Origin of the sequence: Paenibacillus sp. DMB20 (assembly GCF_000987955.1) — a bacterium.
GTDB lineage: Bacteria > Bacillota > Bacilli > Paenibacillales > Paenibacillaceae > Paenibacillus_AQ.
This window is the reverse complement of record NZ_LAZU01000003.1, coordinates 115,343-173,013: the sequence shown is the minus strand read 5'-3', so window position 1 is coordinate 173,013 and position 57,671 is coordinate 115,343. Positions and strand designations below refer to the sequence as shown.

The window sequence follows — 57,671 nt, the reverse complement described above, 5'->3', positions numbered from 1 at the left end:
CGCTTTATTAGCTTCAAACTCGAAGGAGATGGGATAGGATACCCGCTCCCCATCCAGCCACTCATTGAATGTAACGGTTAAAGTTCTGGAGAATGGACTCACAGGCTCGAATTTGTGTACTCCAATGAACTGGGACTTGTCTTTGCCATCATTGCCGCCTCCCCCTCGTGAATCAGAATTAGTCAGGAATCCGCGCAAGTTACCAAATTGGTAACGAACAAAATCATCGTCGGTAAATTCGGTGCCTGCTGGCCGATCAATGGTGTAATACATGAGAAATCCATTATCGTCCGCAATAACGCCATCAATGGTAATGACAGTGCCGTCATGAAGCGTTATGCTTTTGTCCACCCGTTGCCCGTATCCTTGCTCCGCCACTTCTGAAAAACTGAGAGAACTTAAACTGACTTTATTAAAGTAATAAGCGAAGGCAGGATATTCATATATTCCAACAATCAGAATGAGCGCTGCAGCAGCTGATGCTACCCATGCGAAAGCTTTATTCGTGTTTCTTTTTTTAGTGGGGACATTCTGAAGTGCATTTCGAAGTCTGCCCTCAAGTTCTGACGGAGCCTGTACCCTATTCAAGGTCTGTTTATGCTCTTGTAATTTCTCCTCGATCGTTTTCATAACGATCCCCTCCAATCATGACTTTCAGTTTTTGTATTCCTTGTGAGATTCTTGATTTGATTGTTCCAAGCGGTACGCCGGTCATGTTCGCAATCGTCTGATACGGAAGATCATGAACATAACGAAGTTCGATCGCTTCCCGCTGCAGTGCATTCAGATGAGATAGCAGCACCTGCATGTCCATCTCAGACTCTTTATAGCGATATGGATTATCGTCAGTTAATGCAGCAAGTGATGCTTCTCGCTCGTCTTCCAGTGGAAGAAATCGCTCCTTTTTGCGGAGTAAAGTTTTGCACCGATTGACGAGAATGGTTTTGCTCCAGCTGTAAAATGCTTCGCCCTTATGCAATTGATCAATATTTTCATAAATTTTAACAATCATGTCTTCCATCGCATCCATCGCATCATGCTCGTTTCCCATGTATGAATAAGCAAGACGATAATAAGCGTCCTGATCGGCCATGATTAGTTGCAATAAAGCTTCCTTGCTGCCTTTTTGGGCTTGTCTGACAAGATGGCTTATTTTCATGTTCTCTCCCCTTTTCATAGATAAGAGCTAGCAGAGGTTATAAAAGTTCATTTTGTACAAAAAAAATTCCTCAACCAAGTTACAGGGAAGTTACTAATCCCCTAGGAGGCTGCTGAGGGTAACGTTCGAGTAACTGATTCTTTTTAAGATTACGCTTCTCCGGAAGGCCCGTATACCTATCTGGTCCAAAAATCAGATTTACATTCGATAATAATCTAATCGGCTAGTTTGCAAGTTCTTGCTCTTTTCCGGCTAACGATATTCTTGTCTTAAGTTGGGACAGAACTTTTATCGTTTAATCAAAAAAGCCGCCAATTTGGCGACTTCTTATGCGTGTATGTTCTTGTCTTCCGACAAAAAAAGACGACCTAGCAATGTTCCCACCAAGCCTTCCTCATCCTGGTCACTTCTCTTCGACCATGAGCTCTTTTCTAAAGCACGTCTTTCGTAGTATACTCCGGTCCCAATCGTTCGATGACTCGATCCAATTGCCTGGTTAAATAAGGCGAAACGTTACCAATGCCGGCCACCGCTTCTAACAAAGGAAAGGTTTGTCCGCCCCACGGACCTTGCGGATCAAAGACTTGTCTGCCGATTCGCAAGCCTCCTGCTTCTATGTAGATGTTCAATCGTTCCAATCCTTCAATTAGCAGGCCGACCGGCAGCGCTTTATTCCTGCGCCGAGACCATTCTGCCAAGAAGGACATGCCGCGCAATAGATCATATTCAAAAAACCTCGGAAAGCAAGGCTTCAGCCATTCCATATCCAGGACTCTCCCATTTTGTTTAGAACATACAAGACGATGCTCTATTAAATAGCGTGCGCCTTCATCCAAGAAAACGGCTTCTTGTTCAGTAAATTCGCGGTCTGTATGCCATAAGATAGCTTCAAGCGGAGGAAGTGTAGAAACAATAGAGCTTTTTTTAGAATGAATATAAGCTTCAGGCTCGCAGTTCAGTCCGCCATCAGGCAGCTGATGCTTTAAGAGCCATTTGCGAATCCAAGGCAGTTCCTTGTCCAAATCACAGCCATACGCCATTAGGATCATATAGTATACGGCAAGTTCGCAATGGCAGCAATCCATCTTCATCTTGTCACTTTCAGTTGTTGGCTGGTCTTCCGCGGATATGACGAAGGTCTGCCAGACCTGAGTTTCGAGTAAACATTTAGCTCTGACAATGGCAGACTCGGGAATTAGCTTCGCCTCTCCCATTTCATAAAGAGCAGCCATATGCCACCAAGCCCCATCCCATTTTCGACGGCTGTACTCGCAGTGAGCCATTTCCAACTGCGGAGTAGATTCAAGAAACTGTATAGATTCTTCGATGGCCAAACGAATGGTTTGATTTGTTTCCATCTTATATCTCCTTTTTAATTACTTTACTTCACGCTTCATGATGTAAGAGGAATGATAAAAATCAATAAGACAAAACCGTCTGTTTCCGTTGTAACAAGCAACAAAATAGGCTTACTATCAGGCTAAAACATATGGATTGGCTAATTGACAACCTACTACACAATGTAGTGAATTTGATTAGTACGTAATGTAGTAATAGTAATCATGTCATTATGGACGCATAATGATAAGTCGAGGTGTGCACCGGTGAAAAATGTCCAAAAGTTGTCTGACACTGAAACGGAACTCATGGAGGTGATTTGGGAATGTGACCCGCCTGTCACATCGCCGAATTACTGCGTATTTTTGCCCAACGGGGAAAAGATTGGAAGGCGCAAACAATTTCCACCTTCCTATCAAGATTGGTGGACAAAGGGGCTCTAGAAGCCACAAGGGATGGCCGAACGAACAAGTATGTTCCCCTCATATCTCCGAAAGATTACAAACTGGCGGAAGCGCAATATGTACTGGACGGGTTATACCAAGGATCGGTCAAAAACTTAATCGCTGCCTTGTATGACGGCGACAAGCTTTCGGATGAAGACATAGCAGAGCTGAAGCAATGGTTTTCGGGAAAGTAGGTACAGTCTATGAGTAAACTTCTGGAACTGCTCGTTTCCCTTTCCGTTGCAGGAAGTACCGTTGTGATCTGCATTCTCCTGTTGCGGCTCATTTCACCAGGCGTCTTCCCTCCGAAATGGCGATATGCAATTGGAAAAATGGCCATGCGATAATGATGACCGCAGCGGCAGTCGTTGCTGTTGGAGCAATCGGTACATCGACAGCCACCTGGGCAGCTAAGCTAACACCCAAGGTGAATACGGATACTAATCAAACCTATTCTATAATATATGAGGGCGTACGATTTTTGAAATACAGTACCCTTACGCCTGATGAACAAAAATTCGTAACCGAAAAAGGGTTAAGGGGCCTATATGCTCTTGTAGGGTATGAGCACTTGGTACCGGAAGTCTTAAAGTAATTTTTTCACGACGTTCCGAGTCAGGGAGCCTTTTGCGTCACATGACAAAATCACCACCTTTTAACTGAGTGTATCAAAAAAGAGCTATCTATACGATAGCCCTCCTTCTTACATATAAGCGTCAGCTTTAAGATTTTTTTCTAAAAAACAGAAGAGAAATCAGGATAATTACTAGAATTGCAAAAATATTAAAGATCACTTGGAATGTTTCAACTTGTGTCCGAGAAATAATAAAACCCATAATAGTAATAACTAGAACTACTAACCCAAAAAAGAGATTTTTTTTATTCAAATTAACACCTCCTACCGGCGAAAAATATATATTGCAGAATAACATACTAATTAGAAAAATATACACTAAATATTGGGAAAGGGGAGGGTGTAATTATATGATGTTGCGACAAAAGCACTGCCTTCGGGCAGTGCTTTTTGGGTTATACGGGTGGTGTCAGCTGCGCTCCCTCCCCTTATTCGGGCTTGAAGGCTTTTTCAAGATGTTCAGGCCCTTGCGCTGGCGCTATCGCTTTGCTCTTTTCTAGGAGGACCGCCACCCACCTTCGATTCATGAGCAGGATGATGTTGGATCCTGCACAAAAATATATGTTATTCAACTGTTTCCCGTCAATTTAGCAAGGTGACATCCAGAATCAGGGATGGAGTGGTGATAATTCAATATTAATTTTATCAGCAATAAGAGTGGAAAACTCCGGAAACCTTGGATCTGTATGACTTGGTATTTCTTCGAATGTTCGTATAAATAACCCTGCCGTCCCAATGGCAGCTATAATCTCACCGACTGTCCAACTTCGCACTAAAACTTTACCCAAATCAGAGCGTTCTTCCTCGGGCAGCAGCTTAGCAAAAGCCACTTGTCCTTCCTTGATGCTTTCGTCAAAGTAATTACCGGTTGGCTGCTTCAGATTGTATGTGTTCATCCATGCACGTGCGAATGGATGGAAGTCAGTCAAAATAAACCGACCATTTTCCCCCAGTCTGCGACGAACCACTGAGAAAATAGAGTTGAGGTCTGTGAAATAATGCAAAACCCCAAACTCCATCAACACGAGATCAAATACGCCTAGTGTCTCTTCGTTTGGGATACTCAAGACGTCGGAACAGACATAGTCGATTTCCACACCTGCGGCAGCCGCCGCCTCCATCGCATACAACTGATTTTCTTCAGAAATGTCCACCACGGTTACATCAGCACCTAGCAATGCTAAAGAAATTGCCTTTCGACCGTGTGAGCCAAGGAGGTTAATAACTCGCTTGCCTGCCGGATCACCAATGTACTTCAGCCAGTAACGCAAGTGATGCTTGTGATTCAACTTCAGTTCTGCCGCAAGTTCTTCCGGTGTGCCATACTTTCGAACCCAAGCCTGATACGCTTTCGTTTCCCACGCAAGCTTATTCGCATTTGCCATTTCTTTTTGCAAAAAATCATACCTCCCAGATTCATTTGTCAACATCCGCTGGTATATAATACCATCTACTTTCATGTTGTCAACATTTTACTACTTACTACTCTTCTGTCCTTATAACAGTGCTATTAATACATTTTATTTTAAATAGAATACTTGTTATTTCTTCAGGATGTACTTCTATATACTCGATGGCTACTTATTTCTAAAAGTTTGTACGTTTCTCTCACTTCATTCGTCCAAGAGATCGATTCGCCAGATTCATATCTTATTTATATAACATACTATAATGATAAGGAGATGGTACGAATGGCAATCAGTCCTCTGTGTCGTCGATTTGCAGCTATCCTTGGTGCGAATCCTCAAATCATTAACGGAGTTTGCACAGCTTCGAGAGTGCGAAACAATATCAAGCCCGTGATCCTGGGTAAACGCAGCAAATCATTTTTGGCGATTCCGCAAGCATTTTCATTTGAAAGCATCGGAAGAGGGGGACGGGCACTTTGTCTCGGTGAAACCGTGATTCTAACCGCCGAAATCAACCCGTTTATTTCTCGGCTCAGAAAGCACAATATCAAGGTCACGGCGTTGCATAACCACTGGCTCTTCGACAAGCCGAATCTGTGGTACATCCACTTTGAGAAAAAAGAGCAGCCGTTGGTATTCGCCAGAGAGGTTCGCGATGCATTGAACGTTTTAACTACCAGAACTGTTCGTCCGTAATAAAGCAGCCTATACGCGGCGAGGATCGCCGCGTTTCTTTTTTGCGTCCATTTCCACTATCTTATAAATGCGATTATTAATGCGATTCATTGAATAACTTGTTTATAGCTTGGCAAGGGAGTTTCATTATTTCATGAACAGGTCCTTCAAGAAAAAATTCGTAAATTCAATAGGTATTATGCAAATGTGCTAGGTAAAATCGATCAAGAAATGTATAATAAATCTTTTCCATTAACAGAAGCACGGGTAATAACAGAAATCCATCATAGAAGTGGCTGCACGGCAACTGAAGTTAGAGAAAAACTTGGAATTGACCGAGGCTATATGAGCCGAATTATCCAACGATTTGAGGATGAAAATATAATCTTCAAAAAACAGTCAAAAGAGGATAAACGTCAATATTCCCTTTTCTTAACCCAAGATGGCGAGAACATTTATAAAGGCTTGGTTGAAAAAGCACGTCGCGGAGTCGATAATATGATTCAAAGCTTATCAAAAAATGATTTATCCACTCTGACGGTGTCAGATTTAAAAAACAAGCTCCACCAAAAAACGCTCTACGCAAGCTGGATGTCGACAATCAGGCTGACTTCGAGCTTATGAAAAAGTTTGCAGCTGAAAGAATACCTGTATCCTCAACATTTGGCGTAAAGGATAGCGAACATCTGTTGATGTTTTACTTTATTCTGGTTACTCGTGATTCCATATATTATGACCAGGACGAGGATGCAATTCTTCTATTTAAACAAGAAGAGAATCATTTGCATGTCTTTGATATCATAAGCAAACGGAAAATCAATTTAGAGGCCGTTGTCAATCATATGATTTCCGATGAGACGGAGTTGGTTCATTTTTACTTTGTGCCTGACAGCGTCAATCAGAACATCCAGTCTGCCTTGATCACGGAGACGGACGATACGTTGTTTGTTCGACCATTATTAATCGATGGAGTGAAGCATTTTAAATTTCCGTTTACTTCTCATGCATAGATTATGGATGGGAACCATTTCATTTAATCACTTTAGTTGTTACGCGTATTTTTATAATAAATAAAATTAAAAAGTATAGTTATTAGAAGGAGTGATCGAATGAGTAAGAACTTTATTATATTTGGAGCAAGCCAAGGGCTAGGCGATGCCTTTGTAAAAGGCTTACCCACTAAGGGAGATACAGTATGGGTGGTGTCACGCACACGTCCAAGCAGCTTAGATCTGAATGATGGCGTAAATCGTCAATGGCTCGCAATTGATTTATCTAGTCAACAACAAATTCCTTCTTTAAAAGAAACCTTAAAAGACATAGCTATTGATGTATTAATTTATAATGTCGGAGTATGGGAAAAGCGTGGCTTTGAAGATGACTATACATTTGATAAAGATGAAGTTCAAGATATTTCGAACATAATCAATATTAATTTGACTTCCACTATTACATATATTCAGGCGCTTTTACCTAATCTAAGACAGGCAAAGAACGGAAAAATTATTTTAATCGGTTCAACAGCCGGCTTAGATCATACGAATAATGCACAAGTTTCGTTTGTTACATCGAAATTTGGCTTACGTGGTATTACAAATGCTTTACGTGAGCATGTGAGAAAAGATAAGATCTCTGTAACGTGCATTAATCCAGGAGAGCTTGCTGCAGAAGTACCTTATGAAGAAGGTGCAGAAAAAGCAATTACATTGTATGAAGGTACTCGCATTCCTGTACAAGACATTGTAGCCATTGTCCAATGCGTTATAAATTTATCTCCTGTTTCATGTGTAAAGGAAATCAATATTCCTGCCATAACAGACTTAAATGCATGATTGCATTGCTTTTAAGAATAGAGTTGCACCCCTAGGATTCATCGGATTACCTAAGGGGTGCGCTTCTTATGAATAGAGATTTTCTTATTTTTAATTAGCGAACAGTCCAATGCCAAATCAATGCTTGCTTTTCTATTTTTTTCACAAAATCGTCTTTTCCGTCGCCATACCCTTCTATGTCATTTGGATATTTTTTGGCCAGTTCACTTTTTAATTCACCATAGTCTTTTGAAACTTCAGGATGATGGCAAAGATAGTCTCTAAAGGTTAGATGGCGCTCGATTTCTTGGACATTATCATACTGGAAAGCGTGAATTTGGTGCGTTCGGTTGTCTCCCCCTTTGCGGAAGTATCTTCTGCCACAAATACCGAACTCGCCCATTACTTCGTAGCCAAGCTTTTCAAATTGTACGGAGTAATTATCCAATGCGTTGATATCATTAACTACAAGCAGGATATCAATAATGGGTTTCGCTTTCAGACCTGGAACGGAAGTACTACCAATGTGAAAGCTATTCACTAATTCACCATGGAGAATTTCTTTAATTTCGCGTTCTTCCTTTAGATACTCTTCTTTCCAATAAGGATTGTGTTCTACAACAGTGATATTCATAGGTTCACCTCTTTTCCCTTTTCATAAATTCACCTTGCGTTATCATGGTTGCAGCCGCGGCATGCTCTGCACAAAACCCCATAGAGTAAGCCGTATCGATACTTACCCCTGTATAGATCTTTCCACTTTTAGAAATAATTGCTGCTCCAACTCCTCCTGCACTCGCATATTCCGAAAGCTTTCGTGAATATATCACAGCTTTTGCCTCTCTATAGAGTTCATCAAATGTCATTTTGATCCGCCCCTTCCATGTTGATTAAACTTTAACTCCTATAACCCCCTATCCTTCTCAATAAGTTTTCTGCTTTTAAACAAAATGATTTTTAGGGATGGCCGAATTCAAACACTTGACCTTAGGTCTGACCTAATGTGTATCTTTGAGATATTCCAAGATTATCGCGGCTACAAAATCCAAAAAGGAGGAACCCTCATGGCTACAGCACCGATAACAATTGAACCTATGGAGGCCAAGCATAATCCACAGGTCGGCCGCTTGCTTGTTCACGGGTTTCGCGGGAAATTCCAAACCTTGACGAACATGAATGATGACGATCTCGCTCTTTTTTTCGAAAAGCTGTTTGAACATTATCCCACCGAACCGGCAAGTCGAAGAATGGTCGCCCTGCTAGATGAAGAAGTTATCGGAACGATATCTATCAAATGGAAGCCCGAATCTGACAGGAAACAAAAGCAAAAACTTCCTTCGTGGAAGAGCTTCAATAGGTTCGGAACATGGCGCCTGTTAAAAATGCTGATCGGGTTATCTTTATTAAATCATAAACCACAGGCTGGAGAATGTTATATTGCTGACATTGTTGTGCACCCGAACCACCGAAGCAAGGGGGTTGGAAAGCTATTATTGCAGTGGGCGCAGCATTTTGCGCAAACCGAGCCACACCTAGATGTGCTGAGCTTGCACGTCGTAGGCAATAACCCGCGTGCCAAGCATCTATACGAGCTCCTGTCATTCCAGACTCATTTGCAAAAGAATAGCTTAATGCGCCATTCTTTGTTCAATGAATCGAAATGGGACTATATGGTCCTGAGATTGAAATAACTACGAATTTTTCACAAGGAGAATGAGGATGAAAAAGAAAATAACGATTTCCATGATGATCATCGTCCTGCTATTTGGCGGTGCAGGACTTTATATTTTGAAGCAACACAGCTTTGACATGGTTGAGCAAGCTGTTGAAATCCAGACGCCTCAAGGCAAATTGACCGGCACGTTTGTACTTCCTAAAAGTTACACCGGAAAAGTGGGGTTAGTGTTATTCATCCATGGCGACGGCCCGGCTGATTCGACTCTCGATGGGGGTTACAGACACATCTGGGAACGGTTAGCTTCCGCTGGCTACGCTTCCTTGTCGCTGAACAAGCGGGGCATTAACGGCTCGGAAGGAAATTGGCTGGATCAAAGTATCGATGATCGCGTGGAAGAAGCGCGTCAGGCTATTGCGTGGGCAAAAGCACAGCCGATGATTGAGGCCTCAAAAATAGGAACGTGGGGAGCAAGTCAAGCAGGATGGGTTATTCCAAAACTGGCCGGTAAAGAACCGCTTGCGTTTAGTATACTCGTAGGACCTGCCATTAACTGGTTAAGTCAAGGAGAGTACAACACGCGTATGCAAATGCAACATGATGGTTACAGAGAAGCAGACATTGAAAAAACAGTGGCTAAGGGCAGGGAAGTAAGGAACCTTTTAAGGAATAATGCGTCTTATGACGAATATTTGAAGCTGGTTGGTGAAAAAGACGCGATGTCTAAAGAGCGGTGGGCTTTTGTCAGCAAAAACTTTTTGTCAGATGCAACCGATGATCTTCGCCTTTTCCGTTCCCCTGTGTTGCTGCTTTTAGGTGACAAAGATATCAATGTGGATTCGAAAGAGACGGAGCAAGTATATCGCCGCATCGTACCGCCCGAATTATTGACGGTAACCGTCTTCACTGACACGGAACATAGGATGATGAGCACGAAAACGGCGGATTCAGAGTTTCGAGCTTTGATGATAAGCATATTTGCGCCCCGGCAAATTACGGTGCCAGAATATTTGGATGAAATGGAAAAGTTCCTAAAAAAATCAAGCAATCAAAGTGACGGAACAGTTTTATGACAGGGCTTTTGGTTCTGCTTGCAGCTGTTGTCTGGTTAGTAAAACGAATGATTCGATCGTCATGTCGCAAAACATTAAAAGGGAATGATGTGGAATGAATCAATCGAAAACGCGAATCACTGCACTTGATTTTGCGAGAGCATTGGCGATCTTCGGAATGATTATCGTGAACTATAAGCTTGCAATGCAGGCAGAGCTTAGCGGACCGGGATGGCTACAATCGATAGCAGGTCTGTTCGAGGGCCGAGCATCTGCATTGTTTGTCTTACTGGCCGGCATCGGAGTAACCCTAATGACCTCGAAAGCCCGAAGCTCAATGAACGGGGAGCTTATTCGACAAAACCGGAACAGCTTATGCAAAAGAGCAGCTTTCCTGTTTATTGCCGGCGTGCTTTTAATGTTAATGGACTGGAGCGCAGACATTTTGCACTACTATGCGGTATTCATGCTTGTGGCTGCGGTATTGATCACTGCCTCAGATCATAAAATACTCGGTTTGTTCTCGTTTATCCTGCTAGCATCACAGTTGTTTTTAGTTCTGTTCGATTACAGCAAAGGGTGGGACTTGAGTTTTAAGGAATATATGGGCTTTTGGACGCTGGAAGGGTTCCTTCGCAATCTGTTATTTAACGGATTCCATCCGATCTTTCCTTGGCTGAGCTTTTTCCTCATCGGCATGTGGATTGGCAGAAAACATTGGCTGAATAAGGATAACCGCTCAAAGGTACTGTTGTATTCATTGTTAGGAACGGTTGTTTTTGAATCCCTTTCCTACTTATTGATCAAACGGACTTCCCCTATACTAGGAAATGAAGCGGCACATTATTTATTTGGAACGAAACCGATGCCGCCCACAATGCTGTATGTTCTTTCCGGAATTAGTTCAGCCGTGGCCATTATTGCGATCTGTCTGTATGTAGCAGATAAATTTGCGCAGTCCGTTCTGACGCAAGCGGTGATCCATACCGGGCAGTTATCGTTATCTCATTATATTGGACATGTGGTGATCGGATTGGGGATGCTTCATATAACAGGCTATTTGGAAAATGGCAGCCTTGTTTTTGCAATGGCATACGGATGCTTATATTTTATAATAGCCATTATCTTTTCGCATATATGGAGAAAATGGATGACGAGAGGGCCGATCGAGTTGCTTATGAGAAAATTATGCTAAATTCCCCTCTACCTTCAAACAAGTGAAAAATACGATTTGCTTATATCTTCAAATAAAAAAAGAGGGGGACATCCCTCTTTTTTTATTTGAAGATGTGTATACTTTACTATATTTTTATCTAAAAATGGCAGTGTCATAAAGCCTTGTAATATATGCTTGCAGCCCCCCTCTTCTTGTTTCTCTGTCCTACCTAATAGTTCTTGTCATTCCGATTGTAAATTTCTTGAACCCATGCTTCTCATAGTAAGATTCCAAACTTTCGACACACATGAGTTGAGGTATTATACGATGCTGTTCACAATGATCAATTATCCGGCTTAGCAATTCTTTTCCTATACCTTCTGAATGATAATCTGGTAAAACACATAATCCACACACGATTCCGGTAATTACGCCATCCGAAATGACACGTCCCATACCAATTAGTTTTTCATGATCGAAGGCATAAACCGCATACCAGCTTTGATTGCACATTTTTTCTAAATCTTCTACTGATAAATTTAATGAATTCCACCCTAAAGCCTCGTATATAAGTCTTAGCTGCTCGAAACTTTCAGGTGGCTCTAATCTGTAATAAATATTACGTGTCAAGGTTGTTCTCCCTTTCTTATTGTTTTATAGGATTCGAGCCAAATTAAAATCTGGATAGTCGGAAGCTTTCTAATTCTTTCATCTGTACGTTGTTAATAATCTCATTTGCAGCTAATCGGCTAAAGCATCCCCATTAAAAAGATCCAGCCAATACCTTCTAAAAATCGCCTCCAGAATTTACCTTTTTTCTTTTTTGGGTGGCTTTGGGTATTTACGCTTGTATGTATCCGTTTGCGAGTGCTTAAATTTGTTTCTTTGTTTCTGATTCACAACTACACACCTTCCCCATTACCTAGTCTGAATAATGGGCAATGAGCAGTAGTTCGTTTCGGAAAAATCATAAAAAACCTGATTGCAGATGGATATGCATGCCCATTTCACAATCAGGTAAAACAAGCTCGGGACAAGAACTCTTATATCGTTGCCGGATTCCAGCCTAGTTTGGGACGTAAGAGATATTTTTTTAGGCTGTGCGTATATGGAAACTAAACAACAGTCCCATTCAATCTATTCGTAATACAGCGAAGATAGCCTGTCGGCCGTCTGTCTCCATGTAAAGTTCTGAATTACACTGCTTCTTCCCTTGGCTCCCATGCTACGCCTGAGCTCGTGATTCTTTCCCAGTCTGATCAAATATTGTGCAAACCGTTCAGCTTGCCGGTATTCGTCTACTAAAAAACCATTGCTCCCGTGCTTCACAATTTCAGGAATCCCACCGATTTTTGAAGCAATAACAGGTAATGCGGACGCCATGGCTTCAACATTTACGAGTCCAAAGGCCTCGTGCTTTTGGGACGGGCAAACAAAACAATCCGCGATCTGGTATACCTTGTGAATATCTGAATGTTTCTGTTTACCGCTCCACTTTACAGGGACGTTCAACTTAGATGCCATGGTTCGTAACTGCTTCATATAATATTTACTCCCCTGTCCGGCAATTACCAGTTGAAGAGGAACTTCTTTCCTGGCAAGGCTAGCAGCTTTCAGCAATACTGGAACACCCTTACGCGGAATAACTCGACCAACAAACAAGACGGTATATCTGTCACCTAAACCATACTTTTGCCGATACCTTGAGCGTTCAGCATCAGTTGCCGGGTGAAACCTGGCGGTATCTACCCCAAGTTCAACCGTTCTGATTTTTCGTTCTTGATCCGGAAAACGGTTGATTAATCTTTGTTTCAATGAGCTGCTGTTTGCAATGATGAGTTTGGCATACCTTAAGCTTTTCGTAATGTGGCTGGTAGGTGGTACAAACGTGAGTGAATGCAAGAATAGGGTTACCTTTATTTTGGGAAAGGTATTTTGGATTGCCGCCATGTAATGAGGACGATTGTCAACTTGAATGATATCATATGCCTTCCCCTGAATAAAACGAAGAACAGAGGCAATATAAACCTTCGAATTGTCCGATCGAACTCTGACGATGTTTACGTTGCCTTCAGTACTTTGAACTGGGAGCCCCCTGGAAGCTCTGCTTATGACAGTCACCTTATGTTTCCTTGAAAGCTGTTTGGCTATGGCGAGAATGCATATTTCTACGGATCCATTCCCAGGAACAGGAATTTGCTCAGGGGCAACAATTAAGATATTCATAATATTCCTCTCCCTCACAAGGTACGAACTCAGATTGAACAGTAATATTCTTATTCAATCTTATGAGTGAAGTGTAGTCTTTCCCCCCTAATATCAGCCCCTTTTTTGCTGACAGATATGCCTATAGTAACGTCCATTTGTTTGAAATGAGTACGATTTCCCTGCTCGGGCACAGAAAAAAATGCATAGAATGTTGGAATGGAAAATGAACCGCTCCATCAAGATACGTCTGGAGGGATCAAAGGAATGAGTGAAAAGAAACATCGTAGTGTATTGATGAGTAAATGGATCAAAACAAAGCTGCTTCTTGAGAGTAATGAGGTTCGCCCTTTTATTCCGGACACCCGTAGGTTCAGTAAGTCTACACTGAAGAAAATGCTGTACCTTTACGGTATGGTTTACGTTAAACCTGAGAAGGGAACCTATGGCAATGGAGTTATTCGCGCGCAAATACTCAAATCTGGTGAATATGCGTACCAAATTGGAACAACGGAGAGAACTTTTGAAGATTTCGAATCATTTTACAGATCGATATGTAATTTTACAAAAATGAAAAGCTATCTAATTCAGAAGGGGATTCATTTATTGAAGTATAAAAAGCGGCGTTTTGATACACGGGTTATGGTACAGCTGAACCCCAAAGGGGAATGGGAAACGACAGGCCTCATCGGGAGAGTGGCACATCCTGAAAAAATCGTGACGAATTATCACAGCGGGGGCAAGCCCATGGATGTTAAACCTCTCCTTGCCGCCCACATTTCAAATAGAGAAATTCAAAAAGTAATTCGTACATTGAAAAAGCTGGGTGTAACCACGGCAGAATATCTACACAAAAAATATCCTGGGTTCAGGCAAATTGGATTGGATATTGGATTCGATCATTCTTGGACACCATGGATTATTGAAGTAAACACGAATCCGGATCCTTATATATTCAACAAATTAACAGATAAGTCGATGTACAGAAAAGTGATTAGTTACAAAAGGGCAGCAGCGAAGCAATAATTTTTGGCGTGCAGTCTGCTATCCTCAAATAAGGAATTCACAAGGAATTAACCATCTTATATCAGGACTCATGCGAGCCGGTAATTTTGGAAGGTGAAAAATGAACATTCTTATGTTGGTAACGCGCTTGGATATTGGGGGAACCGAAAAATATATTCTTTCCATATCCCGAAATTTACTGACACACGGGATCCGGGTTGGTGTTGCCACTAATGGAGGACCACTTGCAGGTTCATTTAAAAGAGCGGGGATTCCAGTTCATATTTTGCCAACAGGGAAGAAATTAGAAAAGGTATCCTTTTTGTCGTCTATCATAGCTAAAGGAAGGTACAATCTAATCCACGCCCATGATTCCAACTCATTTTTACTATCAGTAACCTTATCCCGACAATATAACATTCCTTCGATAGTTACCGTACATGGCACTTATCATCATCAGGATGCCTTATTAACTTCGGCAAGAACATCCAAACGCGTGATTGCGGTTTCGCCTAAGCTCACCCATTGGTTAATGAATCATAAAATCCCTACAGACAAGATCCGGATGGTCCCTAATGGAATTGACATAGCCACGTTCCGGCCTACATCGAATAAAAGTGGCTGTAGGAAGGCTCTTCGTTTACCATTAACCGCCAAAATTCTTGTGTACGCTGGAAGGTTCTCACCTGATAAATATCACATAGCCAGGAATGTGATTCTTTCAGCAGGACGTATCGCCAAAAATAACCGTCAATTTATAGCCGTCCTGGTTGGTCCTGGCCCCCTTCGTTCAAACTTAATTCAGCTTGCGGATAAAGTCAATCATCGTCTTGGTCGAAGAGCAGTCATCATTCGTCCTCCAATGTCTAACATCCAACATGCCTATAATGCCGCAGATGTTGTAATAGGGACGGGGCGTGTTGCACTCGAAGCAATGGCATGTGCAAAACCCGTTATTTCTGTAGGTGTTGCAGGGTACTGCGGTATTGTGCAGCAGAAAAATATAAATCAGATGATTCAATGTCACTTCGGAGATCATGGAGCATTCACGCCTATCTCAATCGAAAAGCTTTCATCTGACATAAACAGCCTGTTAGGTAATCCAAAAAGAGCCAGGGATTTTGGGAAAGATGGCGCTAAAACAGTTCAACGAAGATTTTCCATTCATAAGATTGTTTCTCGGTTACTTCAAACATATAAGGAGGTAAACCGATGATTACGACAAAGCAAATCATAACCCTTATATTATATCAACCTAATCACAAGAAATAAGGGAATGGCAAGAGCTTGTATCGTTGAAACCAAAAAGTCGCCATCTAGGCGACTTTTATTGCGTGTGTCTTCTTGTTTTCCCAATGTTTTATGTTAATGGTTTTGTCGAAACTATCGCGCTTGCGTTTCTGCTGATCCCTGGCGCCGTAAGCTCATGATGATCAAAGATGCGGCTAGTACCGTAAGGATGACTCCGAGCACTTGGAATCCTATAGCATTGAACGTATCTCCCATGACGATTCCAATCAACAATGTCGATAAAATGGTACCCAGGTATCTCGATGTATTAAAAATCCCCGATGAGACACCGATCATTTCTTTTGGCGTGCTCTTGAACAAGGCCGCCTGCATGCCGACACCGTACAACCCGTTACTTATGCCAAATGCTGCTAAAGTCAGGATTACACTGACGACCGGCGAAGCCTCATCCAATGTCACGATCCATATGGACCCGAATGTCATTAACACTGCAGATACTATCAAAGCTGGCTGTGGCCCCGATTTGTCAATCCAACGTCCTGCGACTGGAGAAATAACGAGTGAGCACAAGCCCAAGGCTAACATGAGAATTCCCGTATTAAATTCGCTGACATGGAGTACCTGCTGCAAATAAGACGGTATGCCGAAAAAAAGAGCGTAAAAAAGAATGTTAACCAGCATGAATTGCACATTTACCCAAGTCATTGCGGGATATTTAGCGAAGACCCGCAAAGGAATAAAGGGTGATGGCGTTTTTAATTCATGTCGTATAAATGTCGCCAGTGCAATAAAACCGATCCCACCTGTCATAAGATGCCATGTTGAAATATGTCCGGTTGATTTAACCGAAAGTAAACCAATCAACAGAGCCACCAAAGCTACCGTAAACAACAGGATGCCTGGGGCATCAATCAACCCTAGCCATTTCCGGATGGACATATCGCCAGAAGCGGATTCGATTGGCTCGTCCTTAGGGATTGTTCTCCAGGCTAATAAAAAGCTTGCCGTTACAAACGGAACATTAACAATGAAGATGCTAGGCCAGTCCCACCAATGAATCAATACACCACCGATAAAGGGGCCGATCGCTGCTGCACCGGACAGGAATATCGCCAGGACGGACAATGCAGTTGCTTGTTTCTCGGTAACGTAAATTCTTACAATCGCCATTCCGACGGCAACCATCATGCTTGTGCCGATGGATTGAACGATCCGGAATACGATGAGCCACGAAAAGCTGGGTGATAACGGAGCTAATATGGATGAGGCGAAGGCGACAACAAGACCGGTAAGGAATATCCTCCTGCGGCCGAACAAATCGCTAGCCTTGCCCATGACGGGGTGAGCAACGGCACTCGCAATGTAGAACGAAAAAATAATCCATGAAACGTCTGTAAAATCGAGTCGATACACATGTTGCAGTCTTGCGATAGCCACAGAAATCATGGAGGAATTCAGTGGGTTCAGCATAATTCCCAATCCAACAGATATCATTAGCCATTTATTGCGAGCGTTCATTTTGTTCTCACCTCCTTGTTCTGCTGTCATCTTACTTGAAACGCGTTATTTATTCCAACGCATTTTATGTTATGATTTAATGAACTAAAAGGAATAAGGGAATGATGCGAAATGGAACTTCTTCAACTGAAATATTTTCTGACAGTGGCCCGATGCGAGCATGTTACGGAAGCTGCGAGAAAACTGCATGTCACGCAATCCTCACTGAGCAAAACGATACAACGGTTAGAAGACGACCTGGGAGTTCCTTTATTTGATCGAATTGGGAGAAAGCTGCGACTAAACGAATTAGGAAGAACATTTCTTCGCCGAGCCGAAAAAGCCTTATTCGAATTGGAACAGGGAAAACGGGAAATCGATAACCTCTCCAGCCCGGAGCAGGGCACTATCCGATTGGCGGTGACCACGGCAAGCACATTGCCAGGCATCCTGCGGGAATTTCGGAAAAACCGGCCGCATATTCAATTTCATGTCCAAATGGTAACCTTACGGGAAATGGCCTCGCTTCTTCATCGAGGAGAGATCGATTTTTGTCTGTCCTCCCCTCCCATCCAAGGTGATGATATAGAATGTCAAATGCTGTTCGATGACCCCATCGTTGTAGCCGTCCCCCCTAATCATCGGTATGGGGAGCGAAGCAGCATAACGTTAGCAGAGCTTAAGGACGAGTGGTTTGTGGGCGTGAAGAAAGGGTACGGTGTTCGTGATCTGGTGGACTCCGAATGCAAATCGGTCGGCTTTCTACCCAAGTACGTATACGAAGGAGATGAACCTGCAAGGTTAACCGCACTTGTGGAAGCGGAGATCGGTCTCGCATTTATACCAAGCACAGCAAGAAGTCCACAAGAACGCATTAAATATCTCCAAGTAGAGGATCATGCACTGGTACGGGAGATTGCTTTATTGTCACACAAAAGCCGATACATTTCGAAAGCGGCCCTAGAGTTTCGCAGTGTTGTTATAGACTATTTCAGTGCAATGTCCAAAGAAACATATTAATTAACCTGCCCGCTAGTCCTGGAAGTGGCCGTAGCTCTGGAAGGAGAAGTTGTTAATAAGGTGTTTATTAAAAGAGATTTAATCAAAACGGCTATGATACCAAGTTCTTGTACTTTTCGGCTAACGATATTCCTCGATTTGGGACAAGAACTTATATCGTTAAAATAAAAAAGCCGCGATTTCCCGCGACTTTTAAATGCGCATATGTTCTTGTCCTCCGACAGTCTCAGAAGTAATAATCTTTAATGAGATTTGATTAATAAACTTCATAATTTTGTCCAGTTTGAGCCCCTTCTACGCTTTTTTTGAAAGCAAGGGCTACGCGACTCGCAGGAACTGCTTCAAAGCCCGGAAAAAACTCACCATATTTTTCTAGCGATTCTTGTAAGACATTCGGGCTAACACTATTTATACGGATTCCCCTTGGCATTTCAATAGATGCGGACTTTACGAATGCTTTAACACCGCCATTTGCCATAGCTGCCGATGCACCTTGAGGAACTGGGTCATCCATCATGATTCCAGTTGTTAAAGTAAAGCTTCCACTGTCATTAACATAGTCCATTCCCAAAAGCACCAAATTGATTTGTCCTTTAAGTTTACTTTCAATCCCTATTTCGTTTAACTCTGGCGTTAATTCTGAAACAGGACCAAAATGAGCGCCACCTGTTGCGCTAATGACTGCATCCACTTTTCCAACTTGCTCATACATGTTTTTGATGCTATCGATCGAGGTAATATCAACGGTTACATCTATTCCGTTCCTTCCAGCACGGATAATTTCATGGTTTTTTCCTAGTTCTTTGGCGACTGCTTGTCCAATCGCGCCACTTGCCCCAACAATGATTATTTTCATTTTTACTCTCCTTTCCAAACCTTTTGAAGTATGAAAGCTGATCTCAAGCTCATCTGATCAGAACTGGATATATTTGCACAGGCACGAATTACATTAATCTTATACTACTACGAAATCATTTGCTAGATGACATCTACTACTTAGCATCTTTCAGATATTCTCGAAGGCACACCGCATCGGTTCGGGGCCATCGTCCCAGTTGTAGCCGTTCACGATCGCTTCAGGTTGCTTGAACTTGACCGCTTTTTTCAGTGCCGTATCCCCGAGTTTGTCCTCCGCCTCAAGCTCGCTCCCTTTTCGATTAACAGCTCGATAGCCTGGATGGGCATTCGGTTCGTCAGAAACAACATCAGCGGCGTTCTGCCCCGCTCGTCCGGTTCATTCACATCCAGTTCGGCTACAGCCTTTTGAACCATTTCAAGGTCTTTCGTCTTGCTGACTTCCTTCCAATTCACAGATACTCCCCCTTTGCCATTGCGCTTAGCTTTGCTGATACAACGTAGCCGTTACCTTATCCTCTGCACAAACAAACATATAAAAAATGCCTTCCCCCAAATTGTCGAAATCGGCCCAGTCCATCTGACCTATAAACGGCATGCGTTTGGCACAGCAAGGGCAAAGCGGATATTCTGCATCTTGCACCCAGCTCGGGTGACCCCCGATCTGCGAATCCTGCTGAGACAAGGTCCAAACCGCAGCATAATACGGGGAGTGCGGCTCGGGTGAAAGGGTCAACCTTGGCACGGTCACGCCGCTGTTGTCCTCGGAATCAAAACTCGGCAAATGCTCGGGTTTTTGGTTAAACCGGCTCCAGACCGGCACGCCCTGATGATCCAGCTCCATGTAAATGGTACCGAAGCATCCGCAGTGCTCGCAGGTCTCCACTTGCAGACGTTCCAGCGGCAGGCCGAGATACGCCAAGGAAGGATGGGAAATGTCTCCATCCAACAGGATGGTTAGCTTCCCCTGGCACCATGGGCAGTCAGAGGCGCTCGTTTTCAGGAAACGGGCAGCGGACGCTTCCGCTGCGGAATCACGCTGCGCACCCGTTGCCCTAATCGCATAGCTCAAGCCATGGACCAAATCGCGTCTTTCCCCGTCCGGCGTGAGCTCCCAGCCCCCCTCAAGGGCATAAAGTTCAGGACCTGCGAACAGCTGCACCGCCCACGCCGGTGGATGCGATCGCCATTCCCGAAAACGGCTCACAATCACGGGATCGCCAATCCAGCTCAATATCAGCAAGAGATGATTGCGGTTATCGTCGTCCCGCTCCACCTGCTGTAGCAGGCGGTCCCGGATGTCTGATGATGCATCCTTGAATAGTATGGAGGAATGGTACATGCCGCGTTCCATGAGCTCGGGCAGAACTTCTGCGATTTTGTCATTCCGGTAACACACTAGCGATAACAGGATATGGTCGGCTTCGCTCTTAACGCCCTCAGCCAAAAGCTTCAGCGCATATTTCAGCATTCGACCCGCCTCTTCAGCCGTTAATGATACATATACCTGCTCTTTGCTTAAAGGGTAAGGAACATATTGAATCAGCGGATCATACTTCCTCGGCGCATGCATGACCTTCAGAAGGTCCACCGGGTCCGTCAAGCCATCATACAAATTCACCGTTCTGCGGTGCTGTTCAATATACGCTTGCCGTTTTTGCCGTTCCTGCTCCTGACGGCAGGGCATGCAGTAACCGCCTGTTTTGGCCGCCGTGGTCGGCAGGATCGTCGCCCTGCAGCCTTCGGTTTTGCATGGAATACGTTCCGTCACGCATACTTCACCTCCGTTATGATATTCTTTCATTTTTAGATTCATTTGGGAATTTCCCTTGAAGGTAGGAATCCCATAGGTTATGAATAAATTCATCAGGCCAAAGTCGTCTGACGTATAACCCGCCAGCTCTGAATTCTGAGTTATCCGAAAAGTTAGCTTAAATGCAAATTCCCTTCAAATGATTGGCGCGCATACGCAAAGGACTATAGATATTCCCCAAAGTAGAACTCCAGCTTTTCCGCAGAATAACCATCCTCTCCTCTCCAGGTGGCCATCGACATAAAGTCGGTTCCCCGACCGCGTTCTTTGCGGTAATCGTTATGGGACTGCAGCAGACCGGCGTACCCCCAAATTTCCATCACGAAGTCCCGTTCATACTGATTGGCAGGGAAAATATCTTTCCACCGCTTCTCCAGCTGTCGCGCTGCATCCTTTTCCTTGCAAGCCTCTATGGCTTTGATCATTTGCTTAAGGATGGCAATATCCTCGCCGTGAACCTCAAAGTCCTCTTCCTTGTTGAGGAATTCCAGATCCATCAGGCAATAGATCAGCCAGTTCAATCGGACGCCGCCCCATTTGATCCGTTCAAAGCTAAGTACATTCAAATCCTCGTCTACATAATGTTCCTTGGCGGTCAGCTTCCTGTTAGAGCAATCACCGCAAGCACAATAGCGCAGTCCCTCTGCCGGCCGCTGCGAAAAGGTATGTATCGGTAAATCATGCGTCAATGCAAAGCTGGACAAGGCGCTTCTCAAATAAACCTTGCGTGTTGACAGACTGTGCAGAAAGGCGCGTACCGCTCTTTCCTTGGTGATTTTTTGCTCGTGCAGTTCTTTTAGCTTTAGGACGCATTCATCGTGTGACAGGGTCACCGGGTCGAACATCAGCCCTTTACTTTTCGCATATTGGAAGTCGGCATCCGAACAGGAAGGTCCGCCCATTCTCCAGCGCCCAGAGCTCCAATACGTGTTCATCAAAATTTTTTTGGCCTTGGGATCCATTGCATTCCGCCTCCTATCATATATCGTGACCAGGCCAAAAAAACGGAATAGGCAAGCCCAGTAGATTCCCATTCCAGCGCATCCGCTGCAAATTAGTAAACATGCCCACTGCGCCCGAGCTGTCCTCTATCCAAGGCGAAAAACGCCTGTGGCGTCGCAGGCCACTACCAACATCCCCTGGAGCGCCGGAAAAATAAAAAATCAGGAGATTGGAGCCCCTATTTTCCATGAATAGATAAAGTAGAAGGAAGGGATTCCATAGCCTGATTATAGCTAGTATACGGGTAAAAGAAACCAACAATCAACCTTTTAACCCACTATTATATGGTAAAAAGATACCTATAGACTACATTGATAAGTCTTTATTCCCTATATTGTTGGTCCATTAATTAGATCAAACTTGTTTCCCGAAGGCCGCATTGCATAAATCCTACAACAACTCAAAAGCAAAGTCCAGTGAATGCTCGGCCTTTACAGGCTCAATGGCTTGTTCAAGATAACCCATTTCCAGCACCGCCACGATACGTTCGTCTTTTTGAACACCATAACGGCAGCTGCATGTTCTGTCATAAATCCAATCATTCATTGTCATTCGCACATGTAGCATGCTTTCCTGCGAGAGCAGGCGAAAATTCTGCATGAGGCAGCATGCTGCCCCAAAATCCTCTTCTCTTTTATGAAGATCACGATCTTCCTTGATAACCAACATCAGATAGGCTGGAGCCTGATCCTGCAATCCAGACATTAATTCCGTGCTGCCGGATCCAACAAATATAAAACGCCAAGGTTCTCGCATTCCGTCGTTAGGAGCCCATACCGCAACATTTAATAATTCCAGTACGTGAATTTCGGAAACGGGTTTATCGCTATAGATCAATGAATGGCCCCCTTTGGAAACGCTGCTGACATCATTCATCAGGTATCCCTCCTCAACCGGATAAAGCAGTCCATTTCTTTTCTGCTCGTGTCCGTGCTCTAGCTTTTGGAATCTTGTCGAAGTATCCGAGATGAAAAATGCCAACAAGCCTTTCATTAGGATTCATTTTCAACAGATTGAATAATTCCTTGCTCTGCATCATCGGTTCCGTGTCCCACAGCGTACCAAGTTGTCGTTGCCAGGCAAGAAGCTGAAAATTTTGCATGATACCGCACACCGCAGCATAATTATTGTCACTTTTCCTTCTGTCCGCATCTGTACTTGCAATAATCATAAGATGGCCCGGAATATCGGTGACTCTTTTCCGAACGAAATCCCGTACTTTCTCCGGAAGCCATTTGACCAATCTGTTCTTTTCTAAGGGCTCAAGCATGCAGGCAGCCAGACGTTCCCTGGAATCCATTGTTCCCGCATACACGCATCGGAAAGCAACATCCTCCCTGGATGGATACAGCAGCCGCGCTGCGTGGAGCAATTCTAACACCAGCTCCTGATCTACAGGAAATGGGCTAAACTTGCGTATGCTTCTGCGCTCTTTGATAATCTTCTTGAAATTCATGTACTCCCCCCCTATCGTTCCTATCGGATCTGGATCCGACACAGGCACCGTCCATGAAATTTGTCCGACAGGACAAATCAAAGCAGTGTGAACATTGTCCCATTCGTCCGTTTTCGTCGCCATCCATCATTGACTTCATTATGTTCTTAACGATAAAAGTCAACCAAATCTCCAAACAGCTGCTTAATCAAATCAAGTTCGGATTCGCTGTATTTATCCAAAAACTTGTACATCCTCTGCTGCTCCTTGTTATGGAGCTCATCATGAAGAGCAAAAAGCTTTTTGCCGGCCGTCGTTAGCCGGAAATACACTTCTTTTTTGTTATCATTGAGTTGGGCCTTGCGTACCCAACCTGCCTTCAATAACTTATTGGTTACCTTTGAGGTGTTCCCTTTGCTTAGATTCATCTTTTCGGCAATGGAAGTAACATTAATCGGTTCCAGCTCGCCAATGCATGCGATTGTGTGCAGCTCCGTCATATTTAGGGTGGATACCACCTCAATCATTTTCCGGAGTTCTTCAATAAATACGCCGGTTTCCCGGTTCTCATATTGTTCTTTTTGATGAAGGAATTGAATGAAATTCTCATAGATCGCGGTTTTTAACATCTTGTTCGTACTCATGATTATGATAGCTCCTCGACTCATTGTTTTTTTCATTATAACCAAAATTAGTTTCGCAAGAAACAATATGAGTATAGGAAGGAGTCCTGCCTCAGAAATAAAACGGTAAAATCAGTTTTTCTAAACCATATACCTCCTCACTTTATCATTATTATTTCGATGGAATAAATAATGATGCTTAAAATTTATTATAATTTAAGTCATTATTCAAGTTATTTATTCATAGGAAACAATTTAATTTTAAGATTAATTCTGTTTGATGTCAATCCAGTGATAGAAAAATGCATCGTCTTTGGTAACCTTTGGAGACGGGGAAGCTGCGGAATGAACACTTCATACATGGCAAGTGCTAGGCTCCTTGATAAGATCAGAAATTAGATTCCAATATGTGAGGAAGAAAAATATTCGACAGTTCTTCGATAATTTTTTGGTATATTTGGTCGTTTGGTTGAAGGAAAATAACATGCAAAAAACAACCCCGAAAATATTTTTTATATCTTCAGGGTTGTTGTCTCTAACAGCATGGGTGTGTCGCTGATACTTTAATTGCTATCTGTTCTTTTGGCCCGGTTCTCTTCATAAATAAATGGATAGGCTTGACTTCCGAGCAGCATTCTCCGTCCTTGGAACTCATCATACAGATTGATTCGAACCGCCCCTCCACTTGCGATTTTGCTGAAGTTTCCATTCAACGTAATGGTATAAGATTTATTGTTGCCGATGGTCAAATCGGTGCCGAGCGTTAAAGCCTTCTCCGTGGTTTGTCCCGTCGGGTCAATAAGCTCCATGATGAGCTTGTGTTCATAAGTACCTGTATCGTAATCTCCGTTTCTGGAGAGGTTATAAAGAATAACCGCATTGAGCATATCTTTCCCTTCGCTAAGCGTAGCTTCTCCTTTCGCAATGGAGAGTTTGTACGGAAACAATTCCACATTTCCTAAATTCGTTGCTAGCTCTATAGCTTTAAGGCTAAGTGCTAATCCTGCGGTATTGATAAATCCTGTTGATTCTTCCCCCAAATCCGTCAGCTTCCCGTTGGCTACACCTTCGCCGATATACAGTACAAGCTGCGAAGTATTCACATTCAGCGGAAGCTTGCTCCAGACCGTAACCAGATTTTTTCCATTCGGACTTGTCTTGTCGGACGATTGACTTACCTCTGCCTCAAAGTACTCGTTTTCCGATGTTTTATAGTAAGCAACCAGCTGCGCCTGCTTGGATTGGCGTGTTTCCTGACTCTCCATCTCCAGTTCCGTATACATCAAATTGGAATTGCCGCCATGGTAAACGGTAGACAAACGTTCACGGACTTCCGCTTTCTTGCCCGGAGTATGGATGCGATAAGAATCGCCTGCAGCAACCGGGTTCTTAACACTGTTGAGCGCGTTCGTTTTCAGCGACAGAAATTTCGTGACCTCCTCTCCTGAAGTTTCCTGCAGCTCAATCCGCAATTGATTGAAGTTATGGGAATACGGTACATTGGCCAGTACATACAGCTCTGCTGTTTCGTTAGATCCCAGGGTCGTTTGACCGCTTGGTACCACGATTTGGGCCGTACTGCTGAGATCGCGCATTCCAGCCTTCACGATAGCTTTGAGTTCAGGCAGCTGTACGGTCGACGCTTTGGTATTTCGTAGGCTGATTCGGGCTGCGATTTGATCGCCATCTCCCCAAGGCAGCCGCTCATATGAGCTCAGCTTTACGCCGAATGTTCCATGACCGTTCTCGATGATATTCTCTAACCCCAGATGGCTTTTACCTTCAGAAACATAAGGAATTTTAAAGTAGGCCGTCGGGAAACTGATTTTTCCTTCAGAAGCCGGCTCAGTCAATTGCAGCTGTAGCATATTCTGTTTCATATGTAATGGCACATCTGCACTGAGATCCATGAGTTTCTCCTCTAACGGCTTCAGCGTAACATTATCGAACGCCTTCGATTTCACCGGTATGCTGTAGCCTTCAGCGGTGTGGATAGAAAGTTCGTAAGCCGGCAGCTTCACTGACTTTTTGCCGAGATTTTTAACGCGGAATTGAAGATCCCATTTAGCGGTATCATTCTCGTTAAACAAGAAAGCACTTTTCAACTGCGTTTCAATGGTTTGATGGTTAACCGATATTTTTTTGACGGCATAATCAGCCGCGGGCACATCGGCGGTAACGGCCGGTAGTTTAAAGGTTTTTACCGGTAACGTCATTTTCAAAGCTTCATCTTCCTGCGTGAATTGCATCGTCAACTTGTCTGTTTTAAGGTTGGAAGGAACCTCCGCCAGATAAAAAATCGTTCTCCTCTGTCCTGGCTGGATCCGAAAGCTGCTTCCTGTATCATCTTCAGGCACAAGGTCGAATATCGAGCCGTCGGCTAACTTCAAATGTGATTTATAACCGGGATCGCTTAGCACCTTCTTTCCTCCGTTTTCGAGACTGACGCCGACCTTCATATACACTTTTCCGTTATGTTTCATTCGTTGCATACTTTCCGCCTTGACCGTAACAGGCTGCTGTTTCATCATTATTTTTACGCTATTGCCTTTAGCCACGGCGAGATCCGAAGCTGCCGCAGGAAGCTTGAACGATTGCACCGGAAGATTTATTTTCAGAGCCTCGTCTTCTTGCGCAAGCTGCAGTGCCATGCCGGTCGTCTTTACCGTGGAAGGAATCTCCGTCCAATAGTAGACGGTTCTGCTCTCCCGAGGTTGCAGCTTGTAGCTGGTGCTGGCCGAATCGGGCAGGAGCTCAAATACCGAGCCCCCAGCCGACTTCAGATAAGCTTTATATCGGGGATCGCTAAGTGCTTTTGTTCCCCCATTCGAGAGCCTGAGCCCCAATTTGATATACGCTTTTCCATTGATTTTATACCTCTGCAAAGTATCCGCTTTGGCCGTAACCGGAAGATTATTCATCATGATTTTCTTGCTTTTGCCTACAGGTACTACATTTGAATATCGGGCTGGTATCGTGAAATCCCCCAGCTTTTTCTGATAATCGGCGCTGTCAAAATCCCATCCGTACATCGAAACCTTGATTCCGTTAACCCGTTCAGATTGTCCAATGTTCACATAGTACGATACGGATTGGCTGCCGTTCACAGGCACCGTTCTTTTACCAGCATCGCTCGTAACTGCTTTTCCTTTTACGATTGCGCCACCGGGCATGGCAACCTTGGAAAAATAATCGATAAGATTTACTCTACTGCCACTGCCGTTACTATAACGAAGCGTGTATACCAGAATATTCCCGTCAGGCTGTGCGAAAATATCGATACCCGTCAGCTTCACGCTGACGTTCTGCTTCAAAGTAACCGAGCCCAGTTTATCTAATGCCAGGCTCGATGCGACTGCAGCTGCTGCTTTAGGGTAGCCTGCTGATGCCCCATACGCATCAAAGGCAAACCCATGACTTAACATCGCTGCGCTGAGCATGATGATCGCACATGTCTTTTTCGGTCTGTGCATAATGTGCCTCCCTCTTCTGTGAAATAGGAAGCAGCGCACAAATGTGGGCTGCTTCCTGAATGATCTTCCTATTCGTTTAAATAGGTGGTGACGCGGTTCTGGATCAGCTTCGCCACTTCTTCTGCGGTTTTCTGTCCGCTGAAGTATGCCATAGACTCTTCACCGGCAATCGATATCACTTTACTGTCCAGATCCACGTATTGATCCGCGGACTGAACAATTTGTTTAAACACGTTGAATTGTTCGTCGGATACTTTGGCCGGCTGCCCATTCGGAAGCTTATAATCGCCGCTTCCCACTTTTTCCTGAAGGTCATCGATCAGCTTTTCATTCACGGATTTAAGCATCGAGAACCCTTCTCTTTCCTGCAGTAATTGTGCTTCTTCAGACAATAGGAAGGAAATAAACTTCCAAGCTTCTTCTTGTACTGGCGATTTGGCATGGATAGCGAACACGGAAGATGTAAAAACTCTCGCGCCTTTTTGTCCTGCGGTTTCTCCCGCTCTGGGTAACAGCATGATCTTGGGATGATCAAACAACATATAGGGGCCTTCGATTAATTGAAGCGGTGACATAATCGGTGTGGAACTGAACAATTGATTGCCCGGCTTTGCCTCGTCGGATGTAATGATCTTGTTATCATTCATTTTCATGGCTTGCTGGAGCAAACCCACAAATTCCGGAGAGTCGAACGATGCCTTTTTGGCCGAAGGCTCAACAAATGAAGCGTAGTTCTCAAAAAGCATCTCCTGAAAGAGGTATTCCGGCGGGTAGGACGCTAATGCATACATCTCGTCGGCACCGCTCTCCTTAGCCTTCCGGATCACTTCTTTCGAAACCTTCTCGAACTCCTTCCAATCCCAACTCTTATCATCGAACGCTACATTAGCGTTGCCCAGTATGTCCCCATTACCAACCAATACTCTCAAAGAGTAACCCAATGGGATGGTATACACTCCGTCATTCAGCTTCAGACCGTCCACTATCTTCATTTGTAAATCGTCTTTATCGAGCGTCTGGTCCTGCTCCAGCAAATCATTCATATTTAACAGAAAACCTTTGGACACATATTCTTTGAGAGGCAGGTTGTCAACTTGAAGGATATCTACGCCTTTTCCCGATAACATCGCTGTATTCGTTGTCGTTTGATACTTCTCGTGTTCCCCCGGTCCCCATTGTTCACCCATGCTTTTATATGCTTGAATCTGCAAGTCGATATCCGGATGTTTCTCTTCGAACTTTTTTTCCAACGTTTGATAGAATGGATTCGACTCCCTTAGCGATAGGGTAAGAACTGTTTTCCCCTCTTTCGTTGCTGCCTTATCCGCGTTCCCGGCTTCTCCTGAGCCGCATGCGGTTAAACTCGCGATTAAAGCACCCATAGAAATAAGTAAAAGCCATTTTTTCATCGTATGATTTCCTCCTGATATGTTCTGGTTACAACGCCTCACTATTCCAAACGAACCCGGTTGCCATCCTGAAGAGGCTCGCTGCTTTTCAGAATGATCTTATCTTGTTCATAGATGCTATCCGTTTGGATCATCGTTTCTTTGTCATTCCGCTCGCCGAACTTAATGTTGACTTTTCGTGCAACAAAGACATTACCGAGCGCACCCGGCTGCTCGACGACAACAAAAACGTACATGCCTTCCCGGTCCTGATGAATAGCTTCATTAGAAACAAGCAGCCCTTGATCGAGAGAACTTTTCTCGATGTTAATCCGAGCCTGCTCACCTCCTTTCAGCTTGGCGTTGATGAGTTTAATACGAATTCTCTTTTGAGAGACGGTTACCGTCTCCGTTCCTTCGGTTGCCCCCTCAATCATCGGTTCCGCATTGGTGATTTCTTCAATTACACCTTCCATGACATTGGCTTGCTGCTCTTTATCTGTGTGGACCTCTACCTCGATCCGCTCACCAACGGATATCCCAATGCTTGACAAGCGTTTTGCATCAGCGCCGACTTCAAACCTATAGCCTTGGCTGCTATTCGAGACAATGACATCCGGCTCGCCCGCAGATGCCAGTCCTTCAACCGCATTCAGCTTCGTTACAATACCGTCGAAGGGAGCGGTAAGCATCTGATCTTTTGCCAGTCGTTCTTTCATCTCGTTGATCTTGCGTTCTTGCGCAGCAATATCGAGTTTCCCTTTTTCAATTTCACGTTTTGCGCTGCGCAGCTTAAGCTCATCCTCCTCAATGGAAGATTGAATAAACTGATCCTGAAGATTTCGCTGCTCAATCCTTTGCTTTTCCAGATTCGTTACTTCAAGTTCGATTTCTTGTCTTGCCGTTGGGTTGTCATAAGCGATAAGTTTCTGTCCCTTCTTAACACGTTCACCTTCTTTTACGTGAATCTGCCGAACCTTCCAGTCGTTTGAACTGGATAGTTTAGCTTCGGCGATCGGCTGAAGTACTCCGCTTCCCGCGATCGCTAGCTCAATGCCTCCCTGTTTCGGCTGTTCCGTGGTCACCTTGGGCAAGGTCAACGACTGCAGCGTGTTACTGAACAAGGTAAACAGCAGCAGCACCCCCATAAAACCCATGAACACGATTTGAAGGATTCGCTTTCGTCTTTGGTCAGCTAACCCTTTTCCAAGCTCCATATCCTTTCTTCTCCTCCTAAAAACCGCCCTGAAAAGTTAACCCTTAACACCTGACAATTGAATGCCCTCGATGAAATACGACTCCGCATACAGAAATAACATTACCATCGGGGCCATATAGAGCATGGATGCAGCAAAGGCAATCCCCCGGTCGCTATCATTAATCCTGGATAAAAAGATGGACAGCGGCTGCTTGAACGGGTCGTCCAAAAAAATAAGCGGCTGCTCCACCATGTTCCAATAATCAACGAACAGCAAGATCACAAGTGCGGCCAATCCCGGCTTGATCATCGGAACAATCATCGTTATAAAAATCCGCAAATGTCCGGCACCGTCAATTTTGGCAGCTTCAATGTAGGCATAGGGAATGTCCAGCATGAACTGTCTGAGCATAAATACGCCAAAAGCTGCGAAAATGCCAGGAACAATGATGGCGCCCGTACTATTCAGCATGCCAAGCTTATCGACCATAATATAGTTGGGTACCAGCGTGACTTGGAACGGCATGAGCATCGTCATGACATAGACCAAAAACATTGAATCCCGGCCGCGGAATTTCAGTTTGGAGAATGCATAAGCAGCCAGTGCTGCGACGAGTGTCTGTCCCACAATGATCGGTACCACCATGAACACCGAGTTCCAGAACATCGTCAGATACTTCGGGTTGTCGATGAACACCTTCCCATACTGTGCAAAAGACACCTTGTCCGGAATCAGTTTCAGATTTACAAAAGAACCCTCTCTACCTGGAATCGCTTCTTTCAATTGACCGATGAGGCCGTAATTGATCTGGATCTCCAGTTCTGTCATTAATGAATTTGTGAATGTAATCACAATTGGTGATAGTAAAATCATGGCGATAACACCCATGACGAATGTTAATACACTTTTTTTCAATATATGGACGACTCGCACGAAACTTCGCTCCACCTCCTATTCCATGTACTGCCGATGTCGGCGCTCAATCGCAAACAGCGCCAGGACGATCAGCAGAATACAGGCAAACATTAAGGATGCCGCCGCGGTCAACTTCTGAATGTCGAGTGAAATGAACATATTATTCATATAGTGCTGCATCATGTAAATGCTGTCATGGGGATAATCACCTGCAATGAGATACGTTTCCCGGAACACTTTGAATGAGTTGATAATGGACATAATCACAACAAAGAACATCGAAGAAGTCAGATAGACCAGCGTAACGCTTCGGAATTGCCTCACGCGGCCAGCCCCTTCAATCCGGGCGGTCTCGTAGTAATCCTTCGGAATTTGCTGCAGCCCGGCCAAGAATAAAATGACGTTGTAACCGATGTTCTTCCATAGGTACACCATGATCACGACCAGGCGTGCCCATTCCGTCTTCATCCAATCCACGCGTCCATATCCAAAGCTGTTCAGCCATGCGTTCAGGGAGCCGTTCCAATCAAATAGCATCTGCCAGATCATGATGATGGAGGCGACGGGCACAACAAGCGGCATGACGTAAGCGGTTCGAAGCCATTTTTGAAAATATGTATTTTTATGGAGCAGCATCGCTAACCCGAGCGACAGCATGACCATAAGCGGAACACTGACCGCGCTGAAGAGTAATGTGTTGGATGCCGCCTTGCGGAAGGAAGCACTCCCAAGCAGTTCCACGTAATTATCGAGACCCGCAAAATGGCCGTCTACCGATTGGCTCATAAAGGAATAGTACACGCCCATGGCAAATGGAATAAGGTAAAAGAGTGCAAATCCGATGCCGCTGGGCACAAGAAAGAATATGGCCGCCGAAGCATCCTTACGGAGCCAGTTTTTCATGGTTTTCCTGATCCATCCTTTCACTAATCTAGTTTGGTACTTCAATTCTGATCCATGTTACTCTCCCCCGATGCCTTTAGTTTAGGGAAGAAAACTTAAGAAAAAATATGGTAAATATTAATAATTTCTAAAGAGTCGTACTGATTTTTCGCTCTCGTTAACACAGCCTGCATACGTAGCGGAGCATCAATCTACAATGTCATTTCATACCGATACCCCGATGAAAAACTCGTCATCGATATTACGATGCTCCATAGCGATCAACGGCAGCGACTACAGGTCTCAGGCATATCAAAAAGCAGCATAAGGAAAAGGCATTACCATGAGCATGTCCCGCAAGGGTACGCCCGCTGCCTGAAAGTCAAAAAAGGCCAACCAGATCATTCTGGTTAGCCTAATAATACAAAAGCTGCCCTGCATCTCAATAAATTGGTAAGACACGGGTTCGATATACCCGGCAAGACGTCCTCCCGGAGGCTCTTAGCTAACAGACGGCGTTACCTTCAGCGTGGATAAGTCGTTCAGGCGGGGCAGTCCGAACCGGTAGCTGCCTCGTATCTCTAAGCCGCCCAGGCAAAGAATTCGGGTTCGGCTCATTTCTTTTTTCCCTTAGAACACGCTTCGTACCAAGCCCCCATCAATTCGGAGCGCCGAACCGTTGATGGCCGAGGACTTGGGGCTGCTCAGATACGTTACAAAATCGGCAATCTCCTCCGGTCGAATCAATCTCTGAATGATAGACGTCGGCCGGTTTTCCTTCATAAACCGCAACTCGGCTTCTTCGATGGTAAGCTTCTCATCCGGGTACAAAGTATTCAGCATCTTCTCAACGCCTTCGGTAAGGGTTGACCCAGGCATGACGGTATTCACGGTTACGCGGGTCCCTGTCGTCAATTCGGCCAAGCTCCGGGAAAGGGACAGCTGCATCGTCTTGGTTGCGCTGTAATGCGCCATCTCCTGGGACGGCATGACGGCTGCTTCGCTCGCGATAAAAATAATTCGTCCTTCGTTGCGGTTGATCATGTTCTTCAAATAGTGCCTGGTCAGCCGGACACCGCTCATAATGTTCGTCTCGAAGAACTTGAACCACTCCTCATCCGGTATATCGAAGAACTCGGCAGGCTCGAAGATTCCTAAGTTGTTGATTAGAATATCAACGACCGGAGCGGCTTCCCTGACCTGATGGCAGCCCTCCTCTGTTCCGAGATCCGCCACGACATAACGCAGCTCGGCATCAGGATGCTTGGAGTGAATGTCGTCTATCGTCTGTTTTACCTTATCCTCATGTCTTCCGTTAATAATGACCGAGGCTCCCTCGGCTGCAAGCGACATGGCAATCGCCTTGCCAATGCCCGATGTCGAGCCTGTGACCAATGCGACTTTTCCCTGCAAATCCAAATTCATGACGATCTCCTTCCGATATGTAGGAATGGACCCTCCCGTTCCCCGTCGCGCTGCAGGAAGTGCAGGAGAGCCGCAATATTCATTACACTTCTATTTTTGCCGTAAACACGGATTTCTTAGAAATCAAAATTGTCCGGATCCGGTCCCACTCTGTGATCCTGATTCAAGCCGTCGATGCGCTGCATCTCCTCATCGGACAATTCAAAATCAAAAATATTCGCATTCTCGATGATCCGATGCTCTTTGGTCGATTTCGGAATCGTCACCACGCCGTTCTGTATATCCCAGCGAAGAATAATTTGGGCGATGGATTTATGATGCTTCTTCGCAATGCTCAGAAGGTCCTCCTGATCCAGCAGCTGTCCTTGCATTAAGGGAGACCAAGCCTCGAGCTGAATTCCATTCTCCTGGCAGTACGCCTGCAATTCTTTTTGCGTTAATCGGGGATGATATTCCACCTGGTTTACCATCGGTTTGATTTCCGTTTCCTTCATTAACTTCTCCAGATGATGGATTTGGAAATTGCTCACGCCAATGGCTTTCACGCGTCCTTGCTTGTACAACGTTTCGAGGGCCTTCCACGCCTCTATATATTTTCCTTCAACCGGCCAGTGTATAAGGTACAAGTCCAAATATTCCAAATCCAGTTTCCGGAGGCTTTCCTCGTAGGCCTTCAAAGTCGGTTCATAACCCAGGTCGGCATTCCACACTTTGGATGTGACGAACAGATCTTCTCTCTTTAATCCGGCAGCTGCCAAGCCTTCGCGAATGCCCTGCCCGACGCCCTCTTCATTGCCGTATATGGCAGCGGTGTCCACGCTCCGATAGCCATGCTGAATGGCCGTTCGTACGGCATTCACCAGCTCCGGTCCTTCTTCAACTTTAAATACGCCTAGTCCAAACCAAGGCATATTGACGCCATTATATAAAGTGGTTGTATCTTGTAAGTGTTTTGCTGTCATATTGATAAACCTCCGAACGTTTTTTTGGTTGTGAAAAAGTAGAACCTGTTTGCAGTATTTCCGATGAAACGCTTAGATATCACCTCCCTTCATCATAAACTAATAATTCAAGCCGCTTGCGTATCCCGCTTATCCGGATTCTTCGAATCTTTTCGTTCCAGCTTCAAGCTCCAACCCGTGAGTACGACCGCGCCGAGTACCATCAGCGCGCCGATCCAAGCCGTATGAATCAGCCCCATGGAATTCGTGATCAAGCCGCCCAGAAAAGCGCCGATGGCGATGCCGGCATTAAATGCGGCAATGTTAAGCGCGGACGCCATATTCACGGCCCCGGGTGCAAACCGCTCGGCCAGCATCACGACATAAACCTGCAATCCCGGCACATTCATGAAAGCCAGGAATCCCATGAGAATAATCGTGATGAGTCCCGCCGCTTGAAACGGTGCGGTAAACGTAAGTGTAACCAGCACCAAGGCTTGGGCTATAAACATGTAGAGCAAGGCTTTAAGCGGGTTGCGATTGGCCGCCTTTCCGCCGATCACGTTACCGACCGCAATGGCAATCCCATAGGCAAGCAGGATGACGGCCACCGTATTTTCCTTGAAGCCTGTTATATCCTGAAGCAATGGGGATAAATAAGTGAAGACAACGAAGGTCCCGCCATAACCGAGAGCAGTAATCAGGAGCATGAGCAGCAATCTGCCGTTTGTCACCAATTTAGCCTGGTCACGGAATGAAGTGCGTTCTCCCTTAGGCAAGTCCGAAGGGACTAGGATACTATTCGCAATCAGCGCAACGATACCGACTACAACAATAGCGACAAAAGCAAGTCTCCAGCCCCACTGCTGGCCGATAAACGTTCCGAGCGGAACGCCGGTGACCGTAGCAACCGTAAGGCCCGTAAACATAATGGAAATCGCAGATGCTCTGCGGTTTTCAGGTACTACGCTTGCGGCAATGATCGAGCCGATCGACATGAATACCCCATGGGAAAAGGCCGAAAGCACGCGTGCTGCAAGCAGGACGCCAATGGAAGTTGCAGCCGCTGCCAAGCTGTTACCGACGATAAAAATGATCATAATCCAGAGCAGCAAGGTTTTCCGTGACATCCTGGATGTTAGCGACGTAAGGATCGGCGCACCGAAGGTAACGCCCAAAGCATACATCGAAACGGTTAATCCGGCGGTCGTTACGGAAATATTCATATCCTCCGCAATCAACGGAAGCAGCCCTACACTAATAAATTCTGTTGTTCCGATAGCGAAGGCACTGACGGCAAGCGCCAACAGCGCAAGCAAACTTCTTTTTTTATCTATGATCATGGTGTTCATTTTTCCCCCTATCCTATTCTCTTGCTTGTATATTGTAAAAATATTGAGTATGGTTTAATCCAGCCGGCAAATGCTATTATGATCTATATCATGTATTGTGTGAAGAACGTACTTTTTTGTAATGTAGGTACCTGACAGTGCCCTAGGTACTTTTTAGTGCCTATCAGAAATGGGAGGATGTATATGCAAGCGAAGAAATACAACATAGCCGTCGAAGCAACATTGGAAGTGATCGGAGGGAAGTGGAAATGCGTGATCCTGTGTCACTTGACCCATGGCCGAAAACGAACGAGCGAACTGAAGCGTCTCATGCCGCAAATCACGCAAAAAATGTTGACGCAGCAGCTGCGGGAGCTGGAGGAAGATGGCGTAATCAATCGCATGATCTATAACCAAGTGCCGCCCAAAGTGGAATATGAGCTGAGCGATTACGGCAAGAGTTTGAGCGGAATTCTGGATATGCTCTGTGCATGGGGTGAAAAACATATCACGAAAGTATACGGAGACAAATTCAGCGTGCTTGAGGATAGTGTCCTGAACGATAAACTGAAAGCCGTGGACGAGCCATCTGACGTACGATAAACCGAAGAAGCCAACTAGCGGCGTAGCCGTTATTTCGTAACGTTAGGGAGTATAGCTTGGATGAGGCTGCGCATTCCGAAACATTAAAAAAAGTATTGGGACTGACCCCCATATGCGAGACAGGGATCAAAACACCTTGCAAGATTAAGCTGCCAGTCGCCTAAGATCCATCGGCGACTGGTAATTTAGTTTCGTTTGAATTCGAGTTTTAGTTAAAGTAAGTAATGTAGTCTCGGACGGTCTGTTCAACGTTATTTGTTCAATAAGATTAAAAAATACAAAAACCATGCTTTGACATCGTCTAAAGCATGGTAATTATTTAAAATCATATAAAACTGCTAAGTTGATTTTTTAGCTCATCTATTTATTGAATTCATTAACTGGAAGAAGTATTCAGGTTGATGGGTCTTATTTAGGTTATACCATGATTGCAATGTATCTGGTGCAAATACATCTAATTTTTTCAGTACTTCCATCGCAAATTCCAGGGGAGCCACTCCTGATGCAGTAACCAAATTCTCACCAGAAACTGCAGGTCCCATCTCGTAAAATTTTTCTCCTTTATAATTAGGACAGACCATTTTAATATACTCTAAGTCATTGCTTGTATGTTTTCTAGAATCCAGGTACCCATTATTTGCTAGACCCTCAGTTGCACCACAAATTGCAGCAACAATAGTGCCAAGCTTTAAAGCTTCGCCAATTTTTTTCAAGATAGGTTGATGGATATCTTCTCCCCAAGTATTCCCTCCGGGTAAAATTAAAAGATCTTTACTTTCAAGAATACAGTCACCAAGGGAAATATCTGGTTTTATGCTCAGTCCTCCCATCGTGGTAATAATTTCTTTATTAGCTCCCACTGTAACTACTTTTAAAGGTGCTAATTCTTTTTTGAAATATCTTCCTGAGTTTAATTCAGCGATTAAATATCCATATTCCCAGTCTGACATTGTATTAAATACATAAAGATAAACTTTTTTTGTTTGCATCCAATAACACTCCAATCACAATTGATATAGCCTATTATAATATAACGTCCCTGACAGCTAACGTCAGGAACGTTATTACACTTGATGAAATTTTATTAATTCCGACAGGACATCAATAAGTCTTTTCTTAAGACTATATTCTTGTCCTCTAGAAATCCTTTGGGAGTTTATCGACTGCGGTAGTTTATGAAGAAGCTTTATCGGAGCTGGGATAAATCATCATAAGAAAGTACATTCGAGGTCATTTGCTCAAAGGTGCCCCCTTCCAATATATCTTGGCCGATGCGGTGCAGTAGCGTCAACGCCGCGCGAAAAGGTCCTGAGCCAGTGCTAATACGCTGGATCCCTAGTGCCTCAAGATCCTGTGCGGGAGGCAGCCCGGGTCCGGCCAATACATTTATCGGGCCGCTTATTTCTTTGCGGAGTGTCCAGATGTCTAACATTCCCCTGATTCCGGGGACGAAAATACAATCTGCCCCCGCTTCCTGGTAGGCATGTGCCCGTTTGACCGTTTCTTCGAGCCTTCCGGAAGGAGGCACATGCTTGATCCAATATGGATCGGTCCGGGCATTGATAAAGATAGGAAATCCTATACGATCCCCAAGCTGCCGGATGGCGGCTATTTTTTCTTGCTGAACCGGAATATCATACAGCGGTGCTTGTGGATCTATGCTGCTGTCTTCGAGGTTGATTCCCGCCGCGCCTGCCTCGATCACCTGTCTAACCGACTCCGCAACTTCCTCCGGAGTCTCCCCATAGCCGTCTTCCATATCCACGGTAACCGGAATGTCGACGGCCCGAACGATCTTACGGACCGCAGCCAGCATCGTATCAAATGGCATGTTCCGGTCCGCATATCCGTGGGAAACGGCGATGCCTGCACTGGTCGTGCCTATCGCTTTGAAGCCGCATTGCTCGAAAATTTTAGCAACCGCCGCATCCCATGCATTGGGCAAAATAAAGAAATTCGAGTGAAGCTCTTTAAAATCGATAACCTTTTGAAGCGATATTGTCCTTTCCATTTCTACGCTCTCCTCGCCCGTTATCTTCTTGTGTAGTCCTTGTATACAATACATTATAAACCGGGTTTTATTCGATACTCATCGAAGTATGGAATGCGCATGCCCGCGCTCCCGCTCCCCTAAGAAATGAGCACAACCATTGCATTAAAAAAGATCTGGACCAGAAACGTTACCGATCCTCCGATTAAAAAAACCACCGATTCATTTCTGATCAGTGGTTGTTAGAAATTCAACTTCTTAACCTATTCTTCCATGTATTTTAGCCCCGCAATTAAGGATTGGGCCACCGTAATGTCGGGTAACCCACGCCCTCCTCGATCTTCCATACCTTGTTAAAATCCCAGTTTACGAAGGTGGTTTGCTTCTTCATCTCTTCTGTCGTCTTGGGCTCGCCACCGCCCGAAGTATTTAAGCCGGTTGTCCCGATATCAAAGTAGCAATCTGTAATACCTTCATTAGTATTGCTGGAAATGCCGCCTATTGCAGAATTCCCCTGGATCGCACCAGCCGCATAGCATTTTTGGATCGTCCCATGGGCAGTGCCGGCGATGCCACCAGTCTTGCTAGATGCTGTCACGTTAGCTAACGAATAGGAGTTCAGGATGACGCTGTTCGGCATCGCGTTGCCGGCTATCCCGCCCGCTCCCACTGAAGTTGCTTCGACGCTACCTTTGACAGAGGCGTTTTCGATGCTCCTACCGACTTCAAGGACCCCGGCTATGCCTCCAACAGTATACAAGCCCGATACGTCCGCATTAATGGCAATGTTTTTGGCACTCCCGAACATAACCCCGCTCAAGGCCCCCACAGAACGAGCCGTTGAAGCAATGACTCCCTGTACGGATACGTTTTCGATATGACCGTAATAAAGGATGCCTACCAGACCGCCCGCTTCCGGAGCGGACGTCGTAATATTCACTTTGTCCAAATGCAGGTTGCGAATATTCGCTCCTTGAATAATGCCGAACAAGCCCGCCGGAGCATTGTCCGTATTACGAATCGTTAAGCCATGGATCGTGTGGCCGTCTCCATCCAGGCCGCCATAAAACGGTTGTGCCATGACTCCGATCGGCCGCCATCCTGCACCTGTATTATATGGTGGTGCATCCAGGTCAATGTCAGCGGTCATTTTAAAATAGGATCGCGTATAATCTCGGAGAAGATCAAGTTGTTCCCCCTTGCTGATCAAAAATGGATTGTCTTGAGAGCCCTTTCCTCCATCGAAGGGATGCGGGCCAAGCTCGACATCCAAGGTGCGGTATCCCCTGACATTGCGAATTTTGACAACAAGGGAGACTTTTCCGGATTCATGGACGGCCAAGCTAACCTTCCGCTCCCCGTCCACGAAAGGCTCGACTTGACTGGACAGAATAGGCTTATAAGGATTTGTGCTTAGATAGACCTCGACTATATGATACCCCTTTAAAGATTCATCGGAAGCATTCTTTGCTCCGGTGATCAGCAGCTCAAACAGCTTGCCTTCGGTTTTCTCGCCTTCCTCCAGCAGTTTGACTTGAAAGCAGGCCGAGTCGGCTGCATCTTTTTGCCAGGAAAGATACGGATAGCCGCAGCCTTCGTTCAGCAACCAGGTATTCAAGAAGTCCCACGATTCATAGCTTATCTTCTTCCTCATGTTCAGGGTACTGAGCGGAGAGCCTTTCCCTGTATCGTTTTGCCCGGAAACCTCACTATCGTAATAGGAAGAGAAATATTCCGAATTACCGATGGAGAGACCGACGAGGCCACCGGTATGTTCAGTCGGATCCGTTAATATCTCAACGGCGGCGTATGAGTTGCGAGTGATGCCGTTTTCCTGCTGGCCGACAAGTCCGCCTACTCCGTCTCGAGCCAGCGGTGAATCGATATGGATGCTCCCTCTGGCATACGTGTCGGTAAGCGTACTGCCATAGTTTACCCCAGCCAATCCGCCAACCCTGGTGCCCCGCTTCATGCGAATGTCGAATTCGGCATAAGACCGGTCTATCGTTCCCTTGTAATTTATACTATGTCCGGCAAAGAATCCGACCAAGCCGCCAACTCCGGCATCATACTCCTCATCATCCGTGATTAATGAGCCCGAGGCGAAAGAATCGGTGACGGTTCCGTATTCCATCCCCCCGGCCAGGCCTCCGATATAACCGACGACCGTCAGTCTCACGTCCGATGAAGCTTGGGTTGCCGTCAACTGCACCTTCGCCGAAGAGCCGGCTATCACGGTTTCGCGGGCATAACCGACCAATCCCCCGAAAGCGCTAGTCCCGCTAACATTCCCTTCCACGCTGCTGTTCATAATGGAACTGTCCCACGCCTCGCCGATTAAGCCGCCGGCATAAAAGATTCCTTCCACTTGCAAGTCTTTTAGATGGATATTCTTAAACCGGGCATTTTGGGTATGGCCGAATAATCCGAGCCAGCCGCGCTGATTCTTGATCGTTAAGTGACGGATAGCATAACCGCCGCCGTCGTACGTTCCTTTAAACGAATGATAGGTTAGCGATCCATCGTCCAAGCGCCCTTCCCCAATCGGGGCCCATCCTTCCCCTGCGGAGTAGGATGATAAATCGATATCCTTCGTCTGCTGAAATGAAGCTTCCGGGTAATAACGGACCTCATCCAGCAAGTCTGCCGAATCGACCCGGTAAGGGTCGGCAGCGTTGCCGCTTCCTTTGAACGGGGCCTGAATCGTAATGGGATACGCCTCAAAGTCAGGCAAGCCTTCCGCCGTGATGTTCAGAATTAATGTCCCGGTTCCCCAGCCATATAAATCGTGGAAGATCGCTTGACCATTGACGGAGGACACCTCATCTGTTCCTACCAAATCAGGACTGCCCGTACCGGATTTTTTTACGGATACTTTCACTTTTTTGTTCATGCCCGCAGCCTTGTTATCATACGGATCCAAGAGATCGACGACAAGATTTAAAAACAATTTGCCAGATCGGGCCGTTCCCTTCTTTTCCATCTGGCTTACAATGACTCGAACAGCCTCCTGCGGGGCCGGTGTTATGGTTAGTCTCGCCTCCGGAACTTTCACATCCTCTACCGTGAAAGAAATCGAGTGCGGATCAGATTTGAACAGTACGAGATCGGAGGTCGAGACTCCATCCACGAATGCAATTTCGGATTCGTGGGCAGGATTCATCATCTGCTCCTTGTTCAAGTAACCGTAACCATATATGGATCCGCGCGCAGGCCCGCTTATGTTCAAGGCTACCTTCTTCGTGCCGTTAAAGCTTGTGTCAACGCTTCCGTCCGATCGCTTCACGGTCAGCACGAGATTATTGGATGACCCGACGACCGGAGATGCATGGCTAATCGAAGCCGTTACCGAGAACGCATCCACGATGACGTTAGAGAACGTCACATTTACGGGGATTATTGCGGTTACACCTTTGTAAACCGCCTCAATCTGCGTGGCTCCTTCTCCGGCAGCCTTGATCAATCCGCTGTCGTTAACGGTGGCTACTTTCGGATCCAGCGAGCGCCATTGCGCTTCGTTAACGATATCCTCAAGCGTCCCATCGCTCCATCTGGCCGACAGCTGAAGCTGCGCCTGCTCGCCCGGCGAGCTTAACCAAACAGACTTCGGCTCGTAGACCAGTTCCGTGACGGTCGGTGATGGCGGTGTCGTCCGGTAGGCCACTTCCACCGGAATTCGGACCGTATGGCCTTTATATATAGCTTGGACGACCGTATGTCCTTCACCCGCTTCCGTAACGAGGCCCGTTCCGTTAACGACGGCAATTGCCGGATTATCGGTGGACCATTCCGCAGTCCGTGTCACGTCTGTTGTCCTTCCATCGCTCCACCTGGCCTCAAGCTTCAATTGAGCCAGATGACCGGGAGCAGTCAACACGACCTGTTTCGGCTCGTATACGAGTGCAGTGACTGTTACCGGCTTTTCCTCACTTCCAGGAGTTTGACCGCCGGAAGTACCAGGGGGCGAGGCTGAGCTTTCTGTATAGGACCTGCATAATGAATGATTGATTCCGGACAGGCAGCTGACCCGGTCCGGATTGCGTTCAAATTGGATGCCGGATGTCCCGATTTCGGCGTAGCTTATCTTTCCTTGTCCGCCAAAAGCCGCAGGGCCTGCGATTCCGGCCTGCTCCACCTGGGACCCCGTCTCAAGGAAAATGGACGTGTCCCTTGATTCCGGCAAAATGTCCAGCCGCCCGATGCTGCCTCGCTCGAGCTTCATCCGGCCACCGGCAGACCGAACGGTGACCGTATCGAAATGTCCGCGAAGCCGGACCAGGCTGTCCGCTTTCAAATCGCTAGGCATCCATACCTGCTTGAAACCGGGGCCCGTTAAACGTTCCTCCTCCAAAAGAGCGGAAGTTTGAAGATGAGTCTCATCGACGGAGGTACTCCCCTTTGCCGCAACGCGGGCCGCATTCCCTTTTTTATCGATGCGCAGTTCACGGATTTCCGTATCCTGAAGGACGATGGAGCTTTCCCCGCCTTCCTGCACGAAAAGCTCGCCCTTCACCACAACGCCGCGAAGTAAGGCCTCCCCTTCACCGATCCGCTCCGTCAGCGTCAGATCGCCGGTGATCGTCAAGTTCTGCAAGGTTATTCCGTCAGCGTCCGCGATCACGTTGCCTTGGATTGTTCGTCGGCCTGCCTCGGGGCCGTAGGTTCCGCTTTTAATATAACGAACCTCTCCGTATATCGTTCCCTCCGATTGCATGAAGCGGCTAAGAATCACAACGGCCTCCGCGCGGGTAAGCGCTTTTTCGGCCTTGAAGCTGCCGTCCGGATAACCTTGCATCCAACCCGCTCCCACGGCGTCTCTAATCGCTTCTCTGCTCCAGCCGGGCAGCGGGTCCGCGAAGGAAGGAACATCCGCCTCATGACCGTGCAACCGCACGAGTCTCGTCAGCATAACGGCCATTTCCTGGCGGCTTACCGCCCGCTCTGCCCCCAACGTGCCATCGTCATAGCCGCGTATGTATCCGGCTGCAACCGCTGCCGTGAGGGGTTCCCAATCCCACCGGTCTTGGACCATGTCGGGATATGCCGCAGATTCCGCTCCTTGCCCGTCCGGGATTCCCAGCGCCCGGTTAATCAGCACCGCCGCTTCTGCACGCGTAAGCACCCGGTCAGGACGAAACGTTTGATCGGGATACCCCTGTACCCGGCCGCTGGATACCCAATTCTGAATTTCCTGCCGGGCCCAATGCTTCTCCGTATCGGAGAAGGCCAGCACTGTCCCGCCTTGTCCCATGTTAAGACAAAACAAAAGGGACATGGCGAATACCATCAAACTCATCCTCGTAAGTAGGCCCTTCATACTATCTATCCTTTTAAAAATCGATGCTCTCTCCCTCCTTTACTAAGTTCACAGTTAAGTTTAATGATTTTGCATAGCAAAAAAACCCCCTAAAAATATAGACAACATTCTGGTCGCTCAAGCTCCAGCTTCAGAGTTTGTCTATAATTTGGGAGTTTTTCAAGAACACTTATTGTTCCGCATCGAGCCATCCCGACCGGTATGCCTTTAGTACTGCCTCCTTGCGTTTATTCACTTCCAACTTGGAGAAAATTCGTTGAATGTACGTATGCACTGTCCCGGTGCTAACGCCCAGCGAAACGGCGATCTCCTTGCTGGTCCATCTTTTCGAGACGCCGAGCAATACTTGCTGCTCCATCTCGCTTAGCGGATTGCGACCGGAAGCCTTTTCCCCGTTCGGCGCGGCGTTCTGCGCTTCGAAAGCGAAAAGGATTTGGTCGATGTACCGGACCGAAACCTGTCGTTCCTCCATTTTGTAAGCTTTCCTCGACTGACGGTAATGGTCCGCTATTTTCCGAAGCGGAGCCCCTTCATCGAGATATGTTCGGAGATGGCCGTCTCTTGCCGAAAGCTGAACCGCTTTACCGAAGGTTCTAGCGGCCAAGCTTTCTTTTCCCTGCTTGTCGTACAGCAGAGCCAGAAGTACATAGGCCTCCAACTGTTCCATCCATAGACCGCGCATGGCGGAGATTTTTTGGATGCATTTCAACAAAGCCCGAGCCTCCATATCCTGTGCCGTGAAGATCAGCGCCCGCGCGCGTACCAGCGAATACAGCAGCTCATTACAACCGCTCCCTTCCGCAGGGACATCGGAATAAGCCTCCAGAAAACGCAACCCCGCTCCAGGTTCTCCTTCGGGCGACTGCAGGTGAAGCTTCGTTTCGCAAGCATCCAATACAAGGGACCATTCACGCGCCGTTTTGTCATTAAGGCGTGACCGGACTTTAAACAGGTGCTCTAGCGCTTGCTGCAGCCGATTTCTGGCGTAAGCAATCCGGCTTTGCAAAATCGCGGCGGGAACGAATAAAGCGGCAATTCCCAACTCTTCTCCGATCGAACGTGCAAAAGACGCATTTGCTTCCGACTCTCTCAATCGGTTGCGCTCATACAGCAGTTCTCCATAACCGATCGCATAATAGGCCGTATTGTATGAGCGGATATTTTCCCACCGCCGCATGATCGGCTCGAAACAACGCTCCGCCTCTATCAGGCGACCCGAAATCCCCGGGAAACTTCTTAATCGGGAAAAATGGCGTTCGTGGTAATCGATATAAGAGAAGATTTCATCATGGGGAGTAAATCCCCGATCCAAATAATCATTCAAATGGTACGCGAGCCCCTGCAAATCCTGTTTAAAAATGCATACGTAGGCGCGCATCACCTTTATAACCCGCATGGAGTAGGCCCGTTGCGCTTCGGTCAGCGCCCCCTGGCCGGCTGCAATTTTCCACTCGACCGAATCCAGCTGCTCCAGCGTCCGCTGCGGATCCTGCTCGCTTGCCGCAAAAAAGAGAGAAGACAAATATAGCTTGGGCCGCTTTTGAATCGTTTCTTCGGGAATTTTGGCAAAGAAGCGACGGAGTGTCCAGGCTTCCCGAAGAATAAACGGATTGAACAAAACCTCAAGCAGCCGTCCCGCTTCATCGTAGTGACTTCCACGCATATAGTGTTCCATGGCTTCCATGGGAAATCCGTTATTCTCCAGCCAGCTTCCCGTTGTCCACTGAAGGGAACGCCACAGCTTTAAATCCTGTTCCTGCAACAGGTCGCGCAGCTTTTGGGCGATTAGCGGGTGATATCTGTACCATACCTCCGAGCCGTCGCGAAATCGTTGAAAAAACAACTTTTCTTTTTCCAGATCGGCCAGCATCTGTTCCGGCTTCGAGCTTCCTGTCAACACGCCGATTAGCGATTGGTTGATACGTTCGGGCACGGCCGTACGCAGAAGAAAAGAAATCGACTCCGGCGTTAACCTGGACAACAACTGCTCCAACATGCGCCCGCAAACCGTGGCGTGCCGGTCTAATGCCCCGGTGTGCGGGATGGTTAGAGCCGTTTCTTCCTCATGTTTGCCGAGGCTCTGAGTCTTCCACAGCATGCGAAGCCCGAGCGCCCAGCCCTCCGTCTGCTCCTGAATCCGCAGGACTTGCTCCCTGGAAATCACCGGTCTCTGGTGTTTTTGGCAAAACTTTTTGGTTTCTCCCACCGTAAAAGCCAACTCCGGCCAACCGATTTTGTAAACCAGGCTTTTGGGCAGCTTGAGAGGAACCTCGGCATGGGTAATCAGAATGAGGTGAAGCTGCTCGGGCAGGCTCCGAACCCAATCGGTCAGCATATGATGAATTTCTGCGATTTCAATGGTTTGGTACCCGTCTATTACTAACACCAAAGGCACGAACAGACGAGCACACGCCGAGTTTAACTCCGCTAAAGCCCGGGACGGCTGCTGAATGAAATGTTCGATAAATCGGCCGGTCAACCCTTCATCAAAACCCGGGACAGCCTGGTCGATGGCCGCAATGAGCTGAAGCCAGAACCTGAGCAGATGATTATCTGCCTCCTCGAGCGTGATATATGCGATAAGCGTCGAGGCCTCTTCCTTCCATCCGCTGACCAACGTCGTTTTCCCCGATCCGGGAGGCCCCTCGATGAGCGTAAGCCGGCGTTTGAGCCCCCCCTGCAGCTTCTTGTCCAAGCGTGGCCGTTTGACGTAATCTTCGGGAGCGGAAGGAATTTCGAATTTTGAAGGGATAATCATAAAATCGAGCCAATGGCGCCGTACGTTATTTTCCTCACTTTCGCCGACTATAGCGGATGAATGGTCCAAAATAGGATTCCTTCCCTTCCAAAAATCATTGACTCCAGTCTATCTCATTCCGGCCATCCCGTAAATCTTCCCATCTTTCTACATGCTAATTTTATTGCAATCTATCATCAAACATGAATTGGATTTGAATGCCGAACGGATCTTCAATAATACCGTATGCTTTGCTAAACACATTAGCAGATAAAGGAACTATGATTCTCACTCTATCATCTGTAGTCAAGCTCTTATAAAAATGTTCAATTTCCTCTAAGTCCGCACTTTGAATGCACAATGAGGTGTTGTTGCCAACCGCATATTTTTCTTTGACATCCATTGTATCTTCTGCCAGCATTACTTTTGTTTTGCCGATGGATAAGACAGAGTGGGAAATATAATTTTTATTTTCATCGGTAAGCTGCAACGAGCTGTCGCGTTTTGCCATGTCTTCGTAGGTAACAAGCAACGATTCCTCGGCGTTAAAATGCTTTTTGTAAAAATCTACGGCTTCTTTTGCTTTTCCGTTCATGGATAAGAAAATAGCTACTTCCAGTGTTGTACTCATGGTATCAATCTCCTTTTATATCATGATTTTAGGTAGATAACTTATACATTTGATATATGACCATGAACCCATCATAATATATAAAGGTAGCAAAACATGACACCTTTATAAGGAGATTTATATGAGGAAATCAGAAAGATTAAATGACATGATAAGATATTTAAACGGTCGAGAGTTCTTTAATTTGCATGACCTCATGGATAAATACAAGATTTCAAAAAGTACGGCATTGCGCGATATTAGTTCATTGGAACAATTAGGCATGCCTATTTTTTCGGAACATGGCAGACATGGACGATATGGCATCTTAAAAAATAGATTGTTATCCCCCATTACGTTTACGATGGATGAAGTGTATGCTCTGTACTTTGCCATGTTGACGTTAGAATCTTATCAATCAACCCCATTTCATTTAAGCGTTAATCAACTAAATGAAAAATTTGAAAACTGTCTTTCTAAAAATCAAATAAAGCAGATTCACAAAATGAAACAAGTCCTGCAATTTGAGATGTATCAGCATCATCATGTGAGTCGTTTTTTAGATAAGATTCTAAAAAGCATTCTTAATGAGAACAACTGTAAGATTCAATATGTAAAAAATCATCAGAAAAAAAGTTACCATGTTCAATTTTTCAAAATTTCCGCTAAGTTTGGTCAATGGTATGCTGCAGGAATCGAGTTAAATTCGAATAAATATAGAGTTTTCAGATGCGATAGAATAACCTTTATCGAAGAAGCGGAAATCAAATCTCACTTCTCGATAGATGAACTGGTCAGTCGTTCATTAGAAATGTATCAATCGGAGAAGAGTATTGACTTTGAAGTAGAGGTTTTAGAACAAGCAAAGGATCTGTTTTATAAAGAACATTATCCATCGATGAAAATAGAAAATGGTCGCAAAACAGTTATTAATGGCTTCTATAACCCTGGAGAAGAGGAGTTTATAGCTGACTATTTTATGAGATATGGCAATCATGTGGTATCCGTGAAGCCTGAATCCTTGAAAAAAATGATCCAAGATAGAGTAGAGAATCTATTAAATCACTATCAAAAATTATAAATATACGGAAAAGCGGCAAACCGGAATGGCTTGCCGCTTTTAAATTGGGGATGGACGTGTAGAGGATGCAGTCGAGTGGTGCTAGACCCGGACTTATTCATAATCCAGCACGGGATCTATCTTTCCGACGTCCGTGATGTCGAGGATCGCTTGAAATAGATTAGGCGGATATTCGGCGATCCGGTGGCATAGATACAAGTACCATTCACGGCCATACGTTAAATAAATGCGAACAGGATAACCCGCCTTCTTCAACTGGCTGCTCAAATCAGGTCGAATCCCGTATAACAGCTCGAACTCACGCCCGGCTCATGGATCCATCCCCGTTTGATGACCTCATCAACGATAGACTCATCATGGGTGGCGATCGACACGCGATGGCCTATGCGGATGGCCTGCTCCACAAGCTGAACATAGCGCACGCTTAGGGCAGCTGAACGCGGCATCGCGAGAAGCTCCGGCTCTTGGTACGCCCCTTTCACGATGCGAATCCGGCCGGGGACGGGCCGTAAGCCGTTCAAATCCTGAGCCGTCCGGTTCAATTGTGCCTGCAGCGTAATGCCGATGTTCGAATAAACGGCTGCCGCTCTTGCATAGTTCGAAAGTATCGCGTCGGTTTTAGCGGATTCTTCCATGCTGATAAACAGCTCGATGCCGGCCAGTTGGGCTTGCGCAGCAAGTGCTGTCAGCTGCTTATATGCCAGTTCGCCGTCCAGCGATAAGCCGATGTGGGAAAGATCGAACGAAACGCGAGCCGGTATCCCACGTTCTGCCAACGCCTGAATGAGCAGAGACAGCTCCAATGCCGCCGCTTCGCAAGCTTGAACATCCGTCGTGTTTTCGCCGATATATTCAAGCGAGATGGCGTACCCTTTATCAATGAGCGAACCATTCCGGCTTAATGAACAACATTTTGTATTTCCATTTTGCATCTTCCGCAGGCTGACAAGCGTGGAGCATGAGCGGCGGAAAGCTGATCATTCGTCCTGTCTCAACGTGCCACAAGACGCCATCACACCATGCCTGCGTCTCGCCTTCATCGATTAAACCAATGGAATACTCCTCGTGAAAATGCTTCTGATATGCCAGATCACTCTTGTGACATCGCTTCGCTTCCAGAAAAGGCAGCGCTTCGTCCCGGTAAAAGGTCACATCTGCCATGAACTAACCTCCAAATTAGAATAGACGAGATAAAAATAGAATCATTTTCTTGAAAAGATGTCTTTTATTGCTCCATTGAGTGCAGATGGAAGTAATGTAATAGCAAAAAATGCCGTCAATGCATTAAATTCCGGTTTGTTATATGGAGCGAACCATTCTGTGAATAGCTTGGAATGTATGATATTACCGAATAATGTTCCTTTGTGGAATTCCCTGTAAATTGACCACGAATACATATCACTGACGATAAAGACGAATTGCAAAAGAAGCAATCCCCCAAGGGTAAACATCCAACCTTTTGTTCGAGTAGGACGATCTTTTTTAAGTGTGTCTTTCATTTGACAGGTTCTTCTTTTTTATGACTGTGCTCATACAACTGCACAGCCTCTTAAAAGTCCTTTCTAGTAAACAGATTTACGGTTAAGTAATAAGAAGCAAGGAATAACAGTAAGATTCCGATCGGGATAAGAAATAACATTTGATCACTGCTAAAGCCGTTCTCGTTCATCATATTCATAAAAATAGCTGTAGCTGCGCCAGAGCAATTAGGATTATCAGGAATACACCATTGATAATACCGGTTCCTTTTTTACTGAGCGTGTAAAAAAGCGGCAAATAGATGGAAGCTAGCACAAGCATGATGCCTACCGGAACCAGTATGTCTATAATGGAATAGTCTGGTTTGATAAACGTTGGAGCTGCTAGTTTAACGAGCGAGTGAACCGCGTAAGAAGCAAGGACTGCAAAAAGTATACAAATGATGGCTGTTACATATTTGGCTCGAACAATATGCTTGCGGCTAATCGGCAGTGTAACCAGAAAATGATGATTATGGTTTTTGATATCGATCGTCGTAACGATACTAAGTGTGCCGAAAGCTGTATAGATACCTGCAAGATGCATTGACAATTCTTTTGGCATAAAAGCGACACAGAATACAGCGAGAAACACGAAACTCAATCCTAGTGTACTCTTTGAGGCGATGAAGTCTTTTCGAAGCAAGTTAAGCATGAATGCGTCCTCCCTTGGCGGTGAAATACATGATGTCTTCTAAGGATGGTTTGTCGAAAACAGCATAATTGCCAAACAACCGTTCGGCCTCCTGCCTATTATCTACTAAGCCCTCAAACCCGACAGCATTCTCACGAATCCCGACAAATTTATTTCGAATATCCAAATCAAGCAGTTGTAAGTCGCCTTTGACGATTGCATATCTCTCGAATACTTCATCTTTCGCATCATTGAATACGAGTTTTCCACGATTGATGAAAGCAATGTAGTCAGCAATACGGTCCAAATCTGTTGTGATATGGGTCGAAAAGATAATCGAATTTCTCTCGTCCTGCATCATATCCGCAAGCAGATCGAGCATTTCCCTTCTAAACACAGGATCAAGTCCAGATGTCGGTTCATCCATGATTAGGAGCTCAGCCTCATGCGATAACGCAACAGCAAGGGAAAATTTTACTTTCATCCCCTTGGATAACTCTTCAATCTTCTTCTTAGGGGACAACTCGAACTGTTCAAGATAGCTGTTAAACTTCTTTTCGTTCCACTTTCTATAGAAAGGCGCGATCATCTTCTTCATGTCACGAATCGTAAGATGCTCATAATAGAAGCAATCATCCGACACAATGCCGATGCGCTGCTTAATGTCAACTTCTTGCTTGGGCATATCGAAGCCTAGTATTTTTACGCTCCCGGAATCAGGACGGATCATGCCGAGCATCATCTTAATCAAGGTGCTTTTACCAACGCCATTCGGACCAATAAGTCCGGTAATGTAGCCTTGTTTCACATCCAAAGATACCTGATCGACTGTAAATTGAGGGTATATTTTCGTTAGATTACGTAATTCTATTGCATTCATGGTGCCTCTTCCTCCTCGAACAATAAAGTCATATGATCCATTACATCTTGTTGGCTCATGCTTAATTCCTTGCTGTCTCGAATAATTTCAATCATTTTCTCTTCTAGTCGTTTCATGCGCTGCTCCCGAATGAGATCTTTATTTGCTCCTGATACGAAACACCCCTTACCAACGACGGAGTCGATTAGCTCCTCTTTCTCTAACTCTTCATAGGCACGCTTGGTTGTAATTACACTCACTTGCAATTCCTTGGCCAGCTGCCTAATGGAGAGGAGGCTGTCACCTGCACGCAATTCACCGCTCAGAATGCTCTGTCTAATCTGATTCCTAATTTGAATGTAAATCGGATCACTCGATGCATTGGATATTATAATTTTCATGTTTCATTACCTCGCTGCTGTTTATTGAGTGACTACCGTATATATACAATATATACACTATTCGATTGTGCGCGTCAATATAAGCTATTTATTTGAAAATGATGAAATTTCGGAAAAGTCATCAAGGTTCATCTCTCTGACTATAAAATAAAATTTCAGATCTTAAAATTTTATTTGAATTTTCTTTAATTGCAAAATATTATAAAAAAGACCGAACCCATATTATGGAAGGATGGTGATTGAGGTTTTTTAAAAAAATAGCCTCTACCGTTAGTAATTCGAAATCGGTGTCATGATCTTAATGATTCGGGAGGGAAATGATTGAAACTACAACGAATAATCCAATGGAAAAAGCTGTCGCTCGCACTAACCGTCGCCTTGTTGGCGGCTGCCGGATTCACCCCCGGTCTTCCTGTTCCTTTCACGGCCGCACCATCTGTCTATGCTGAGCAAGACAAGTCGAATATGTTGCAAGAAGCCTTCGAATCCGCGGCTGAGGAGTTCGGCGTTCCTGTAAGCATTCTGATGTCCGTCTCCTACAACCTTACCAGGTGGGAGCATCATCATGGAGAGCCCAGCACTTCAGGGGGATTCGGCATCATGCATTTGACCGACTTACCGCTGCAGGATAAAGAAGACCCTAGCGGAATCGACGACGAAGATAACCCAACGGCTTCGGATGATCCGAGTCTTCATACCCTATCTTCGGCGGCCCGACTATTGAATCTTGATCCGGACATACTGAAGCAGGATCCCGTGAGCAACATTCGAGGCGGAGCCGCGTTGCTGGCGCAGTACGCGCAAGAAACCCTCGGTAAACTGCCGGCATCGGAATCCGATTGGTATGGTGCCGTTGCCAAATACAGCGGCTCTCCGGAGTCAGGAGCCGCCCTGGAGTTTGCCGATCATGTATTTGAAACGATTCAGCAGGGGATATCGCGGCAAACTCCGGAAGGACAGGTGTTCCTTCTTCAATCCAAGGACATTACGCCTAACCCGAATACCGTGGATACGCTACACCTGCGTCCGACGAAACCCGATATCGCCGAGTGCCCTCGTAATCTCCACTGCAGTTATGTTCCTGCAGCCTATCAGCAGAACGGGGATGATCCGTCGGATTATTCCAATTATGATCTTTCCGGCCGTCCCCAATTCGGTCCCGATATCCGTTATGTCGTCATTCATAATACCGAAGAAACTTATCAGGACACGATTGATATCTTTACGAATCCCAATTCATATGTCAGCGCCCATTATGTTCTCCGCTCGTCAGACGGCCAGATCACGCAAATGGTCAAGACCAAGGATGTACCATGGCATGCAGGCAACTGGTATTTCAATATGCATTCCATCGGCCTTGAGCATGAGGGCTTTGCTATGGAAGGAGCAACCTGGTTCACAGAAAGGCTTTACCGTTCTTCTGCTGCATTGGTTCGTTATCTGGCGAAAGAATACGATATTCCGCTCGATCGGGCCCACATTATCGGCCATAATGAAATACCGGGCCTCAATCCGGCACGTCAAGGGGTGATGCATCAGGATCCCGGCCCTTTTTGGGATTGGGAGCACTACATGGAGTTGGTTGGAGCACCGATCCGCTCCAAGCATGGCACCAAAGACATTGTGACGATCAAGCCCGACTTTAAGACCAATCAGCCGGAAATCAATGATGCGCCAGCACAGCCGTCTAACTTTCTTTATTTATATAAAGAGCCCGACTTTAACGCTGAACTGATTGATGATCCCGCCCTTGTCGCTCAAAACAAGAAAGACGGGCTCAGCATAGGCGCCAAGGCTGCCGTAGGGCAAACCTTCTCGCTTGCCGACAAACAGGGGGATTGGACCGCAATCTGGTTCGGAGGGCAGAAAGCTTGGTTTTACAACCCGCAAGGAATAAATGCGGTTTCCGGCAAGGGAATGCTCATCACTCCGAAAGCCGGCGCAGCCTCCATTCCGGTCTATGGCGCAGCTTATCCGGAAGCAGCGGCATATCCTGCAGATATCACGCCTCAAGTACTAGTTCCGCTGCAGTACACCATTTTGCAAGGACAGTCGTATGTCGCCGTGGAAAAAGTCAAAAGCGATTATTACAATGCTCCGGTATACACGAATGACCCTTATGAGACGCATACGCTGGTCAAAGGCAAAGAAAAATTCTACCGCATCTACTTCAACCACCGCTTCGCCTTCGTCAAAGCCGCTGATGTCGAGAAGGTACGGAAGCACTCGGTCACTGAAGAAGGGAGCGACGACGAATGAATCGCGCCTCAGGATATCCCATAACGTGCGGTGCATTCCCTTCTCTCTCAGGAATGATCTAACATTCGAAACGCTGGATACTTATGGTCCAGGTCACCATCGCTGAGGCCGGTATTCGCGGCAAAAGCATACAAGAGATCCGGCTAAGCCGGACTCCTGTATGCTTCATCGTTTAGTGCTTCAATATTGCATTCAATACGTGATCAAAAGAGTTCCTTTGAGTGACTGGCTTAGATCTTTACGGGTTGATTTGATTTAATCAATGTTGGGATAAAGAACAAAGGATATATCATTAGATAAAGATTGGGTATCCACCACATGATATCAAAATCAACTTTGATCATCCAAAAAGCAATAGCCTGTAATCCAGAACAAAACGTCAATGTAAGCGAGATTAACGCTACGTTTCTCCATTTCAGATTGTTGTGTTTATGTAAGTAAAGGCTGTACAGCCCGGTTAATGAGATAAAAATATCCAGTGGAAAGAATGACCAGTTCCAAACAACCAGTAGCTCATTATGATAATTCTGATATAAATACTCTTTCGGAATTAAAGCCAGTCCCGTGACGATCCAGTACAATACAAATCCGATATCCGTGAATAGAAATAATGCTTTTAACGTCTTGCTCATCTGAGACCTCCAGCCTTCACGTCTATAATGTTTTCGATTTTCCAGTTCAATCTGCTAAGCATCTGTTTTAACCTACTGCTTCCGTAGTTGTACCCTCCGCTTCCGCTATTATCGCTAATTTCAATAACAATCTGTGCATTTAATAATCAGCCTTCTTTCTTAAAAACACCTGACATAAGAATCTCTCCCATTTCCTGCAGGCTATCGTGGAGAGTCGAGTTATTCTTACTTTTGGGTGAACCTTCAATGATCCGATGTAAACCGCCTACATACAGATCAATAAATATTTTCGTATTAAAAGAACGTAATAACCCTTGGTCTACTCCTACATTGATTAATTCAATAATGCCGTCCCACTGCTCATTTATAAATTGTTCAAGTATGTTCCATTGCTTTGGATAATAACGTTGCAGCTCTATCAAAAGATTTGTATCAATAAACTGGAAATCTGCAGGAATTAAGACAAGCATTTTTTTAAGTTTATCAACGGTATTAAGTGTTGAATCACTTCGAATGTCTCTCTCCTTAACTTGTAGTTCCAGAATAGCTTCATTTAAAATAACTTCGATAAGTTCATCTTTTGATGGAAAGTGCCCATACAGTGTTTTAGTGCTTATTCCTAGCTGTTTTGCCAACTCCCCGACGGTAAATCGTAATCCCCTCTTCTGGATTTCCTTTCTTGCAGCTTCTAAAATTCGATCCTTCATAACATTCACCTCATCAATAGGAAAATGTAAAAATGATATCATTTTCTTTATTTTCCTATCAAGCTTATAATTGTTAGGTCTGTTTGTCAATTATTTCAGATAATCTCTTAGCCGATGTACACCCTCGGCCGCGGTTATTTTCAACTGCTTAAAACCCACTTCCAAATTCTTCCTCGGAGATGGTATACTTGACGAAAAAAGGAGTTGTATCACTTTGAAGAAAAATATAGTAAAAACCGCCGCCACTTTAACGCTCGGTATGATGATCGGATCCGCAACCATTGCAGCAGCAGCTCCCGGAACCATTCAAGCTGTATTATCCAAATTCACATTTGTGGTGGATGGACAACAGCAAACTCTCAAATCAAAACCAATCGTATATAAGGGCACCACCTACCTACCGGTTCGCGAAGTTGCCAAGATGCTAAATGCTGAGGTGTCTTCATTCGATAACAAGGTTAAGAAAATAGAATTGAAGACAACAGGATCACAGACCCAAACAAATCCCCAAACAGGATCTAATCAGTCAACCGCACCGAAATTACCACTAAAACTCAAGCTCAATGAAACCGCTACTCAAGGTGATATGACATTAAAAGTACATAGTGTGAGCTATACAAATTTCATACCTTCCGAGCCTGGAGCAACGTCTGGTCTGATTGCCGAAAAAGGAAACAAGTTCGCTGTCATTCAATTTGAAGCAACGCTTAATGAAAAGCCGACAGACAGATTTGCATGGGGTGCGTTAGATTTTTTTGATCACGCAATTATTGATGGCAAGAAAATAATTTCAGCCACTTCCCATGAACATAACAATTTGCTCGCCGGTGAGACGAAAACGATTCAGATTTCGCTTTCACTGCCGGAAAACACGAATATCACCTCTGTCGCTTTCAGGGACCCTAGTAAAAACTCGATTTTCGGAACGATCGATCTTTAGTCATCCCCGCCACCTCTTGATAGAGTAAATATGTTCGTAACTATGCGCCCAATGGTCTTGGGCGTTATTTTTATTTCATGCGAGCCTCTGTGGGTCTAAGGCATATATCCAACTAAAAAAAGCCTGAATAATCAGGCTTTTAGCGAAAATATCTATCCTACACGGCACGTTGACCTACTGGCGAGTTTCTCAAATGCTGCCGGACTTATCGCGGTTCGGCAAAACACGCTGTTCCGCTTTTTCATATAAGGTCAGCAGTCGCTTGACCATCCCGAGCTTTGGCGTAAGCCAATACATAAGCAAGGCTGAGATGATGCCGATAAGCGCTCCTGCTGCGATATCTACAGGATAATGAACCCCAACCCAAATTCGAGAGATCGCAACGCAGCAAGCCAGCGCAAGCCAGATCCACCCTTCTCTCTTCCGAACCAGCCAGAAGGAGAAACAGACGGAGAAAAACAGAATTGTATGATCGCTCGGAAATGAATTATCTATAGCATGGTCTATGAGCTTGTTAACATGCGGCAGTTCCGCAAACGGCTGATGATGCTCATACAACTTGCCCGCCAATTTCCCGATCACTTCTGCAAAAACAAAAGCAAGTCCAGCCTGGATGACCATCATGCGGTTCCGGCTATTGCGGGTAAACCAATAAGCAAGCATCGCTAGAGCGAGTATATACAGCATGTATTCCGCCACGATGACGGCAACAGGATTAAGGAAAGCAAACTGCTTGCCCAAATCGTTAATCGTTCGAAAAAGATCCGTATTCCATTGAGACATGCTTCAATTTCACCACGCTTCTGATTATTTGATTGAATGTGTCCGCTTGTATCCACCTTAATGAATATCCGTTTTTTTGAAGTAGACAATCGTTGCCGCGAGTCCAATAACGGACGCAGCAAGAATCGCCACATAGGAATAATGCGGAGGATATGCAGGAACAAAGCCGTTCTCCGCGATCACATGCGCTGCCGACCACGGAAAAACCGCTTTATATTCCCGGTTGGCAATCCCTACATTCCCCATCGTAATCACGGCCGTAAAAATAATCGTCGGCACATAGTTTTTGAACAGGATAGTGACAAACATCGTCGGGGTCGACAAAAGAAACAGCAGACTCCCCCCAATGAAAAACTCTTTCAGCGATTGCAGGATGACACCGGCAGACAAGCCTTCATACTGTGCCAGGAGCCCGAGAATAAAGATCAGTCCCCACGACGTAAAGGTCAATATCATGATCCAAAAAAACAGCAGCACCAGTTTGCTGACTATGAGACCGGTTCTGGACACCGGAATGGTTAGCAGATTTTTCAAAGTATCTTCCGTATATTCACGGTTAAACAGATAAGCTGTAATGACTCCGTATAACAGCGTTCCGATAAGCAGGGTCGCATACAGATTGGTCTGTGACCACACCTCGCTGAACATTACCGATTTGCCGGGGTTTTTGGCTTTGTAACCCAAATACCCGATAAAGATCATGAATGGGGCTGCTGCCGCTCCAATAAGGCTGACCATGAACATTTTGGCCCGCCTCAGCTTCAGAAGCTCGGTGTACACCAAATCAACCAATCTTCCCGCCCCCTATCAATTGGATGAAATAATCTTCCAATCTGTCCTCGCTCAACGCGATTCTCGTAACTTCAATCTGATGCTCGACCAGCATCTTGTTGATCTTCCCTTGCTGACCAATATGCGAGTAGACACGGATGATCCCCCCGTCATGCACCTCGTAGTCGGTAATGGCAAAATGCTGTTCAAGAAGC

General features: G+C 45.5%; 55 protein-coding genes and 2 pseudogenes (2 of these 57 running past the window's edge). 15 read left to right on the top strand and 42 right to left on the bottom strand.

Annotated features, from left to right (window positions below):
- From XI25_RS36015 to XI25_RS01375, 3 genes are all read right to left on the bottom strand, one after another.
- On the bottom strand, nucleotides 1-630 hold the 5' portion of the coding sequence (locus XI25_RS36015) for a DUF4179 domain-containing protein (RefSeq protein WP_327204704.1). Its footprint begins 102 nt before the window's first position; only the first 630 of its 732 coding nucleotides appear in the window; the start codon lies at nucleotides 628-630; the stop codon falls past the left edge of the window.
- The gene (locus XI25_RS01380) at nucleotides 596-1,159 is read right to left on the bottom strand and encodes an RNA polymerase sigma factor (RefSeq protein ID WP_046677010.1); all 564 of its coding nucleotides are present in this window, start codon (nucleotides 1,157-1,159) and stop codon (nucleotides 596-598) included. Before XI25_RS01380 ends, XI25_RS36015 begins: the two co-directional genes overlap by 35 nt.
- 431 nt (nucleotides 1,160-1,590) lie before the next feature.
- A complete protein-coding gene (locus tag XI25_RS01375) occupies nucleotides 1,591-2,517 on the bottom strand; it encodes a hypothetical protein (RefSeq protein ID WP_046677009.1) in 927 nt (308 codons plus the stop codon).
- 246 nt (nucleotides 2,518-2,763) lie between these two features.
- Between XI25_RS01375 and XI25_RS01370 the strand changes: the two are divergent.
- Nucleotides 2,764-3,137, top strand: a pseudogene (locus XI25_RS01370) (BlaI/MecI/CopY family transcriptional regulator).
- 1,048 nt (nucleotides 3,138-4,185) lie between these two features.
- On the opposite strand, the gene XI25_RS01360 reads toward XI25_RS01370, so the two are convergent.
- Nucleotides 4,186-4,974: a class I SAM-dependent methyltransferase gene (locus tag XI25_RS01360; RefSeq protein ID WP_052759404.1), complete on the bottom strand. Its 789-nt coding sequence runs from the start codon at nucleotides 4,972-4,974 to the stop codon at nucleotides 4,186-4,188.
- A gap of 294 nt (nucleotides 4,975-5,268) precedes the next feature.
- Between XI25_RS01360 and XI25_RS01355 the strand changes: the two genes are divergently transcribed.
- The 4 genes from XI25_RS01355 (at nucleotide 5,269) to XI25_RS01340 (ending at nucleotide 7,493) form a co-directional block, all read left to right on the top strand.
- Complete coding sequence (locus XI25_RS01355) at nucleotides 5,269-5,682, top strand: DUF1259 domain-containing protein (protein WP_046677007.1); 414 nt, start codon at nucleotides 5,269-5,271, stop codon at nucleotides 5,680-5,682.
- Between the two features lie 186 nt (nucleotides 5,683-5,868).
- On the top strand, nucleotides 5,869-6,285 hold the full coding sequence (locus XI25_RS01350; protein ID WP_235439610.1) for a MarR family winged helix-turn-helix transcriptional regulator: 417 nt from the start codon (nucleotides 5,869-5,871) through the stop codon (nucleotides 6,283-6,285).
- Nucleotides 6,282-6,671 (top strand): hypothetical protein, encoded by a 390-nt coding sequence (locus XI25_RS01345; protein ID WP_052759403.1) that lies wholly within the window; start codon nucleotides 6,282-6,284, stop codon nucleotides 6,669-6,671. Before XI25_RS01350 ends, XI25_RS01345 begins: the two co-directional genes overlap by 4 nt.
- Nucleotides 6,672-6,770: 99 nt before the next feature.
- Entirely contained in the window at nucleotides 6,771-7,493 is a 723-nt protein-coding gene (locus tag XI25_RS01340) for an SDR family NAD(P)-dependent oxidoreductase (protein WP_046677006.1), read from the top strand.
- Between the two features lie 94 nt (nucleotides 7,494-7,587).
- Here XI25_RS01340 and XI25_RS01335 read toward each other — a convergent pair whose 3' ends face one another.
- Together XI25_RS01335 and XI25_RS01330 are read right to left on the bottom strand one after the other, a co-directional pair.
- A complete protein-coding gene (locus tag XI25_RS01335; protein WP_046677005.1) occupies nucleotides 7,588-8,106 on the bottom strand; it encodes a GrpB family protein in 519 nt (172 codons plus the stop codon).
- 4 nt (nucleotides 8,107-8,110) lie between these two features.
- Nucleotides 8,111-8,338 carry a cytidine deaminase gene (locus XI25_RS01330; RefSeq protein WP_046677004.1) on the bottom strand — a complete coding sequence of 76 codons (228 nt, stop codon included), beginning with the start codon at nucleotides 8,336-8,338 and terminating at the stop codon, nucleotides 8,111-8,113.
- 198 nt (nucleotides 8,339-8,536) lie between these two features.
- Between XI25_RS01330 and XI25_RS01325 the strand changes: the two genes are divergently transcribed.
- The 3 genes from XI25_RS01325 (at nucleotide 8,537) to XI25_RS01315 (ending at nucleotide 11,394) form a co-directional block, all read left to right on the top strand.
- Nucleotides 8,537-9,163 carry a GNAT family N-acetyltransferase gene (locus XI25_RS01325; RefSeq protein WP_046677003.1) on the top strand — a complete coding sequence of 209 codons (627 nt, stop codon included), beginning with the start codon at nucleotides 8,537-8,539 and terminating at the stop codon, nucleotides 9,161-9,163.
- Nucleotides 9,164-9,191: 28 nt separating this feature from the next.
- Nucleotides 9,192-10,220 carry an alpha/beta hydrolase family protein gene (locus XI25_RS01320; protein ID WP_046677002.1) on the top strand — a complete coding sequence of 343 codons (1,029 nt, stop codon included), beginning with the start codon at nucleotides 9,192-9,194 and terminating at the stop codon, nucleotides 10,218-10,220.
- A gap of 94 nt (nucleotides 10,221-10,314) precedes the next feature.
- Nucleotides 10,315-11,394: a DUF418 domain-containing protein gene (locus tag XI25_RS01315; protein WP_046677001.1), complete on the top strand. Its 1,080-nt coding sequence runs from the start codon at nucleotides 10,315-10,317 to the stop codon at nucleotides 11,392-11,394.
- Nucleotides 11,395-11,580: 186 nt separating this feature from the next.
- Here XI25_RS01315 and XI25_RS01310 read toward each other — a convergent pair whose 3' ends face one another.
- Together XI25_RS01310 and XI25_RS01305 are read right to left on the bottom strand one after the other, a co-directional pair.
- Nucleotides 11,581-11,985, bottom strand: coding sequence for a GNAT family N-acetyltransferase (locus XI25_RS01310; RefSeq protein WP_046677000.1), 405 nt, complete (start codon nucleotides 11,983-11,985; stop codon nucleotides 11,581-11,583).
- A gap of 507 nt (nucleotides 11,986-12,492) precedes the next feature.
- Nucleotides 12,493-13,581 (bottom strand): glycosyltransferase family 4 protein, encoded by a 1,089-nt coding sequence (locus XI25_RS01305; RefSeq protein ID WP_046676999.1) that lies wholly within the window; start codon nucleotides 13,579-13,581, stop codon nucleotides 12,493-12,495.
- A 246-nt stretch (nucleotides 13,582-13,827) separates the two neighbouring features.
- Here XI25_RS01305 and XI25_RS01300 point away from each other — a divergent pair, with 246 nt between their 5' ends.
- The gene (locus tag XI25_RS01300; protein ID WP_046676998.1) at nucleotides 13,828-14,586 is read left to right on the top strand and encodes a YheC/YheD family protein; all 759 of its coding nucleotides are present in this window, start codon (nucleotides 13,828-13,830) and stop codon (nucleotides 14,584-14,586) included.
- A gap of 100 nt (nucleotides 14,587-14,686) precedes the next feature.
- Nucleotides 14,687-15,781, top strand: a complete 1,095-nt coding sequence (locus tag XI25_RS01295) for a glycosyltransferase (RefSeq protein WP_046676997.1) — start codon at nucleotides 14,687-14,689, stop codon at nucleotides 15,779-15,781.
- A gap of 167 nt (nucleotides 15,782-15,948) precedes the next feature.
- Here the strand turns inward: XI25_RS01295 and XI25_RS01290 are convergent, their stop codons facing one another.
- Nucleotides 15,949-17,334: an MFS transporter gene (locus XI25_RS01290; protein ID WP_046676996.1), complete on the bottom strand. Its 1,386-nt coding sequence runs from the start codon at nucleotides 17,332-17,334 to the stop codon at nucleotides 15,949-15,951.
- 111 nt (nucleotides 17,335-17,445) lie between these two features.
- Between XI25_RS01290 and XI25_RS01285 the strand changes: the two genes are divergently transcribed.
- Nucleotides 17,446-18,333, top strand: a complete 888-nt coding sequence (locus XI25_RS01285) for a LysR family transcriptional regulator (protein WP_046676995.1) — start codon at nucleotides 17,446-17,448, stop codon at nucleotides 18,331-18,333.
- 256 nt (nucleotides 18,334-18,589) lie between these two features.
- Here the strand turns inward: XI25_RS01285 and XI25_RS01280 are convergent, their stop codons facing one another.
- The 16 genes and pseudogenes from XI25_RS01280 to XI25_RS01210 form a co-directional block, all read right to left on the bottom strand.
- Nucleotides 18,590-19,189 carry a short chain dehydrogenase gene (locus XI25_RS01280; RefSeq protein ID WP_046676994.1) on the bottom strand — a complete coding sequence of 200 codons (600 nt, stop codon included), beginning with the start codon at nucleotides 19,187-19,189 and terminating at the stop codon, nucleotides 18,590-18,592.
- A gap of 248 nt (nucleotides 19,190-19,437) precedes the next feature.
- Nucleotides 19,438-19,644: an ankyrin repeat domain-containing protein gene (locus XI25_RS01275; protein WP_046676993.1), complete on the bottom strand. Its 207-nt coding sequence runs from the start codon at nucleotides 19,642-19,644 to the stop codon at nucleotides 19,438-19,440.
- Between the two features lie 25 nt (nucleotides 19,645-19,669).
- Nucleotides 19,670-20,959, bottom strand: coding sequence for a hypothetical protein (locus XI25_RS01270; protein WP_046677079.1), 1,290 nt, complete (start codon nucleotides 20,957-20,959; stop codon nucleotides 19,670-19,672).
- Between the two features lie 206 nt (nucleotides 20,960-21,165).
- Complete coding sequence (locus tag XI25_RS01265) at nucleotides 21,166-21,963, bottom strand: hypothetical protein (RefSeq protein WP_046676992.1); 798 nt, start codon at nucleotides 21,961-21,963, stop codon at nucleotides 21,166-21,168.
- 430 nt (nucleotides 21,964-22,393) lie between these two features.
- Nucleotides 22,394-22,879, bottom strand: coding sequence for a nitroreductase family protein (locus XI25_RS01260; RefSeq protein ID WP_046676991.1), 486 nt, complete (start codon nucleotides 22,877-22,879; stop codon nucleotides 22,394-22,396).
- Nucleotides 22,880-22,892: 13 nt separating this feature from the next.
- Nucleotides 22,893-23,459 (bottom strand): nitroreductase family protein, encoded by a 567-nt coding sequence (locus XI25_RS01255; RefSeq protein ID WP_046676990.1) that lies wholly within the window; start codon nucleotides 23,457-23,459, stop codon nucleotides 22,893-22,895.
- A gap of 146 nt (nucleotides 23,460-23,605) precedes the next feature.
- Nucleotides 23,606-24,082 (bottom strand): MarR family transcriptional regulator, encoded by a 477-nt coding sequence (locus tag XI25_RS01250; RefSeq protein ID WP_235439609.1) that lies wholly within the window; start codon nucleotides 24,080-24,082, stop codon nucleotides 23,606-23,608.
- A gap of 542 nt (nucleotides 24,083-24,624) precedes the next feature.
- On the bottom strand, nucleotides 24,625-27,534 hold the full coding sequence (locus XI25_RS01245; RefSeq protein ID WP_046676989.1) for a hypothetical protein: 2,910 nt from the start codon (nucleotides 27,532-27,534) through the stop codon (nucleotides 24,625-24,627).
- 68 nt (nucleotides 27,535-27,602) lie between these two features.
- Complete coding sequence (locus XI25_RS01240; protein ID WP_046676988.1) at nucleotides 27,603-28,943, bottom strand: ABC transporter substrate-binding protein; 1,341 nt, start codon at nucleotides 28,941-28,943, stop codon at nucleotides 27,603-27,605.
- A 41-nt stretch (nucleotides 28,944-28,984) separates the two neighbouring features.
- Nucleotides 28,985-30,139 (bottom strand): efflux RND transporter periplasmic adaptor subunit, encoded by a 1,155-nt coding sequence (locus XI25_RS01235; RefSeq protein WP_046676987.1) that lies wholly within the window; start codon nucleotides 30,137-30,139, stop codon nucleotides 28,985-28,987.
- A 36-nt stretch (nucleotides 30,140-30,175) separates the two neighbouring features.
- Entirely contained in the window at nucleotides 30,176-31,054 is an 879-nt protein-coding gene (locus XI25_RS01230) for a carbohydrate ABC transporter permease (RefSeq protein WP_046676986.1), read from the bottom strand.
- An 18-nt stretch (nucleotides 31,055-31,072) separates the two neighbouring features.
- A complete protein-coding gene (locus tag XI25_RS01225; protein ID WP_046676985.1) occupies nucleotides 31,073-31,939 on the bottom strand; it encodes a carbohydrate ABC transporter permease in 867 nt (288 codons plus the stop codon).
- Between the two features lie 480 nt (nucleotides 31,940-32,419).
- Nucleotides 32,420-32,512 (bottom strand): annotated as a pseudogene (locus XI25_RS32715) (sporulation peptidase YabG); the annotation flags it as partial.
- A gap of 36 nt (nucleotides 32,513-32,548) precedes the next feature.
- Nucleotides 32,549-33,343 carry an SDR family NAD(P)-dependent oxidoreductase gene (locus XI25_RS01220; protein WP_046676984.1) on the bottom strand — a complete coding sequence of 265 codons (795 nt, stop codon included), beginning with the start codon at nucleotides 33,341-33,343 and terminating at the stop codon, nucleotides 32,549-32,551.
- 116 nt (nucleotides 33,344-33,459) lie between these two features.
- Complete coding sequence (locus XI25_RS01215) at nucleotides 33,460-34,305, bottom strand: aldo/keto reductase (RefSeq protein WP_046676983.1); 846 nt, start codon at nucleotides 34,303-34,305, stop codon at nucleotides 33,460-33,462.
- A 107-nt stretch (nucleotides 34,306-34,412) separates the two neighbouring features.
- Entirely contained in the window at nucleotides 34,413-35,627 is a 1,215-nt protein-coding gene (locus tag XI25_RS01210; protein WP_046677077.1) for an MFS transporter, read from the bottom strand.
- 192 nt (nucleotides 35,628-35,819) lie between these two features.
- On the opposite strand from XI25_RS01210, the gene XI25_RS01205 reads away from it, so the two are divergent.
- Nucleotides 35,820-36,218, top strand: a complete 399-nt coding sequence (locus XI25_RS01205; protein WP_046676982.1) for a winged helix-turn-helix transcriptional regulator — start codon at nucleotides 35,820-35,822, stop codon at nucleotides 36,216-36,218.
- A 356-nt stretch (nucleotides 36,219-36,574) separates the two neighbouring features.
- On the opposite strand, the gene XI25_RS01200 is transcribed toward XI25_RS01205, so the two are convergent.
- From XI25_RS01200 to XI25_RS01180, 5 genes are all read right to left on the bottom strand, one after another.
- Nucleotides 36,575-37,207 (bottom strand): type 1 glutamine amidotransferase family protein, encoded by a 633-nt coding sequence (locus tag XI25_RS01200; RefSeq protein ID WP_046676981.1) that lies wholly within the window; start codon nucleotides 37,205-37,207, stop codon nucleotides 36,575-36,577.
- A gap of 197 nt (nucleotides 37,208-37,404) precedes the next feature.
- Nucleotides 37,405-38,229, bottom strand: coding sequence for an isocitrate lyase/PEP mutase family protein (locus XI25_RS01195; protein WP_046676980.1), 825 nt, complete (start codon nucleotides 38,227-38,229; stop codon nucleotides 37,405-37,407).
- Nucleotides 38,230-38,500: 271 nt separating this feature from the next.
- Nucleotides 38,501-43,525, bottom strand: coding sequence for an S-layer homology domain-containing protein (locus tag XI25_RS01190; RefSeq protein WP_082112161.1), 5,025 nt, complete (start codon nucleotides 43,523-43,525; stop codon nucleotides 38,501-38,503).
- Nucleotides 43,526-43,694: 169 nt separating this feature from the next.
- On the bottom strand, nucleotides 43,695-46,352 hold the full coding sequence (locus XI25_RS01185; protein ID WP_046676978.1) for a LuxR C-terminal-related transcriptional regulator: 2,658 nt from the start codon (nucleotides 46,350-46,352) through the stop codon (nucleotides 43,695-43,697).
- Between the two features lie 91 nt (nucleotides 46,353-46,443).
- Nucleotides 46,444-46,893 (bottom strand): VOC family protein, encoded by a 450-nt coding sequence (locus XI25_RS01180; protein WP_046676977.1) that lies wholly within the window; start codon nucleotides 46,891-46,893, stop codon nucleotides 46,444-46,446.
- Nucleotides 46,894-47,014: 121 nt separating this feature from the next.
- Between XI25_RS01180 and XI25_RS01175 the strand changes: the two genes are divergently transcribed.
- Complete coding sequence (locus tag XI25_RS01175; RefSeq protein ID WP_046676976.1) at nucleotides 47,015-47,953, top strand: helix-turn-helix transcriptional regulator; 939 nt, start codon at nucleotides 47,015-47,017, stop codon at nucleotides 47,951-47,953.
- A 93-nt stretch (nucleotides 47,954-48,046) separates the two neighbouring features.
- Here XI25_RS01175 and XI25_RS33960 read toward each other — a convergent pair whose 3' ends face one another.
- From XI25_RS33960 to XI25_RS01145, 7 genes are all read right to left on the bottom strand, one after another.
- Nucleotides 48,047-48,220 (bottom strand): hypothetical protein, encoded by a 174-nt coding sequence (locus XI25_RS33960; RefSeq protein WP_235439608.1) that lies wholly within the window; start codon nucleotides 48,218-48,220, stop codon nucleotides 48,047-48,049.
- Entirely contained in the window at nucleotides 48,217-48,885 is a 669-nt protein-coding gene (locus XI25_RS01170) for a proline dehydrogenase family protein (protein WP_235439607.1), read from the bottom strand. The genes XI25_RS33960 and XI25_RS01170 overlap by 4 nt, the downstream gene beginning before the upstream one ends.
- Nucleotides 48,830-49,114, bottom strand: coding sequence for an AraC family ligand binding domain-containing protein (locus tag XI25_RS01165; protein ID WP_046676975.1), 285 nt, complete (start codon nucleotides 49,112-49,114; stop codon nucleotides 48,830-48,832). The genes XI25_RS01170 and XI25_RS01165 overlap by 56 nt, the downstream gene beginning before the upstream one ends.
- A 41-nt stretch (nucleotides 49,115-49,155) precedes the next feature.
- Nucleotides 49,156-49,452 carry a YfzA family protein gene (locus XI25_RS01160; RefSeq protein WP_046676974.1) on the bottom strand — a complete coding sequence of 99 codons (297 nt, stop codon included), beginning with the start codon at nucleotides 49,450-49,452 and terminating at the stop codon, nucleotides 49,156-49,158.
- Between the two features lie 175 nt (nucleotides 49,453-49,627).
- Nucleotides 49,628-50,125 carry an ABC-2 transporter permease gene (locus XI25_RS01155; RefSeq protein ID WP_235439606.1) on the bottom strand — a complete coding sequence of 166 codons (498 nt, stop codon included), beginning with the start codon at nucleotides 50,123-50,125 and terminating at the stop codon, nucleotides 49,628-49,630.
- Nucleotides 50,118-50,984, bottom strand: a complete 867-nt coding sequence (locus XI25_RS01150) for an ABC transporter ATP-binding protein (protein WP_046676973.1) — start codon at nucleotides 50,982-50,984, stop codon at nucleotides 50,118-50,120. Before XI25_RS01150 ends, XI25_RS01155 begins: the two co-directional genes overlap by 8 nt.
- Nucleotides 50,981-51,364: a GntR family transcriptional regulator gene (locus tag XI25_RS01145; protein ID WP_046676972.1), complete on the bottom strand. Its 384-nt coding sequence runs from the start codon at nucleotides 51,362-51,364 to the stop codon at nucleotides 50,981-50,983. The genes XI25_RS01150 and XI25_RS01145 overlap by 4 nt, the downstream gene beginning before the upstream one ends.
- A 321-nt stretch (nucleotides 51,365-51,685) precedes the next feature.
- On the opposite strand from XI25_RS01145, the gene XI25_RS01140 reads away from it, so the two are divergent.
- Nucleotides 51,686-53,623, top strand: coding sequence for an N-acetylmuramoyl-L-alanine amidase (locus XI25_RS01140; RefSeq protein ID WP_046676971.1), 1,938 nt, complete (start codon nucleotides 51,686-51,688; stop codon nucleotides 53,621-53,623).
- Nucleotides 53,624-53,853: 230 nt separating this feature from the next.
- Here XI25_RS01140 and XI25_RS01135 read toward each other — a convergent pair whose 3' ends face one another.
- Together XI25_RS01135 and XI25_RS01130 are read right to left on the bottom strand one after the other, a co-directional pair.
- Entirely contained in the window at nucleotides 53,854-54,255 is a 402-nt protein-coding gene (locus XI25_RS01135) for a YvaD family protein (RefSeq protein WP_046676970.1), read from the bottom strand.
- Nucleotides 54,256-54,401: 146 nt separating this feature from the next.
- The gene (locus XI25_RS01130) at nucleotides 54,402-54,962 is read right to left on the bottom strand and encodes a TetR/AcrR family transcriptional regulator (protein WP_046677076.1); all 561 of its coding nucleotides are present in this window, start codon (nucleotides 54,960-54,962) and stop codon (nucleotides 54,402-54,404) included.
- A 214-nt stretch (nucleotides 54,963-55,176) separates the two neighbouring features.
- Between XI25_RS01130 and XI25_RS01125 the strand changes: the two genes are divergently transcribed.
- On the top strand, nucleotides 55,177-55,902 hold the full coding sequence (locus tag XI25_RS01125) for a stalk domain-containing protein (RefSeq protein ID WP_046676969.1): 726 nt from the start codon (nucleotides 55,177-55,179) through the stop codon (nucleotides 55,900-55,902).
- 189 nt (nucleotides 55,903-56,091) lie between these two features.
- On the opposite strand, the gene XI25_RS01120 is transcribed toward XI25_RS01125, so the two are convergent.
- The 3 genes in view from XI25_RS01120 to XI25_RS01110 are tightly spaced (at most 57 nt apart) and all read right to left on the bottom strand, a layout consistent with a single transcriptional unit that may run on beyond the window.
- Nucleotides 56,092-56,685, bottom strand: coding sequence for an undecaprenyl-diphosphatase (locus XI25_RS01120; protein ID WP_046676968.1), 594 nt, complete (start codon nucleotides 56,683-56,685; stop codon nucleotides 56,092-56,094).
- 57 nt (nucleotides 56,686-56,742) lie between these two features.
- Nucleotides 56,743-57,477, bottom strand: a complete 735-nt coding sequence (locus XI25_RS01115) for an ABC transporter permease (RefSeq protein WP_046676967.1) — start codon at nucleotides 57,475-57,477, stop codon at nucleotides 56,743-56,745.
- Nucleotides 57,470-57,671 carry the 3' end of an ABC transporter ATP-binding protein gene (locus tag XI25_RS01110; RefSeq protein ID WP_046676966.1) on the bottom strand. 719 nt of this gene lie beyond the right edge of the window, so 202 of the gene's 921 nt are visible here — the last part of the coding sequence; its start codon lies beyond the right edge, outside the window — the gene reads right to left on this strand; its stop codon occupies nucleotides 57,470-57,472. The genes XI25_RS01115 and XI25_RS01110 overlap by 8 nt, the downstream gene beginning before the upstream one ends.

Coding starts and splice junctions, on each gene's coding strand:
- XI25_RS01200 (WP_046676981.1), bottom strand. CDS start 37,207: ATGCAAACAAAAAAAGTTTATCTTTATGTATTTAATACAATGTCAGAC.
- XI25_RS01215 (WP_046676983.1), bottom strand. CDS start 34,305: ATGACAGCAAAACACTTACAAGATACAACCACTTTATATAATGGCGTC.
- XI25_RS01135 (WP_046676970.1), bottom strand. CDS start 54,255: ATGAGCAAGACGTTAAAAGCATTATTTCTATTCACGGATATCGGATTT.
- XI25_RS01315 (WP_046677001.1), top strand. CDS start 10,315: ATGAATCAATCGAAAACGCGAATCACTGCACTTGATTTTGCGAGAGCA.
- XI25_RS01285 (WP_046676995.1), top strand. CDS start 17,446: ATGGAACTTCTTCAACTGAAATATTTTCTGACAGTGGCCCGATGCGAG.
- XI25_RS01120 (WP_046676968.1), bottom strand. CDS start 56,685: ATGTCTCAATGGAATACGGATCTTTTTCGAACGATTAACGATTTGGGC.
- XI25_RS01170 (WP_235439607.1), bottom strand. CDS start 48,885: ATGCAAAATGGAAATACAAAATGTTGTTCATTAAGCCGGAATGGTTCG.
- XI25_RS01265 (WP_046676992.1), bottom strand. CDS start 21,963: ATGGATCCCAAGGCCAAAAAAATTTTGATGAACACGTATTGGAGCTCT.
- XI25_RS01235 (WP_046676987.1), bottom strand. CDS start 30,139: ATGGAGCTTGGAAAAGGGTTAGCTGACCAAAGACGAAAGCGAATCCTT.
- XI25_RS01290 (WP_046676996.1), bottom strand. CDS start 17,334: ATGAACGCTCGCAATAAATGGCTAATGATATCTGTTGGATTGGGAATT.
- XI25_RS01155 (WP_235439606.1), bottom strand. CDS start 50,125: ATGCTTAACTTGCTTCGAAAAGACTTCATCGCCTCAAAGAGTACACTA.
- XI25_RS01345 (WP_052759403.1), top strand. CDS start 6,282: ATGAAAAAGTTTGCAGCTGAAAGAATACCTGTATCCTCAACATTTGGC.
- XI25_RS01165 (WP_046676975.1), bottom strand. CDS start 49,114: ATGGCAGATGTGACCTTTTACCGGGACGAAGCGCTGCCTTTTCTGGAA.
- XI25_RS01160 (WP_046676974.1), bottom strand. CDS start 49,452: ATGAAAGACACACTTAAAAAAGATCGTCCTACTCGAACAAAAGGTTGG.
- XI25_RS01325 (WP_046677003.1), top strand. CDS start 8,537: ATGGCTACAGCACCGATAACAATTGAACCTATGGAGGCCAAGCATAAT.
- XI25_RS01225 (WP_046676985.1), bottom strand. CDS start 31,939: ATGAAAAACTGGCTCCGTAAGGATGCTTCGGCGGCCATATTCTTTCTT.
- XI25_RS01245 (WP_046676989.1), bottom strand. CDS start 27,534: ATGCACAGACCGAAAAAGACATGTGCGATCATCATGCTCAGCGCAGCG.
- XI25_RS01220 (WP_046676984.1), bottom strand. CDS start 33,343: ATGAATTTGGATTTGCAGGGAAAAGTCGCATTGGTCACAGGCTCGACA.
- XI25_RS01130 (WP_046677076.1), bottom strand. CDS start 54,962: ATGAAGGATCGAATTTTAGAAGCTGCAAGAAAGGAAATCCAGAAGAGG.
- XI25_RS01300 (WP_046676998.1), top strand. CDS start 13,828: ATGAGTGAAAAGAAACATCGTAGTGTATTGATGAGTAAATGGATCAAA.
- XI25_RS01255 (WP_046676990.1), bottom strand. CDS start 23,459: ATGAATTTCAAGAAGATTATCAAAGAGCGCAGAAGCATACGCAAGTTT.
- XI25_RS01240 (WP_046676988.1), bottom strand. CDS start 28,943: ATGAAAAAATGGCTTTTACTTATTTCTATGGGTGCTTTAATCGCGAGT.
- XI25_RS01335 (WP_046677005.1), bottom strand. CDS start 8,106: ATGAATATCACTGTTGTAGAACACAATCCTTATTGGAAAGAAGAGTAT.
- XI25_RS01280 (WP_046676994.1), bottom strand. CDS start 19,189: ATGAAAATAATCATTGTTGGGGCAAGTGGCGCGATTGGACAAGCAGTC.
- XI25_RS01175 (WP_046676976.1), top strand. CDS start 47,015: ATGAGGAAATCAGAAAGATTAAATGACATGATAAGATATTTAAACGGT.
- XI25_RS01355 (WP_046677007.1), top strand. CDS start 5,269: ATGGCAATCAGTCCTCTGTGTCGTCGATTTGCAGCTATCCTTGGTGCG.
- XI25_RS01320 (WP_046677002.1), top strand. CDS start 9,192: ATGAAAAAGAAAATAACGATTTCCATGATGATCATCGTCCTGCTATTT.
- XI25_RS01195 (WP_046676980.1), bottom strand. CDS start 38,229: ATGGAAAGGACAATATCGCTTCAAAAGGTTATCGATTTTAAAGAGCTT.
- XI25_RS01205 (WP_046676982.1), top strand. CDS start 35,820: ATGCAAGCGAAGAAATACAACATAGCCGTCGAAGCAACATTGGAAGTG.
- XI25_RS01250 (WP_235439609.1), bottom strand. CDS start 24,082: ATGAGTACGAACAAGATGTTAAAAACCGCGATCTATGAGAATTTCATT.
- XI25_RS01180 (WP_046676977.1), bottom strand. CDS start 46,893: ATGAGTACAACACTGGAAGTAGCTATTTTCTTATCCATGAACGGAAAA.
- XI25_RS01380 (WP_046677010.1), bottom strand. CDS start 1,159: ATGAAAATAAGCCATCTTGTCAGACAAGCCCAAAAAGGCAGCAAGGAA.
- XI25_RS01145 (WP_046676972.1), bottom strand. CDS start 51,364: ATGAAAATTATAATATCCAATGCATCGAGTGATCCGATTTACATTCAA.
- XI25_RS01305 (WP_046676999.1), bottom strand. CDS start 13,581: ATGAATATCTTAATTGTTGCCCCTGAGCAAATTCCTGTTCCTGGGAAT.
- XI25_RS01375 (WP_046677009.1), bottom strand. CDS start 2,517: ATGGAAACAAATCAAACCATTCGTTTGGCCATCGAAGAATCTATACAG.
- XI25_RS01150 (WP_046676973.1), bottom strand. CDS start 50,984: ATGAATGCAATAGAATTACGTAATCTAACGAAAATATACCCTCAATTT.
- XI25_RS01295 (WP_046676997.1), top strand. CDS start 14,687: ATGAACATTCTTATGTTGGTAACGCGCTTGGATATTGGGGGAACCGAA.
- XI25_RS01210 (WP_046677077.1), bottom strand. CDS start 35,627: ATGATCATAGATAAAAAAAGAAGTTTGCTTGCGCTGTTGGCGCTTGCC.
- XI25_RS01340 (WP_046677006.1), top strand. CDS start 6,771: ATGAGTAAGAACTTTATTATATTTGGAGCAAGCCAAGGGCTAGGCGAT.
- XI25_RS01330 (WP_046677004.1), bottom strand. CDS start 8,338: ATGACATTTGATGAACTCTATAGAGAGGCAAAAGCTGTGATATATTCA.
- XI25_RS01260 (WP_046676991.1), bottom strand. CDS start 22,879: ATGAATGATGTCAGCAGCGTTTCCAAAGGGGGCCATTCATTGATCTAT.
- XI25_RS01190 (WP_082112161.1), bottom strand. CDS start 43,525: ATGAAGGGCCTACTTACGAGGATGAGTTTGATGGTATTCGCCATGTCC.